The following is a 57671-nucleotide window of genomic DNA, read 5'->3' as shown; positions in this document are numbered from 1 at the left end:
TGGGCATGATTTACCCCATCGAAAACGATCCCAGCTATAGCCAGGAGGAACTGAATCGTCTGGAGATGTTCTTTTCCGGGTTTGATATCGATATTCGGTTGGTTCGTCATTAAAGAGAAACCTATAGCAGTAGAAAATAGCCCTCGCCGTACAACAAGAGAACGTATTTTTAATACCCAATAAATCAGGAGTCATATTATGTCACTCAGAAAGCGATCATGGCTTTGGATGTTATTAGTCATTTTGTCAGAAACGTCTGCCACCTCTACGTTAAAAATGTTTGATGATAGCCAGGGCGCAACAAAAATAGCATTATTGGCCGTTATTATTCTGCTGTACTGTGTTTGTTATTATTCACTCTCAAAAGCCGTAAAACATCTTCCCGTCGGTTTGGCCTATGCGACCTGGTCGGGTACAGGCATTTTATTGGTTTCAACACTCAGTATTGTTTTCTACGGCCAACGTCCTGATATCCCCGCCATCATTGGGATGGTCGTGATTGCTACCGGCATTGCCATCATGAATCTCTTTTCTAAAATGGGCGTGGATGAACAGCCAGAAACGTCAACAAGCAGCCCCCAAAATCCGCCATTAAACACAAAAATTATTCATGAAAAATAAGGATACCCATCATGCTAAACGGATTCCTCTGGCTGGCACTCTCCATTGGTTCGGAAATCACCGGCACGTCAATGATCAAAAAAACCGATGGATTTAAAAAGCTCTCTCCTTCCGTTATCGTGATTTTCGCTTACTGCCTTTGCTATTTTTCGTTAACGCGTGCGATGGGCTATTTGCCCGTAGGTATTGCCTATTCCCTATGGTGTGGTTTTGGCATCATTGGCGTGACATTTATTTCGATGTTGCTCTATAAACAGAAACCGGATCTCCCAGCACTCTTTTCTATGGTATTAATTATCAGCGGAGGAATGATCATGAACCTGTATTCAAATATGTAATATCATCCAGACACATTTTCTTTTACTGCTGGGACTTGGCCTGCCTGCTCTGGCACAGGCGGAACGACAGCTGCGCATTGCGCAGCAATTCGGGATCGTTTACCTGCTGCTGAGTATTCTGAAAGCCCCGAAGTGTCGTTCAGTGTGACGCCGCACAAAACCTTGCAGCTTGGTCAATTCCTATATCGCATTGGGGCGATTAAAAACAAGCCGGAATCCATTAAAGACGACCTATTCGACGATAAGCACGTCGATGCTGGTAGCTAATCACGCCGCGTGTGGCAAGCCTGCATGAGAAAACGTGGGCTTGCACTGCTCCCTTCTTAACTCCGCCTCAACCTTTCATCATCAGCGGACTGCTATCAGTGCACCCTAGTAAAAAATAAAATAACAGTAAATTTCGACGAATTAATCTCGGATAAAATACTTCTCAATAAAAATACTTATGAAAACATTAACTAATAAAAAAAACCAAAAAAAAATAATAATACGCTTTGTATTTAATAGCGTTAACAGAACAGCCCTCACCTTGAATAAAAAAAACACAGAACTATACTTAAAAAATCACACTTAACAACCGTGCAAAATTCATTCAATACTATGCACGGAGAACTATAGAAGGTATTTATGGATTGCAATGATAAAGTCAAGAAAATAATAGAAATGGAGTTATTTGACGCCCGAACCAGACATCATATTTCATCACGTGATTATATGGACTTGACGGTAAAGAGAATGAAAGTTATTTTCCGGGAAGGATTGATTAATAACGAAATGTGGCTAGGACAAAATAAGCAATCACAATTTGATGAACTCTGCCAAAATATCGCATTGTTCGGTACTCTGGATCTGTCATTAGGTATCTCTCTCGCGGCACACCTCATTGCAGGAAATGTGATATTTACACAATCCAGCGACAAACAGATAGATAAGTATCGTGATGAGGTCGTTAGCTTAGACAAAATTTATTCTTTTTGCTGCACAGAAATAGCCTGCGGCACTAATTTACGCAATATAAAAACGACTGTCACCTACGATCATACACAACGAAGGTTAATCCTCCATTCTCCTACTCCTGAATCCTATAAATTCTGGATAGGTAATGCACTTTACTCCGCAACAGTCGGTATGGTACTGGCGAGACTTATTGTTAACAATCGTGATGAAGGTATTCATTGGTTCCGCGTGCCATTAAGGGATAAGGAAAATGAATGCCTACTTCCAGGTATAAGCACTATTTCTTGCGATCCCAAAGGCGGCGTAAAAGGGTATCAAATTTCTGGCATTCGATTTGATCAAGTCAGTTTGCCGCTTGATGCAATGATGCAACGTCATTCTGAAATTACTCAACAGGGGACATTTTATAGTCAACTTACAAAATCCCAACGTTTTGCCTCACTGTTTGAGACCTTTTTACAAGAGCGTATTTTTCCATTAAGTAGCGGTAGCCTATCTGCGGCAGCCGCACTTTATATTACCTATAAATTTTCTGAGCATCGCGTCACATCATTAAAACCAACATATCAAACCTTAATTATGGAGCCATTATTTTGCCAAAGGTTATATCCAGAGTTACTAAAAGCCTTTTCTCTAAATATTTTAAATAAAATTATTATTAATCAATTTAAAGTAAATTGGGAAGATAGAAATACACATAAAAAATTACAAATTTTAGTCGCCGTTGGAAAATATTTGGGTTCATCATTAGGATTAGAAATCCTACGTAAATGCCGAGCGATGTGTGGCGCTCAGGGTTTACATCACTACAATCAAATTATGTCCATGCAAATTGACTATGAAGCCAATATTACCTTTGCAGGTGATAACTCAGTCATGTCTTATCAAATCGCTAAATATATGATTGGATTAAACCGATTTAAAAACAATGATGCTATACCAGAAAATATTGCACAAGAGATAGAAAAGAGAATTGTTGCAGACTGTCATCAGCGTCGATTCACTCATACTGAAGCACAGGCTCTGACCTATACCTATGCATTGGATATTATTATTCAAGAAATCCAAGAAACAGGGGTTGCAGATGATGAAATGCTCAAGGATATTAGTAACATTTTTTCACCTTATATGTCAGATACCCTATCCTTCCACACTATTAATCCTACAATAGAGAAGATAACCTATTTGATGAATATACTCACCCCTCCAATTGAGTTAATTACCGCACCAATAATCAATTCTAATTACACCGAAAAATTCACTTCAGAGTTATATACGGAATCATAAATAAATGTATTAAATTCATCTGCAAATTTACTTCTGGAGAATACATCATGAATGCATCGATATCAAGTATTACAGATAGTAACGATAGTGTAAAAGCTAATAAAATAAGAAAAACCATTATTGAATACGGAAAGGAGTTACGAAAAAAACACCCAATCCTAAACCATCAAGATCTATTAGGGTTTAGTTCATTAGTAGCAACCGTAATCATTATGGTGCTAAGTTCTTTATTCTATTTTAATGGCTATATTTCTTGGTGGATTTGTTTAATAGTCAATGCATTATGTATTTCTGTTGCTCATGAAATTGAGCACGACTTAATACATAATTTATATTTTAGGAAAAACCGATTTATGCACAACATAATGATGACGGTAGTTTGGCTAATGCGCCCCAGTACAGCCAGCCCATGGATGCGGCGTGACGTACATTTAATGCATCATCAGGTATCAGGATCTGAAAATGACGTAGAAGAGAACTTTTTGGGAAATGGACGAAAATGGGGGCTCCTTCGGATTTTGATGCTCAGTGATTTAGTTGTCGCTGCTGTTGTTATGATGCTTAATGCCAGATCGGCCGTAGAGAGAAAAAATCTACTTTCATTTTCAGTGAAAGCATTTTTCCCCCTTGCCGTGATCTATTCAGTAATATGGTATTCTTTTTTAATTTTTCATGGCATAAATTCTTATTTTATCTTAACAGGAAACCCTATCATTTGGTCTGAAACCATGATGGACACGATTTATTTTATTAATATCTCAGTGGTAATCATTGTTGGCCCTAATATGCTTTGGTCATTTTGTCTACATTTTATCTCTTCAAGTTTGCATTATCATGGTGATAATGAAAGTGGTAATGTCATTCAGGAAACACAAGTTCTTAATCCTTGGTGGCTCTATCCCATTAATTTTTTCTGCTTTAATTTTGGTAGCACGCACGCAATACATCATCTCGTCGTGAATGAACCCTTTTATATAAGGCAACTATCAGCATCCGTGGCGCATAAAGTAATGAAAGATATGGGGGTTCGATTTAACGATTTTGGCTCTTTCAGCCGTGCTAACCGCTGGAATAAGGGTCAATAAAAAAGGAAATATTCTTAGTGAGAATCAGTTATCAGCGTTGTTGAATCCATCAGATTAGGGATTAGCCACACTATTTCCGTTTCATTTGGGAGAGAAGAATACGGATTGGTATTTCAACAACGCTACTATCTAATATTCAGAATATACTTCAACGATTGGAGCACACGTTTTATCCCTTGCTAACTGCTGGCGCGGGGTTCAAAGATAAATTTCACTTTTTCCAGTACGGTCGGGTGATCGTCGTTCTCAATCATGGCAAGTACCAAACGCCTAAATTTCGTCAGTAAGCCCTAAAACTTGCCGAACGTATCAGCGTGACCACCAATCCGAGTATTGTCGCACGCGGAAAATCCGATATTTATAGCGTGCTGCGGGACATGCAGACCATTATCGGCACGGAAGGACAGGTTTGCTCAGGTGATGGCTTGCGATCCTGACGTGATGGTGGAAGAGGCGTTGAAACTCAGAGACGTCATTCCTTCTCTGGTCGTCAAAATACCAGTAACCCATGCAGGTTTAAGTGCGATTAAGCAATTAACAACGTTGGATATTCCCACCCTCGGCACCACCATCTACGGCGCTGGGCAAGGGTTTTATGCCGCGCTGGCAGGAGCGAGTTACATTGCGCCTTACGTCAACCGCATTGATGCGCAGAGGTGGAGACGGGATTGCGCTGGTGAAAGAGTTGCAAACCCTGATTAACCTGCTCTGTCCGAAAACTCAGGTGCTAGCAGCCAGCTTTCGCACACCGCATCAGGTATTTGACTGCCTGCTGGCTGGGTGTCGGGCGATTACCATCAACCCTGCTGTTGCTGAGCTGTTCCTGCAAGATCCTGCGGTTGAAGATGCGCTTAACCGGTTCAATCATGACTGGCAGACGCGCTTTGGCTATGCCGATCTTGGCTGATTGATAAAAACACCACTCGCTCGTCGGGTGGTGTTACTAAAATTATCGTGTTACTAAAACGCTCGTGCGACCGAAACGATCAATGCAGGACGAAATCGCGATACTTTTCCACCAGCGTCAGAAAATCATCCAGACCGCATAAAGACAGGCTCTCTTCGTCGTAATAACTCATGCCTTCCTCCAGCTCATCCGTGGTGAAAGACAGCTGATTTGCCTGCACCATCACTTCTTCTTCATCCAGCGACAGCGTGTATTCATGACCCACGCGCCGCCACTGCCGCTCGCTGCCCGCGACGGAACGCGCGGCGTCTTCGACGTCAGTCAATATCGTCAGTTGGCCTTTCACTTCTTCATTGAACCAGTGCCCGATCGCTTCATGTCCCATCGACATACGAACGATGACCTGGCCCGTCACATCCCGCAAAAATTCATAGTCCATGATGCCATCCTCACTGTTATGTTTCTTTTGTTCAGTCTAGTCGCCTCTACACTCTACCGTCGTGATGCACCTTCACCTTTCATGTTGCAGATGCACACAATCCCGTATGCCAATTCCAGCAGAGATGGCGCATAAAAAAAGGAGGCACAAGGCCTCCTTCAATGTTGGGATGCGAACTATAGCGAGTTAGACCGTCGTCTGGAAGATCACGCCATCGGCTTTCTCGGTATATTGACCTAACTGGTCAAAATTCAGATAGCGATAGGTGTCCTGCGCGGTTTTATCCACCTGAGACATGTAGGTCTGGTACTCTTCTGAGGTCGGCAAGCGACCCAGCAGCGAAGCCACCGCAGCCAGTTCGGCAGACGCCAGATACACGTTAGCACCGGTTCCCAAACGGTTCGGGAAGTTACGGGTCGAAGTAGAAACGACCGTCGCACCATCCGCTACGCGCGCCTGGTTACCCATGCACAGCGAGCAACCTGGGATCTCGATACGCGCCCCGCTCTTACCAAACACGCTGTAGTAGCCTTCTTCGGTCAGCTGTGCTGCATCCATCTTGGTCGGCGGCGCAACCCACAGGCGGGTCGGCAGCTGGCCTTTGTGGCTATCCAGCAGTTTACCTGCCGCACGGAAGTGACCGATGTTGGTCATACAGGAACCGATGAAGACTTCATCAATCTTCTCGCCCTGCACGTCAGACAACCAGCGCGCATCGTCTGGATCGTTCGGCGCACACAGGATTGGCTCTTTGATATCAGCCAGATCGATGTCGATCACCGCCGCGTACTCGGCATCGGCATCGGCTTCCAGCAGTTGCGGATCGGCCAGCCATTTTTCCATGCCCTGAATACGGCGCTCCAGCGTACGACGATCGCCGTAGCCTTCGGAGATCATCCACTTCAACAGCACAATGTTGGAGTTCAGATACTCGATGATCGGCGCTTTATCCAGCTTGATCGTACAACCAGCCGCAGAACGTTCCGCCGAGGCGTCGGTCAGTTCAAACGCCTGCTCAACTTTCAGATCCGGCAGACCTTCGATTTCCAGAATACGACCAGAGAAGATGTTCTTCTTACCTTTCTTCTCAACGGTCAACAGGCCTTGCTTGATGGCGTACAGCGGAATGGCGTGAACCAGATCGCGCAGGGTAATGCCCGGCTGCATTTTGCCTTTGAAGCGCACCAGAACGGATTCCGGCATATCCAGCGGCATCACGCCCGTCGCGGCAGCAAACGCCACCAGACCGGAGCCCGCAGGGAAAGAGATCCCGATAGGGAAACGGGTGTGGGAGTCACCGCCTGTACCAACGGTATCTGGCAGCAGCATGCGGTTCAGCCAGGAGTGGATAACCCCATCGCCCGGACGCAGCGATACGCCACCACGGTTCATGATGAAATCAGGCAGCGTGTGGTGCGTGGTCACGTCAACCGGCTTAGGATAAGCCGCGGTGTGACAGAACGACTGCATCACCAAATCAGCGGAGAAGCCCAGACAGGCCAGATCTTTCAGCTCATCACGGGTCATCGGCCCGGTGGTGTCCTGTGAACCTACGGACGTCATCTTCGGTTCGCAGTATTCGTCAGGGCGAATACCCGCAACGCCACAGGCACGTCCCACCATTTTCTGCGCCAGCGAGAAGCCTTTTTTGCTGGCTTCAACCGCTTTGGAAATACGGAACACATCGCTGTGCGGTAAGCCCAGTGACTCGCGCGCCTTGGAGGTCAGTCCACGGCCGATAATCAGCGGAATACGGCCACCGGCGCGGACTTCATCCAGCAAGACGTCGGTCTTCAACGCGAACGTCGCCAACACGTCATTGGTGTCACGACGGCGCACTTCACCTTCATATGGGTAGATATCAATCACATCGCCCATATTCAGATCGTTCACATCGACTTCGATCGGCAGCGCACCAGCATCTTCCATCGTGTTGAAGAAGATCGGGGCGATCTTGCCGCCCAGCACGACACCACCACCGCGTTTGTTCGGGACATAAGGAATATCTTCGCCCATGAACCACAGCACGGAGTTGGTAGCAGATTTACGCGACGAACCAGTACCGACAACGTCACCGACGTAAGCCAGCGGGAAGCCTTTCTTGTTCAGTTCTTCGATCTGTTTGATCGGGCCTACCGCGCCAGGTTGATCGGGATCGATACCTTCACGGGCGTTTTTCAGCATCGCCAGCGCGTGCAGCGGGATGTCAGGGCGTGACCAGGCATCAGGTGCCGGAGACAGGTCATCCGTGTTGGTTTCACCGGTGACTTTAAAGACGGTAACAGTAATTTTTTCCGCCAGTTTCGGGCGGGACAGGAACCACTCAGCATCAGCCCAGGATTGAATCACTTTCTTGGCGTGCGCATTGCCTGCTTTCGCCTTTTCTTCTACATCGTAGAAGTTATCAAACATCAGCAGCGTATGGGACAGCGCTTCGGCGGCAATCGGTGCCAGCTTGTCGTTGTCTAACGCATCAATCAGCGGATGAATGTTGTAACCCCCTTGCATGGTGCCCAGCAGCTCAACGGCTTTTTCCTGGGTGACCAATGGGGAAGTGGCTTCGCCTTTGGCGACGGCAGCCAGAAAACCGGCCTTCACGTAGGCGGCTTCATCAACGCCGGGGGGGACACGGTTAATCAGCAGGTCAAGCAATACTTCTTCTTCGCCCGCAGGGGGATTCTTGAGTGACTCAACCAGCGCGGCCATCTGCGTGGCATCTAACGGTTTAGGAACAATCCCCTGCGCAGCCCGGTCGGCTACGTGCTTACGATATTCTTCTAGCACGACGTTCTCCTCGCTCTCATTGTCTTCATTATGCCCGGCGCTCTTGTTCCCGCTTGTGGTGTCCATGCCTGGGTGCCAGCGTGTGGATGTAAGGTAGTAGAGTGTCCGGTCCAGCCTCGCCAGCATATCAGGATTTGAATTGATTGTTAATTCGTTCACATAATAGCAACATTAATTTTTATTCAACTATGCTATGTGCCCAATTTCACTATCACTGAAAAATGCCGACCTCAGCAGAATAGCATGTCCCTGACGGCGCACACTAACTATGCTGAGTTAACCACATAATAGGTAGGTTTTTAACAACATAGCGTAATTAATCATCGTTTGATGGCGTAGCGATAATCAGAATGTTCGCAATAGAGTCGGGAAAAGTGAATATGACGGGTACGGATATCATCCCGCTCGAAGCCGAGGGTATGATAAACTCAATACATTAGGTATCACTAAATTAGTCAGTCACGCAGGATGGTAGGAACATGGTGTTGAGCAATTCGGATCGGGGATTCATGCAGGACGGTGCAGCAAAAGCAGCGGCTATGCTGCGCGCAATTGGCAACGAGAACAGGCTACTGGTGCTTTGCTTACTTATCGAGAGGGGTGAAATGTCGGTTGGCGCGCTGCTTGAACACATCCCGCTCAGCCAGTCCGCTCTCTCGCAGCATCTGGCAAAAATGCGTGAAGAAGGGTTGATTAGCTATCGGCGCGAGTCACAAACGCTGTACTACCGCATCGAAAATCAGGACGTGGAGAAAATCGTCGCCACCTTAAAAGGCATTTTCTGTCCCTGATAGCAGCCACACGAAACGGCATAGACGGAATTCCGCAATAAAAACGCCACAGGATTTCCCGTGGCGTTCGCGATTAAGTATGACGGGTAGAGAACTTAGAACGACGTATTCACGCTGACAAAGAAAGTCCGTCCCGGTTCGTTATAGGTTGCCGCACCCGCACCCGCGATGGTAACCACGTTATTGTTCACCACATCCTGCGCATTACCCGCGCGGAACAGGCGTTTATCAAACAGGTTATCGACACCGCCGGTCACGCTCAGGTTCTTGTTAAACTTATAGGTACTGCTTAACCCGAACAACGCATAAGGGCTTAACTCATTGGTTGCGCTACCCGTTACACGCTCACCTTTGTAGTTATATTTCTTCGGCTTCTGGCGACCATACCAGGTCACATCGGCCAGAAAGGAGAGGCTCTCCGTCGCCTGCCAGTCTACTGATGAATTCAGGGTAAACTCCGGCGTAATCGACAGATAATCACCCGTGGTTTTATTTTTCGATTCCAGCATCCAGGTCAGGTTGTTACGCCAGTTGATGGTTTCCGTGACGGGAACGGTCAGGTTACCTTCCAGTCCCTGAATAACGGCTTTCGGTACATTGCCCCACTGGAAGATATTGGCATTAGCATATTGAGCATTGGTTCCGCCCACCGCTTTACCGATGACATTGTTGCCAGCTTCAATTTTGTTGCGGTAATCGTTATGGAAATAGGTGATACCCGCGATCAACCCATCACGATGGAACTCCAGACCAATCTCTTTATTCAGGCTGGTTTCCGCCTTGAGGTCTTCATTGCCGATCAGATAGCAAGACGTGCCGCCAGAGCAGCCCTGTCCACGGCTATAAAGAATGTAATTCTCATTGGTCTGGTACAGGTTCGGCGCTTTATAAGCGCGGGCGATACCTAACTTCAGCGTGTAGTCGTCACCCAGCTCCTGCGACAGGTTAAGCGACGGGCTCCAGTTGGTGCCTGCCGTGCTGTGATGATCGACACGCAGCGCCGGTGTCAACATGGTACTGTCCGTCAGTTGGACGTTATCTTCCACGAAGGCAGAAGCCAGACGAGCAGCGGATTTTTCACTACGACCGCTGCTGCTAAGCGAACCCACGCTGCCAGCTTCGGTTGTCGTCTGCATGTTCGACACCGGATCCTTCATCTTCTGCTCGTTCCATTCAACCCCGAATGTGAGCACCTGATCGACCCAGACATTCAGCGGAATATTCACTTCGTTATGTGCAGTGAAATTATCCAGCTTTATCGTGCCATATTGGTTCGGACTCGTCGTATCAAAAATCCCTTCTAAACCGCCAGACAGTCCCTCAAGGATACGGGTATTGTGCGTGCGTTCGTATTGCAGATACGACGTAGAGCTGACGCCGCTGTCCCAGTAGCCGCGATGCGTGACCGCAAAGTTCTGGCGATACATGCGGTTGGTTTCCTTGCCGTAATTACTCACGACCAGCGGGTTGGTGTTGGTATTTTGTGAATCGCCTGCATAGATATTGCCCTGACGGCTGGAACCCGCTTCGAATTCCAGTGACTGCTGCTCGGTCATATCCCAGCGCAACAGGCCATTGATATCTTTATTACGCACCCCTTCGCGTCCGGAAGGCAGTGAAGCTGACTGATTGCCCGCGCGTGCGGACTGATGCCCTTGGTTAATATCGCGTGCATCAGCCTCGGTTTTATTCAGGTTGCCGTACAGACGGAAACTCAGGCTGTCGGTCAGGCCGCCCATCAGGCTGAAATCGGTACGCTTGGTTGCGCCTTCTGAGCTATGCTCCGGCGCGTTCAGGAAGGTGTTCCAGGTGCCGTGCCATTCTTGCATCGGCTGCTTGGTGATGATGTTAACCACACCGCCCGCCGCGCCGTTACCATAGCGCGCCGCTGCTGGACCGCGCAGCACTTCAATACGCTCAACCATATCAGCAGGCACCCAGTTGGTGTCACCACGGGTATCGCGCTCGCCGCGCCAACCGTAACGCACCGCCGTACGGCTCGACACGGGCTTGCCATCCACCAGAATCAGCGTGTTTTCCGGTCCCATGCCGCGGATATCGATCTGGCGATTGTTACCGCGCTGGCCGCTGGTTGAGTTACCGGACAGATTGACGCCCGGCATGGTGCGAATCAGATCGGACAGATCGTTAGCAGGTGGGCGCTTGCTGATATCTTCCGCCGTAATCACCGACACACCGGGAGCCTGACGGGTTTGCTCAGCAGCCGTCACCACCATCGTATCGCCCGATGCTTTACTTTCGGCCTGATTCTGCACCTGAGGGGCAGGTTCTGTTGAAGGCGAGGTCTGCGCAGCGCTCAGAAACGACGTCATCCCGCAGCTAACGCCAATGAGCGTCGCCAGATAACGACGCGATTGTGGTAGTTTCATCAAAATTATCCTGCCCTGTAAGAAATGAATAAGTAGCCTGAAAAAGGATCAACATCGCAGCCGGTACAGCGACACCTAACGACAATCAGCAAAACGCTGAATAACGGCGGAGATAAAACGCGCAAACGTGGCGGTTATCGGGGAGAAGCGTCATGCCAACGGCATCACGTCGTGTTGTTATGAAATGCTGTGTGTAATCAATCAGCCCTTTTCTCCGCATTGCCGTAAATGGAAAATGCCTTTATCGTGCAATGTGACGTCCTCAACGAAAAATGCTATTGAGAAGTATTTGCATTACCATTTTGGCGCGGTCATTGTTACATTTGTCATTCAGGACGGGGTTTGCTCTAGCAGCAAAATGTTTTGCCAAAGCATCAAAATGGAAGGCGCAGGTCGAAGGGTTTAATCAGGTAGGTAATCACGTGCGCAGCTTCACTCAGTCATCAAAGCCGATCTATAAAGATCACATCGTTCAGCAATCGAGTCTGGTCGCGAACAATTACCGTTTTATCGGCCCTCGGCTGATCGATAACACGCCGGTGCTATTTGGCTCGTTCACTGTCGTACAGCTCAATCCGCATCTGATCCTGCACACCGCGGATGTGATTAATCGCCACAACATGAAAACCCAAAACCTGCTGGATGGCGCGATCAAGCTGGCCATCGTGGTGAGTGGCAATGCGCATATCTCATTTGGTCATCAGGAACTGCATCTGGGAGAGAACCAGCCCGCCTCGCTGATTACGTTGACAGAGCCGACGATGTTTAGCCGCATCGGCAAGCGTGATGAATATGAGCGAACGATTACGCTGACGTTCGACAGGGAATGGCTGTACGGCAATATGATGGACACCGTTGGCGGCTGGCAGGCCATCCACGATTTCACGCAGACGCATCTGGCGACACACTTGTGGACACCGTCCCGACAGGCATTAGCGATTGCCTTACAAACGCTGGACGCTGAACCTTGCCAAACGCCGCTCCAGCGCCTTTATCTGGAAATGCAGTGTATGAGCCTGATTATCGAGGCGTTTACTTCATTGACCGCCAGCGTGGCGCAGGAGAAAAGCAGCGGTGTTACCCTGCGCAGCTACCATCGCATTCAACAGATCAGAGATATGCTGGAAAGCGGCAGCGCCGACCATCTGTCGATGAGTGAAATCGCTAAAAGCGTCAACATGAGTGAAAGCACGCTACAGCGCCATTTTCGTCAGACGTTCAATATGAGCGTGTTTGAGTATCTGCGTAACTGCCGCTTACAGCGCGCCATGCTGGCCTTGCAGAAAGACGGCATCGGCATTGCGCAGGCGGCCAGCATCGCCGGTTACAACAGCCCCGCTAACTTTGCCACCGCTCTGCGCCGTGCATTCGGTATTACGCCGGGGCAGTTAAAAGACCGCTTCTGATTCTGAATCACTAATAACCAAATGGAATTTGTTATTCCGTTTGGTTATTAATCGCTATTCAGCGATGCACAGTAAATTAGTGTTTTTCTGCCAGCGACACATGACGACTCATGACCAATCAGACTGATATCACCGCAACGCTTGCCCACCACATCATCCATAGCGAACCCAATCGAGAAGCGATTGATGCCGCCCGTGACGGGGTGACAGACTTCGTCTCCACTGCGCTCCCCATCGTACAGGGTGCGATTGCCGATAGCGGGCTCGCGCCGTTAAAGCAGGTATTCAGCGGCACGGACAGCCTGACGCGTAGTCTGATCCTGGGTTATGCCGGTCACGTACTGGACTTTGACGATTATCATCCGGCGTTTCGCGGCCACCCCAGCACCGTCATTCTGCCCGCCCTGTTTGCCCTTGCCGCAGAAGATCCTGCCGTGACGGAAGAAGCGTTTTTGACGGCCTATGTGATCGGTGTGGAAGCCGCAGGCAGAATCGGGCTGGCATGTGGCCCACGTCATTACAGTCTCGGTTACCACAACACGGCTACGCTCGGCGCTATCGCCGCCGCCGCTGCCGCTGCACGTCTGGCTGGTGCTTCGGTAGAACAAACGCAAACCATTCTTGGTCTGGCTGCCACACAGGCCGCCGGGCTGCGGGCGCAGTTTGGTTCAGCGGTCAAACCGCTACACGCCGGGCTTTCCGCCAGAGCAGGACTAACCGCCGTCAAGCTGGGCTTAGCGGGCTTTGAGGGCAATACACAGCAGGTGATTGATGCCTTTCTTGCCGCACACGGCGATCAAAAACAACAGCCGGAGTTGCTGGTTGAAAACTGGGGAGCGCCGTGGCGTATGCTTTCTCCCGGTCTGGAATTCAAACGCTACCCGACCTGTGGCGGCACCCACAGCGCCGCCGAAGCCGCGTTTGCGCTGCGGGAACAGTGGCATAAGCAGAAGGGTGCGGATGCCGATCTGGCCGACGCTATCGAACATATCACGGTGACCTTCCCGCCGGGTGGCGATGTTGCTCCCTTTATCCGTAATGCCACAAACGGCGTAGAAGCCCGGTTCAGTCTGGAATATGTGATTGCAGCGGCGCTGATTGAAGGGGAACTGAAGCTGGCGCATTTCTCGGAAGCTCCGGTTGAAAAAAACATCGCTGCGCTGGCGAATCGCGTCATACGCCGCGCGGATGAAACGGCTCCGCCTGATGAGCTTGACCCGGAGGCACGTTTTCATGAGGTTACGCTGCACCTGCGTAACGGCAGCACGTTAATCCAGCGCACCACACGTCAAGAAACCTCAGCGCGCCCTACCGATCTCCGTGCCAAGTTGCAGCAAACGATCGGTTCGCTGGCGCATCTCGACAGCAGCCAGATCGCCGATCGCTGCGCATTACGGCAGGAAGGCGATCTGCGCTATTTGCTGGGGCTGTTGTTTTAATTTTCCACGACTCAAACCGCAATAACGGCTCTCTGCTGCAGGCGCTGTCGATAAATTTACTATCGTCAGCGCCAGTATCAGCACGCCGCGATATCCACTCAATCTGCCTGATGGGAAAGCCATTTCCCTTTTTCATCAAAGACCGTCACGCCCGGCTCACTGGAATAGCTACCCTCACCCAGTGGTTTATAGTGGGTTGCCAGTATATGGGGAGCACGATATTTAAAATCGAAATAGCCCTCATCAGGGTTCTTGATAATCAGCTTGCCCGTGCTGTCGATGAGACCTTCTTCTACCTTGAAGTAGCGATTATCAAGGTTGTTTTTAAAAGATGTCGCTTCGCCATACGTAAACAGGTTCTTTTTCTCTTGTGCGGAAATAGCTGGAAAACGCGTCACATCAAGCTGACGTAATACATGCAGAAACATCAGGCGCTCCAGCGGCGTTCCTGCATCTTTCGGGACTAAAAATTGTAATGTGAGCCCGCTTCCCACATTCACATCGTATTCATAGCCGACAAATGCGCTGTCCCCATAAATAAAAACGTTATCAACTTCCTTACCTTCAGGAACGATCTCTTTGATTTCAGCCATGAGTTCAGGAATGGATTGATTAGAGACTTTAAAATAAACGTCATATTTAAAGCTTTCCGACGGAAACTTTATCTCAATACGTGTTTTTGACATGCTCCGTTTAATAAAGCGTTCCGGCTTTTCCATACGCTGTTCGAGTGCTTTCCAGATCGCCTTATGCATATCTGCGATCTTAAATTCATCAGCGATCTTTACGCCATACTTCGCTTCCAATTCCTGCTGAGATAATGCCAGATCGTACATCGACAACACCTGCTCGCCACGGTAACGCTCATCCATCGTACGCAGTACGGCAAACGCGTTGGCTAACGCGGCGGTGTCCTCCGCATTCGCTAACCCGATAAAGTAGCGTTGCTTAGCCTCATCATATTGAAAATAGACTGCTTCCAATTTTCCCTGTTGATTATCGTATGCCGCACCGTTTTCCGATTGGAACAACACGCCCTTCTGCCCTTCCAGCCACGATGCCAGATTAAAATCCTCTTTTGCCGCGCTAACGGTAAGCAGGTCAACGTCGGTGTTATTCTGCTTATCACGATAGGTGTAGATCTGCGTGTCTTTATTTTCCCGGTCGATGAGTAGACGCCCCATCTTGCGCACATAAGTCCCGTGTTCCCGTAGGCTCAGCTTGTCAAACATGGCAAACGGCAGCTTAATCGTAAAGTCATCTTCGGGATAAAAGGGGATGCCGGGGAAATCGTCCATCGGCGCGCGATTAAATACCGCTTTCTCTTCAAGAAGCCACGCCTGATAGGCTTTTTTATGTTCTTCAAAACGCTGCTGGATTTTGAGTAAACCGGGTGACTGTTCTTCCGTCTTTTTCAAGACCATGGTGATTTCACAATAATAAAACGCACAGGCAGCACTTTTATCCGATACAAACTGAACCGTGTTTTTCCCGGTGATTTTTAGCGTGTGCCACATACCGTTTACCTGTATACGGTTATCTTTCATCTCTTCGGTATATTCACTCTCCGCACTGTAATAGCTCACCTGCGTCGGCGTCAGATTAAAATAGAGGTCGTTTTTAATACCCTTGAGGTTTTGCTTTATATGTTCCTGAAGGTTATCTCTGTTTTCATTGGCTTCAGGATGTTTACTGTTATCAAACACCACGCGAATATCCTCAATCAGATATTTCCCCTCGCGAAGCGTTTCTTCTCCATTACAGCCCGACAGCCATAACGTCATGATTAAAACGCCCAGATATTTCCTCATCACTTCATCCCTGTAAAATTAAAAAGCCCCTGAATGCCGCGGCACGCAGAGGCTAGCAATGCATCAGTCATCTGATGTTATCAAAAAATTTATTATACTCGTCATACTTCAAGTTGCATGTGTGTTGGCTGCAGTCACTCACCCGAATCACTTACTTGAGTAAGCTCATCGGGATTCTTTCCCTTGCCGCCTTCATGAAACTCGAATTATTTAGAGTAGATAATTCAGGCACTGCCAGTTAGGGTTTTAGCCACTGGTCCAGAAAACTAAAGACTTCTTCCTGCTGCTCCTGATAGAAAACGTGTCCCAGCTCAGGCCAGATCTTGGTTTGCAGCTTGCTGTCCGCCCGCTGGGATTGCCACACCTTGTGCATTTTGGCGTAGGCGTCTTCAACGGATTGCGTCGGGAACAGTTTGTCTTTGCCACCGTTAAATAACAGCATCGGTTTTGGTGCGGCAACGCTCGCCACATCTGGGAAATCAAAGCGTGTCGGTTGCCCCGGATGCAACATATAGAATGCCGACTGCCCTCTCAGCACATTGTTGCCCGGCGTCATCAGGCCATCGTACGTGCCAATCCAGGACACCGCTGCCGTTGCCGCGACCTTGTCGGACAACGCGGCAAGCTGCCAGGCACGATAGGCACCCATCGAGAAACCGACGACGCCAATACGTTGCTTATCAACCTGTTCAAGCGATGCCAGAAAATCCGTTGCCCGCATGTCTTCGTAGGCCATCAGCCCCGCGAGCGAGCGCCCCAGATTAAAGAAATTGCTCGCCAGCGCCTGCTGCTGCTCATATTTGATCGGCCCACGCGATCCCCAACCTAGCGCATCCACCGCCAGCACTACATAGCCCCGCTTCGCCAATTCATCCCCAACAAAACGGCCAGTGAAAAACTTATCAGCCCACGCCTGTGCGGAATCAAGCTGTTCGTTATTCCCCCACGGCTTGATCATCTTCTCTTTGCCGATATCAAACTTCGCGCCGTGATCGTGTAGCAGGATTACCGCAGGATGCGGCCCCGCGCTTTTTGGCGTCAGGAGCAGCGCGTCTACGCGGCTTTCATCGGTCAGGTTAAAGGCAACTTTCTCTGCCGTGTAGCTGCCGCGATCCTGTTTTTCAATCGCCTGCGGGGCAAAGTCTTTGGTGGAGTCCGGCGTTAGGAGCAGCGAACGTAGCGTTTCTCTCGACTGGGCTTGCCACTGGCTAAAATCCGTAAAATTCCCAGATAGCCAGGAATCCGAGTAGGTCATCTGCTGCTTAAGCTGCGGATAGAATGAAGGAAGCCCTTCATCCGTCACCGCCTGATCCGTCGCGGGTTGAATCGTAGGGTTCATATCGTTCGCCATCAGTGAAGGGCTAGCCAGCAAAGCCGTCAACAGCCAGACAGAGGTGCGTAAGGTATTAAGATTCATCATAACCTCAAAAACAAAACGTCGTTTCTTTTTTGAGGTTTGATTGTAATTGACGCGGCTAAAAATAAACGGACGGAAGGCGCATTCTGCGAAACAGCAGGCAAAAAAAAATCCGGCACCTGTAAAGGTGCCGGATTGAATTCACGCTATTCGAACCTGAGCGAACTTACTTCTTCTTCGCTTTCGGGTTCGGCAGGTCGGTGATGCTGCCTTCAAAGATTTCAGCGGCCAGACCAACGGATTCATGCAGCGTTGGGTGCGCATGGATGGTCAGAGCGATATCTTCTGCATCACAGCCCATCTCGATCGCCAGACCGATTTCACCTAACAGTTCACCACCGTTAGTCCCGACAATCGCACCACCGATAACACGGTGAGTTTCTTTGTCGAAAATCAGCTTGGTCATACCGTCAGCACAGTCAGACGCGATAGCACGGCCAGACGCTGCCCATGGGAAGGTCGCGGTTTCGTAGCTGATGCCTTTCTCTTTCGCTTCTTTCTCAGTCAAACCTACCCACGCCACTTCCGGTTCGGTATAGGCGATAGAAGGAATCACTTTCGGATCGAAGTAGTGTTTCTTACCGGAGATCACTTCAGCAGCAACGTGGCCTTCATGCACGCCTTTGTGCGCCAGCATCGGCTGACCAACGATGTCGCCGATAGCATAGATGTGCGGCACGTTGGTGCGCATTTGCTTATCAACGTGGATGAAGCCGCGATCGTCAACTTCCACGCCCGCTTTGCCAGCATCCAGGTTTTTGCCGTTCGGTACACGACCGATAGCAACCAGAACCGCATCGTAACGCTGTGGCTCGGCTGGCGCTTTTTTACCTTCCATCGTCACATAGATGCCGTCTTCTTTGGCTTCTACTGCCGTCACTTTGGTTTCCAGCATCAGGTTGAACTGCTTGCTGATACGCTTGGTGAAGACCTTAACGACATCTTTGTCAGCAGCTGGGATAACCTGATCGAACATTTCAACAACGTCGATCTGTGAACCCAGAGCGTGGTAAACGGTACCCATTTCCAGACCGATGATACCGCCGCCCATAACCAGCAGACGTCCTGGGACGTTTTTCAGCTCCAGCGCATCGGTAGAATCCCATACGCGCGGGTCATCATGAGGAATGAAAGGCAGTTGGATTGGACGTGAACCCGCCGCGATAATCGCGTTATCGAAGTTGATCGTCGTTTTGCCGTTTTCACCGTCAACTTCCAGCGTATTAGCACCCGTGAATTTGCCCAGACCGTTAACCACTTTAACTTTACGGCCTTTCGCCATGCCAGCCAGACCACCGGTCAGTTGGGTGATGACTTTTTCTTTCCACAGACGGATTTTATCAATGTCGGTTTTAGGTTCACCGAATACGATACCGTGTTCTGCCAGTGCTTTGGCTTCTTCAATGACTTTAGCAACGTGCAGCAGGGCTTTGGAAGGGATACAACCCACATTCAGACACACCCCACCCAACGTGGAGTAGCGCTCTACCAGTACGGTTTCCAGACCCAAATCCGCCGCGCGGAATGCAGCAGAGTAACCCGCGGGGCCGGCACCAAGTACCACTACCTGAGCTTTAATTTCAGTACTCATCATGACCTCTTAATTGTTTTCCGGCGGGTCTGTGACGTCACACCCGTCGTCTTTCAAGTGGCAGGTGCGTTAGCATCGTGTCTTCACTCCAGTCACTTACTTGAGTAAGCTCCCGGAGATTCAGCCCCTTGCCGCCTTCCTGTCACCCGAAATCCATAGGGTGCATTTTTAATAACGCCCTCTTCCACCGGGACGTGTCTTTGCCGCTGTAGTTTACAAAATCGTTAACAATTTTGAAACAACAAGCGACTAACGATTTGTCCTTGATCACTGACAGCTGTAACAAATAACAGCTTATCAGAAAAAAGCCGGCCGTCAGGCCGGCTTTTCGATTACATCACCAGACGGCGGATGTCAGACAACGTGTTGTTAATGATGGTAATGAAGCGAGCACCATCAGCACCGTCAATGACCCGGTGGTCGAAGGACAGAGACATCGGCATCATCAGACGCGGAGTGAACTCTTTACCATTCCAGACCGGTTCCATCGCGGACTTAGACACACCAAGAATAGCCACTTCCGGCGCGTTGACGATCGGCGCAAAGTGCGTAGTCCCGATGCCGCCCAGGCTGGAGATCGTGAAGCATCCGCCCTGCATTTCGCCAGCGGTCAGCTTACCGTCACGGGCTTTCTTGGAGATCGCCATCAGTTCGCGAGACAGCTCAGTGATGCTCTTCTTGTTCACGTCTTTGAACACTGGAACCACCAGACCATTCGGCGTATCAACCGCGACACCGATGTTGATGTATTTCTTCAGCGTCAGACGTTGTGCATCTTCAGACAGTGAACTGTTGAAGCGTGGCATCTGCTCAAGCGCAGCGGCAACGGCTTTCATGATGAAGACAACTGGGGTGAATTTCACATCCAGTCTGCGCTTCTCTGCTTCGGCATTCTGCTGTTTACGGAACGCTTCCAGATCGGTGATATCCGTTTTATCAAAGTGCGTAACGTGCGGGATCACCACCCAGTTACGGCTCAGGTTGGCACCAGAGATTTTCTGGATGCGACCCAATTCCACTTCTTCAACTTCACCAAACTTGCTGAAATCGACTTTCGGCCACGGCAGCAGCCCCGGCAGAGAACCACCGGTAGCAGCAGCAGGTGCAGACTCAGCGCGTTTCACAGCATCTTTCACGTAAGTCTGAACGTCTTCGCGCAGGATACGGCCTTTACGACCAGAACCCTTCACTTTCGCCAGATTCACGCCGAATTCACGTGCCAGACGACGGATAACCGGCGTGGCGTGAACGTAAGCATCGTTCTCAGCGAAGTCGCTCTTGCCTTCCGCTTTCGCGGCCGGTGCAGCAGCAGGTTTTGCCGCTGGAGCTGGTGCAGCCGCCGCTTCTTGCTTGGCAGCCGGAGCCGCCGCAGGTGCAGCGCCTTCCACTTCGAAGACCATGATCAGTGAACCGGTTTTAACTTTATCACCAGTGCTGATTTTGATTTCTTTAACCGTACCCGCGAACGGCGCAGGGACTTCCATTGAAGCCTTATCGCCTTCAACGGTGATCAGTGATTGCTCAGCCGCGATTTTATCGCCAACTTTAACCATCACTTCAGTCACTTCAACTTCATCACCGCCGATATCCGGTACGTTGACTTCTTTCGCCGCAGAGGCCGCTGGCGCAGCTGCTGCAGGAGCAGCGGCTTGTGCCGGAGCGGCAGCAGGTGCAGCACCCGCCACTTCGAATACCATGATCAGAGAACCGGTAGAAACTTTATCGCCAGTACTGATTTTGATCTCTTTAACCGTACCTGCGAAAGGTGCCGGGACTTCCATAGACGCTTTGTCGCCTTCTACAGTGATCAGAGATTGTTCAGCAGCAACGGTGTCGCCCACTTTAACCAGCACTTCGGTCACTTCGACTTCATCACCGCCGATATCCGGTACGTTGACGTCTTTCGCTGCCGATGCCGCTGGGGCAGCAGCCGGAGCCGCTTCTTTCTTCTCTTCTGCCTTGGCAGGTGCAGCGTCAGCTGCACCGTCGGCGGAATCGAAAATCATGATCAGTTTGCCAGTTTCAACTTTGTCACCGACAGAGACTTTAATCTCTTTCACGACACCAGCCTGCGGAGAAGGGACTTCCATAGAAGCCTTATCACCTTCAACCGTGATCAGCGACTGTTCAGCTTCAACTTTGTCGCCAACCTTCACCAGCACTTCGGTGACTTCAACTTCATCTGCACCGATGTCCGGTACGTTGATTTCGATAGCCATGTAATCTTTACCTCTTATGCCAGACGCGGGTTAACTTTATCTGCATCGATGTTGAATTTAGTGATGGCATCTGCAACCACTTTCTTATCGATTTCACCGCGTTTAGCCAGTTCACCCAGAGCCGCAACCACGACGTAAGACGCATCCACTTCGAAGTGGTGACGCAGGTTCTCACGGCTGTCAGAACGACCGAAACCGTCAGTACCCAGTACGCGATAATCGCTAGCCGGGACGAAGCTACGGATTTGCTCAGCAAACAGCTTCATGTAGTCAGTAGATGCAACCGCTGGCGCATCGCTCAGAACCTGAGCTACGTAAGGTACGCGTGGCGTTTCGGTCGGATGCAGCATGTTCCAACGTTCACAATCCTGGCCTTCGCGTGCCAGTTCAGTGAAGGAAGTCACGCTGAATACGTCAGAACCGATGCCGTAGTCTGTCGCCAGAATCTGAGCCGCTTCACGTACGTGACGCAGGATAGAACCTGAACCCAGCAGCTGCACTTTACCTTTGCTACCTTCAACCGTTTCCAGCTTGTAGATACCCTTACGGATACCTTCTTCCGCACCCTGCGGCATCGCAGGCATGTGGTAGTTTTCGTTCAGCGTGGTGATGTAGTAGTAAATGTTTTCCTGCGCTTCGCCGTACATGCGGTGCAGACCGTCATGCATGATGACAGCAACTTCGTAGGCAAATGCCGGATCGTAGGAAATACAGTTCGGGATAGTCAGAGACTGAATGTGGCTGTGACCATCTTCGTGCTGCAGACCTTCGCCGTTCAGCGTCGTACGACCTGAAGTACCACCGATCAGGAAGCCACGAGCCTGTTGGTCACCCGCTGCCCAGCACAGGTCGCCGATACGTTGGAAACCGAACATGGAGTAGTAGATGTAGAACGGGATCATCGGCAGGTTGTTGGTGCTGTAAGACGTTGCCGCCGCCAGCCAGGAAGAACCTGCGCCCAGCTCGTTGATACCTTCCTGCAGAATCTGACCTTTCTGGTCTTCTTTGTAGTAAGCAACCTGCTCACGGTCCTGCGGAGTGTACTGCTGGCCTTTCGGGCTATAGATACCGATCTGGCGGAACAGGCCTTCCATACCGAAGGTGCGCGCTTCGTCAGCGATGATCGGAACCAGACGATCTTTGATAGATTGGTTCTTCAGCATCACGTTCAGGGCACGTACAAACGCGATAGTGGTCGAGATTTCTTTGTTCTGCTCTTCCAGCAGAGTGCTGAAATCTTCCAGCGTTGGCAGTTCCAGTTTTTCGCTGAAGTTAGGCTGACGAGACGGCAGATAGCCACCCAGTGCCTGACGACGCTCGTGCAGGTATTTGTACTCTTCAGACTCTTTATCGAAAGTGATGTACGGCAGTTTTTCGATATCAGCATCAGACACAGGCACGTTGAAGCGGTCGCGGAAGTAACGCACGCCATCCATGTTAACTTTCTTAACCTGGTGAGCGATGTTCTTACCTTCAGCCGCGTCGCCCATACCATAACCTTTAATGGTATGCGCCAGAATAACGGTTGGTTTGCCTTTGGTGTCCTGCGCTTTTTTCAGTGCAGCGTAGACTTTCTTCGGATCGTGACCACCACGGTTCAGTGACCAAATTTGATCGTCGGTCCAGTCTTTAACCAGTTCTGCCGTCTCCGGGTATTTACCGAAGAAGTGCTCACGCACATAGGCACCGTTTTTGGATTTGAAGGTCTGGTAGTCACCGTCGACGGTTTCTTCCATCAGTTGGATCAGTTTACCGCTGGTGTCTTTACGCAGCAGTTCGTCCCAACGGTCGCCCCACATGACTTTGATCACATCCCAGCCAGCGCCGCTGAAGATACCTTCCAGCTCGTTGATGATCTTGCCGTTACCTGTAACCGGACCATCCAGACGTTGCAGGTTACAGTTGATGACGAACACCAGGTTGTCCAGTTTTTCACGGGTCGCGATAGTGATCGCACCTTTGGATTCTGGTTCGTCCATTTCACCATCGCCCAGGAAGGCATAAACGGTTTGTTTAGAGGTATCTTTCAGACCACGGTTTTCCAGATACTTCAGGAATTTAGCCTGGTAGATAGCACCGATCGGGCCCAGACCCATAGAGACGGTCGGGAACTGCCAGAAGTCCGGCATCAGTTTAGGGTGCGGATAAGAAGACAGACCGTTACCGTGAACTTCCTGACGGAAGTTGTTCATCTGATCTTCAGTCAGACGGCCTTCAAGGAAGGCACGAGCGTAAACGCCCGGAGAGATGTGGCCCTGGAAGTAGACCAGGTCGCCGCCGTCCTGCGCAGTGCGAGCACGGAAGAAGTGGTTAAAGCACACTTCATAGAAAGTGGCGGAAGACTGGAAAGAAGCCATGTGGCCGCCCAGATCCAGATCTTTTTTAGAAGCACGCAGCACTGTCATGATCGCGTTCCAGCGGATTGCTGAGCGAATACGACGTTCCAGATCCAGATTACCAGGGTATTCCGGCTCGTCTTCCACTGCGATGGTATTGATGTATTGACGTGCAGCTGTACCAGCAGCAACGCTGACACCGCCTTTACGTGCTTCACTCAGAACCTGATCAATCAGGAACTGGGCGCGTTCAACACCCTCTTCACGGATGACCGATTCGATCGCCTGCAGCCAGTCGCGGGTTTCGATCGGATCCACGTCATTATTTAAACGATCTGACATGGTTATTCCTTATCTTCTCTAATCAGTTAGTTTATGGAGCCTGTCTTCCTGCATTCTGACTTAGGTTTCGTCCTAAGCAAAACGCATGAAGACAGGCTCATCGTCGTCATTACCGCATTCAGAGCCCCAAAGTACGGATGCTCAATCCCTGCGTTGCTGGAGCCGACGCAGCGATCTCTCGCGCCGACTATGTTCCCGGTTAAGATCCAGCAATACTTCCTCAATAAACGCCAGATGACGGTGTGATGCTTCGCGCGCCTTTTCCGGCTCACGGGCAACAATCGCCTCAAAAATGCTGGCGCGATGAATGCTAACCTGAGCCAACACTTCACGGCTCAAATAAAGCAATTCAAAATTTTTCCTCACGTTCTGTTCGAGCATCGGCCCCATACAGCGCACCAAATGCAGCAACACCACATTATGCGTGGCTTCTGTTACAGCAACCTGATACTGCATAACGGCTTCTGACTCGGCGTCCAGATCGCCCGCTTCCCTCGCCTTCTCAATCACGGCATGACAATCCCGGATACGTTGCAGATCCGACTCGGTGCCACGCAACGCAGCATAGTAGGCAGCAATGCCTTCCAGCGCATGACGCGTTTCCAGAAGATCGAACTGTGATTCGGGATGTGTGCTCAGTAATTCTGCCAGCGGATCGCTGACGCTTTGCCATAGATTGGCTTGAACGAAGGTACCACCACCCTGACGGCGCAAAAGGAGACCTTTAGCTTCCAGGCGTTGAATGGCTTCTCTCAGAGAAGGGCGGGAAACATCGAACTGTTTTGCTAGTTCGCGCTCTGGTGGGAGCTTCTCGCCGGGGCGCAAGGTTCCCTCAAGAATCAGAAACTCCAGCTGCTGTTCAATCACATCTGACAGTTTGGGCTGACGGATCTTGCTGTATGCCATAGTGAATTCTTCTCTGCGAATGGCGCGGAGTCAATTGGTAATACCAATTTCAAAAACGTGACGCTAAAGTAACAAAGTATTCACCTTCTGTCCATAAGGACCTTGAGCTAAATCACCAATCCCACCAGATTTTAACAAATGCACGAGAAACATGCGGCAAAGTGATAGCCTGCCTGTGGTATTACCATTAATCCCCTCTGTCTATATTTTAACTTTTTTGAAACGTAAAGCAGGCGTTGCTGAACCGTTTAAATACGAAAATAGTGAATTTAAATGCAAAAAATAAGGTTTTTTATTCTCATAAGGAAAGTGTAATTACCCGCAGATCCCTATCGGGGTAAACACCATTTTACAGCAGGGATAAAGAGATAATAAAAGGAAGTAAACCCAAAGGGGTAGAAACCCCCTTCTACCCTAAAAAATCATCTCTCGATTTTCTCGTCATCAGGTTCTTAATCAGGGAGAGGTAAAATTTTTGATGTGGCGATAGTTTTTAATTATCAGACTATAAGAAATCAGTGCAATTTTGCGTACTTACCACTATTCTCTGCCAAACGGTAGCGGTTTTCTTATTTTAAGAAACATCAGCCCGTAAAAATAAAATTACACAAACGTATAGTCACTAATACGCGTGTTCGTTCACACCGTGTTTTTTACTTGTACTGGCAGAGGGTTAAATTTGATGGATAATCAACAAACGGACGGCACGCTAAAGCGTGGTTTGAAAAACCGTCATATCCAGTTGATTGCCTTGGGTGGCGCGGTAGGTACTGGCCTCTTTCTTGGTATTGCGCAGACAATCAAAATGGCCGGGCCATCGGTCCTGTTAGGCTATGCGATTGGCGGGCTGATCGCGTTTCTCATTATGCGCCAACTGGGCGAGATGGTGGTTGAAGAGCCGGTAGCTGGATCGTTCAGCCACTTTGCTTATAAATACTGGGGCGATTTCGCAGGCTTTGCATCAGGATGGAACTACTGGGTGCTGTATGTTCTGGTCGCCATGGCCGAGCTCAGCGCCGTGGGGATTTACGTCCAATACTGGTGGCCAGACATTCCGACCTGGGTATCCGCCGCCGTCTTCTTCCTGCTGATTAACGCCATCAATCTGGCGAACGTCAAAGTCTACGGTGAGATGGAATTCTGGTTTGCCATCATCAAAGTCGTCGCGATCATTGGCATGATCGTCTTCGGCGGCTGGCTGCTGCTCAGCGGTACGGGCGGGCCGGAAGCGACCGTAACCAACCTGTGGGCGCAGGGCGGGTTCTTCCCGAATGGCGTGCTCGGTCTGGTGATGGCAATGGCCGTAATCATGTTCTCATTTGGCGGGCTGGAACTGGTGGGGATTACCGCAGCAGAAGCGGATGACCCAGAGAAAAGCATTCCACGTGCGACCAATCAGGTTATCTACCGCATCCTGATTTTCTACATCGGTTCACTCGCTATCCTGCTGTCACTGTACCCGTGGGGCAAGGTTGTGGAAGGCGGTAGCCCGTTCGTCATGATCTTCCATGAACTGAACAGCAACGTCGTAGCAACGGTGCTGAACATCGTGGTATTGACCGCTGCACTGTCCGTTTACAACAGCTGCGTGTATTGCAACAGCCGCATGCTATTCGGTCTGGCGAAGCAGGGTAACGGACCGAAAGTACTGAAAACTGTCGATGCTCGTGGCGTACCCGTTGTTGCTATCGGCATCTCCGCGCTGGCGACAGCGCTGTGCGTCCTGATCAACTACCTTATTCCCGGCAAAGCCTTCGAGCTGCTGATGGCGCTGGTCGTATCTGCTCTTGTGATTAACTGGGCGATGATCAGTCTGGCGCACCTGAAGTTCCGTGCGCAAAAGGACAAAGAAGGTACGGTGACCAAGTTTAAAGCGCTGCTTTATCCGCTGGGTAACTACATCTGTCTTCTGTTCCTGGCCGGTATACTGGTCATCATGTTCCTGACGCCGGGCATTCAGATTTCCGTCATGCTGATTCCGGTCTGGCTGGTTATTCTGGGCGTGGGCTACTTCATCAAAAAGAAAAATCAGGCGGCGTAAGCCTCAGCGTTCACCACATCCTTTTCCATGGCCGACTCTGTCGGCCATTTTCATATCTGGTAAACGATTGGAAATCAAACCAGCGCACCGTATATCGTCAGGAACGCGACCACCACCACCAGTGCTAACGTCACTTTTTTTGCTAGCGTCACCGCGGCTTTCGGTGTCTCTACAGGCTCAACGTGGGATTCACGCGCCAGAGAAAATTGGGCCAGTTGAGTTAACACCCAATACTGTGAACTGCGAGAATCCCCCAGCGAGGCGAACCAGGCAGGCAGCGCTTTCTCGCCGTGCCCCAGCAGTGCATAAGCAGCACCGACCAAGCGGGCAGGAATCCAGTCAAGCCAATGCAACAAACTATCGACACCAGACTGCGCGCGCTCCAGCGGGGTGTGGTGGCGGGCAAGCCAGGTCTGTCTGGCGCGTAAAAACGCGTACCCCATCAACGCAATCGGCCCGTAGGGTCCAGCAACGATAAACCAGAACAGCGGCGCTAAATAAAACCGGAAATTTATCCACAGCAGCGCGTTTTGCAGCTCTTTCAATTGCTCGCTTTCGCCTGTGCCAACGGGCAGGCCGTGAATCAGCGCCAGCTCTGCCGCCATTTCCCGGCTGGCATCCGCCTCACCGCGCTGTGCGGCCTGCAAATAGCACCGATAGTGCTGACGAATTTCACCCGCACCAATGCACATCAGGCTGATGACAATCCACAGCAAAAGAGAAATCAGGCCGAACAAAATACCGCTCATGAGCCACAGCAGGCCTGCCACGATACCCATGCTGCACAGCGTCAGGAACAGCGTTTGAAGTAAAGACGAAGGCGGCACGTGCCGGAACACGACCTCAAGCCGATGATCGATCTGCCAGTGCTCGCCCTGTTTGAACAAGCGTTCCCATGCCAGCGTAAGCAACAGTGTAAACAGCGTCATTAATCCAGGCTCCCTTTGTTCTCTGTCCAGTTTTCTTGTAGCAGACGATGATAGCCGTCCCAGTCAAATGCCGGGCCGGGGTCGGTTTTACGGCCCGGAGCGATATCGCTGTGTCCAGTAATGCGCGATAGCGTAATGGGATAGACCCGCATTAACAGACGTGTAATCGCAACCAGCGAGTGATACTGCTGCGCGGTAAAAGGCAGCGCATCCGTCCCTTCCAGTTCAATGCCAATAGAGAAATCATTGCAGCGTTCTCGGCCTTCAAACACCGAAACGCCAGCATGCCAAGCGCGCTGCTCGAAAGACACATACTGTGTGATTTGCCCATCACGGCGAATCACACAGTGTGCCGCGACGCGTAAATGGGAAATGTCGGCGAAATAGGGATGCGCCGAGGGATCCAAAGTAGCCGTAAATAGTTGATCAATATACGGGCCGCCAAATTCACCGGGCGGCAGACTAATATTGTGGATCACCAGTAGGGAAGGCACCTCATTATTTGGGCGACCATCATAATGCGGTGAAAGCGTGTGTGTAATGTCGGATAACCAGCCATTTTCCAAAAGCATCGGCGATAACCTCGCATCGTATCGTATCGTTTGCCGGCTGAATCAGGCGAAAAATCAATTTCAGGCGTAAAAGCCATGTAGCCAAAAATCCTTGTATCCAAGATACCATGTTTCACGCCATGCTATCTATTCAACTGGGTATCAATAGATTTTACCGTTTTTTTTGTGATATTCCCGCTGTTTTCCTGCCTGAAAGCAATCCCGATATCTTTTTTAGTAAGGTGGAATCCCTAACCCCACTATGTGATTAAAATCACATTACACATGTAATATTGCAATGTACGCTAATAGTTTTCGTGCATTGCATCTATTTTTACTTAAAATACAAAGCAAAATTATCTCCTGATTTTTTTAGATATTGAGAATTTTTATTTCGATATCTCACACAAGACGTACATTACGCCTAACACTATGGTACTTAACATGAAAAAAACTTTCGCTGCAGGCGCTTTACTCGCCCTGTCATGCTCAATGCCTGCTCTTGCCGACAGCAATAAAGCCGAATATCTGTCCGACTGGTGGCATCAGAGCATTAACGTCGTCGGCAGCGCCCACACCCGTTTCGGGCCGCAACTGAACAGCACGACTTATCTGGAATACGAAGCATTTGCGCGTAAAGACTGGTTCGATTTCTACGGCTACGCCGATGCGCCTAAATTTTTTGGTGGCGATCCTGACAGCCGTGGCATTTGGGACAAAGGCTCTCCGCTGTTTGTCGAGATCGAACCACGCTTCTCTATTGATAAGCTGACGGGGGCTGACCTCAGCTTTGGTCCGTTTAAAGAGTGGTACATCGCTAATAACGTTATTTACGATCAGGGCCGCAACAGCGGTTCACGCCAGAGCACCTGGTACATGGGCTTAGGCACCGATATTGATACCGGTACCGATCTGTCTCTCTCAGTAAACGGCTATGCCAAATACCAATGGCAGAACTACGGCGCGGCGAACGAAAACGAATGGGACGGCTATCGTGTAAAAGTGAAATACTCTTACCCACTGGGCTCGATGCTGGGCGGCAACGTCTCGTATATCAGCTTCACCAATTTCGATTTTGGTTCAGAACTGCGTGATAAATCAAATGCAAGCCGCACCAACAACTCCATTGCCTCCAGCCATATTCTGGCGCTGGGCTACGACCACTGGCACTACTCTTTCGTCGCTCGTTATTTCCACAATGGCGGCCAATGGGCTGATGGCGCAGAACTCAATTTCGGCAAAGGCCCGTTTGAAGTGAAATCTACCGGCTGGGGCTACTACCTGGTCGTCGGTTACAACTTCTAAAATCGCATCCCCTTTCCGGCGATCGGAGATCGCTCGCCGGAAAGTTAATAGCAGTAACAGGTTGAATTGTAATAATTATTCATTCTGGATGTCCTGATATAAACAAGGTAGCATAGACCTCCGAATCCCCCTTCGGAGTTTTGTCATGTCAACGCGTCGCTACAGTCAGGAACAACGCCAAAAAGCCTTGCTCGCTCGTATTGCACAAGATATCCCCGCCAGCGTGCAACTGGCCTTGCGTGAAGATTTAGGTGGCATCGTCGATGCTAATCAAGATATTACCGCCCTTCTGTTACCCGACAATGAGACCGTCAGCGCACGCATCATCACGCGTGAAGCGGGTATATTCTGCGGCACGCGCTGGCTTGAGGAAGTCTTTTCTCAATTAGGCAACACGACAACGATCGTCTGGCACGTTGCCGATGGCAACGCTATCACTCCCAACCAAACGCTATGTGACATCACAGGGCCAGCCAAACAGCTTCTTACGGGTGAACGCACGGCGCTGAATTTTCTGCAAACGCTGTCCGGCGTCGCAACCGAAGTCAGCCGCTATGTTACCGTATTGCAGGGAACGCGCACTCGACTGCTGGATACGCGCAAGACGCTGCCGGGGCTGAGAACCGCGCTGAAATACGCCGTATCATGCGGTGGCGGAGACAACCATCGACTCGGTTTATCCGACGCCTTCCTGATTAAGGAAAACCACATCATCGCCGCAGGCTCAATCAAAAATGCGGTAGAAAAAGCGCAGTCTTTACGCAGCGATGTTCCGGTAGAAGTGGAAGTCGAATCGTTGGATGAGTTACAGCAGGCGCTGGAAGCAGGCGCAGATATCATCATGCTGGATAATTTCAGTCTGGATAACATCCGAGAAGCCGTTGCTATAGCACAAGGCCATGCGCTGCTGGAAATATCCGGCAATGTCACCCTCGACACGCTGCGTGGCTATGCGGAAACTGGCGTGGACTATATCTCAGTAGGGGCGTTAACCAAGCATGTGCAGGCGCTGGACTTATCCATGCGCTTTATCTAACCGTTCCTATTTTTTACCAACGAGGTGCCATCCCGTACCTCGTTCTTAACGCTCAATCTCACGCTCTCCATTCCATCGTAATGACACGTACTCACACGCACAGTCGCCAGTCCTGATAATGTGAGAATTGCGTACCTGTCCACAAAAATTTTTCAACGCTCTGCAAATCCCTAGAAATACGTCGTAACGCTTTCCTATTTTGATTTTCCCCGCTCGTCAGTCATCGCTCCCTTTTCTATGCTGCCAGTCATCCGTATGGATTGATGCACCACAATATTTATGTGCCACAAAATTTATATGCAACAACAGGGAAATCAAAATGATAAAACAACAAGGATTTACGCTGATTGAGCTGATGATCGTCATTGCGATCGTCGCCATCCTCAGCGCTATTGGCGTACCGGCTTATCAAAGCTATCTGCAAAAAGCAGCGCTGACTGACATGCTGCAGACCATGGTGTCTTATAAAACGCCAGTCGATCTCTGTGGTCTGGAAAATGCCGCTTTTACGGCCTGCAATGCAGGTAATCAGGGAATACCGGGCAGCAAATCTTCACGCTATGTCAGCGCCGTTAGCGTCACTCAAGGGGTGATTACGCTGACTGGACAATCCACTCTGCAAGGGCTGCGCGTTATTCTGACACCAGCGTGGGATACCGAAATCGGCGCTTCACGCTGGACGAAAAACTGTGCCACGGATGACAACGCAGAGAGCCTACAATCTGCCTGTCAGGACGTTTTCCGTTTTGATAATACGGCAGGCTAATCATGACAGATTCTTCCTTCTCCTCCGAGCATACGCTCAGCGAATTACAGACGCTGTGCCGACGTTATCAGGCCCTGTTGCTCAGCCTCGATGAACAAACGCTATCGGTCGCCGTCACGGCGTCCCCTTCTGCGGAAATGATTTCCGCGCTGCGTTTCGCCAGCAATCGCCGCATTATGGTGGAGCAATGGCCACAGGCCAGAATGGAACAGCAGCTTAACCCGGTGAACGCCGTTGCTGAGCCCACAGAAACCTACCATGCCGGCACTTATAACAGCAGTTATCACAACAGCGCCGGGCAACAGGATCATGACGACGATTCCCCCGTGGCACAGTTTATCCATCAAACGCTGCGTCTCGCCGTTCAGCGGCGTGCCTCTGATATCCACTTTGAGCCGTTACTCGACAGCTATCGCGTACGTCTACGCATCGACGGCGTGCTACAGGCCATATCCGCACCGCCTCCCGAACTGACGAACCGAATTACCGCGCGGCTGAAAATCATGGGTAAGCTGAACATCGCCGAACGGCGATTGCCGCAGGACGGTCAATTCAGCCTGACGCTGGATCAACAAGCCTATTCGTTGCGCATCGCTACGCTGCCCGTGCAACAGGGAGAAAAAGTCGTACTGCGTATCTTGCAAACGCATCAGCAGGAGCTGGCGCTGGATAAACTCGGGCTCACTGCAAAGGCGTTACAGCAAGTGATTAGCGTGCTGAGCGCCTCACAGGGAATGCTGTTAGTCACGGGCCCAACGGGCAGTGGAAAAACCGTCACACTTTACAGCGCGATACGTTGGCTAAACGAGTGCAGCCGCAATATCTGTAGCGTAGAAGATCCGGTTGAAATTCCCCTGGAGGGAATCAACCAAACGGCAATCAATCCTAAAGCCGAACTGGGCTTTGGCCGCATTTTACGAGCGCTGCTGCGGCAGGATCCAGACGTCATTATGATCGGTGAAATACGCGATGCCGAAACCGCAGAAATTGCGGTAAAAGCCGCACAAACCGGCCACCTAGTCATGTCCACACTGCACACCAATTCTGCCGTAGACACGTTAACTCGACTCAGTCATCTCGGCATCCCCGGTTACCTGTTAGCTGCGGCGCTAAAACTCATCATTGCCCAACGCCTTGTACGTCGGCTATGCCCGCACTGTAAAACCCCAGGAGAACCGCTGCTTTCACTGCCACACGACGTATGGCAAGGGCCACTGCGCCATTGGCAAGCCCGCGGCTGTAGCCACTGTTTTTCTGGCTACTATGGCCGCGTCGCGCTCTATGAGTTATTGCCTATCACGCCAGATTTTCAGGCAGCGCTGGCGGGCAACGCCAGCACAGGGAAGTTATCCTCACTGTCTCACAACTCAGGTTTTCCAACGTTGCTGACCGCAGGGCTTGAGTTGGTCAACGATGGCCTGACCTCACTTGCTGAAGTCTACCGTGTGGTGGGCGATGAGCGGCCAATGAATCAGGAGGAGAAATGAGGCTACAGCGCTTATATCACTGGCAGGCCATCACGTCCGAGGGCGAATTTATCGATGGAGAACTCATTAGCACACATCGCCAGCACGCCTATGCCAGTCTAATTGCACAGGGCTACCAGCCGCTTCTTGTAAAAGCTGGCCATTATCTGTCGCTACGCGACTGGAAACGTGAACAGCTAGGCGAGTTAATCAAACAGCTCGCTGCCCTGCTACAAGCCGGATTACCGCTGCTGGAAGCATTAAAACTGGTGTCGGAACAGCATGAACGCCCCGGCTGGCGTTGCGTATTACGGGATGTTCGTACCCATGTTGCTCAGGGAAATTCGTTCTCTGAGGCGTTACAGGAATACCCGCATATCTTTCCCGTTCTGTATCGTTCCCTCATTGCCGTCGGCGAATTGACCGGGAAGCTAGACGAATGCTGCCTACAGCTCGCTCAGCAGCAAGAAAAACAGTCCAGGCTGCAACAGAAAGTCATCAAAGCACTACGCTACCCCTGCTTTGTTTTGGCAATTGCCATAGTGGTCAGCATGATGATGCTGACGCTGGTTCTGCCCGAGTTTGCGATGCTTTATTCCTCGTTCGATACGCCGTTGCCGTGGTTTACCCGACAGTTGCTTAATCTGGCAGGGATAATCACTGACTACGGATTCATTGGGTTGCTGGTACTCAGTGGCCTGATAGTGGGGTATGCCCGCTTGAGACAGAAACGGCCATTATGGAAAACCCGAGAGCAAGAGTGGCTGCTGAAGCTTCCTATCGTATCCAACCTGCTACGCGGTAAATCGCTGAACCAGATATTCCATATTCTTGCCATGACGCAGCATGCCGGTTTGACGCTCCCGGAAGGGCTTGATGCCGCCGCGACAATCCGTCATCCGCTTTATCAGACCGCGATTCAACAAATACAAGCGCAACTGCATCAGGGCACGTCGCTATACCATGCCACACAGCATCATGCCTCTCTGTTCCCAGCGCCTTGCCCGCAGTTAATTCGCGTGGGAGAAGAAACGGGTGCGTTGGATGCGATCTTTACACAACTGGCAGAATGGCATGAGGGTCGGGTACAACAGCAGGCAGACATGCTGACACAAACGCTGGAACCGTTGCTGATGATGGTCGTCGGGGGGATGGTCGGGGCACTGGTGATTGGCATGTATTTGCCTATCTTCCAGTTGGGGAATGTATTGGCCGGTGCCTGAACCGACCAATACAGCACGACAACGTTTACACGTTAGGCCGCACGCCCTCGCTAACAGCAAAATAGACGGAGCGTAACAGCGGCAGCTATCCGTTGAAAATACGGTTTTCCTACTCGGCCACGCGGATAAACGTTGTACGCTTCGTCAGCTCTTTCAAACGGGATGCTCCGACATAGGTACAGGCCGATCGCAGTCCGCCAAGAATATCGCGTACGGTATTGTCTACCGGACCACGCAGAGGCAATTTCACGGTTTTTCCTTCTGCGGCACGATACTCCGCTACGCCGCCAACATGACGTTCCATCGCGGATGCAGAACTCATGCCGTAGAACAGCATCATTTTCTCACCGTTTTCTTCAACGATAGTGCCTTCACATTCATCATGTCCTGCCAACATACCGCCCAGCATGACGAAATCGGCTCCGCCGCCAAATGCTTTCGCGACATCGCCCGGCATGGCGCATCCGCCGTCGCTCACGATTTGTCCACCGAGGCCATGTGCTGCATCGGCGCATTCGATCACGGCAGAAAGCTGAGGGTAACCGACACCCGTTTTAACGCGCGTCGTGCAGACAGAACCTGGGCCAATGCCAACTTTCACGATATCCGCGCCGGAGAGGATAAGCTCTTCCACCATTTCACCGGTCACGACGTTTCCAGCACAGATAACTTTGTCTGGGCAAGCCTCGCGTGCTTTTTGCAGGAACGTGACAAAGTGCTCGGAATAACCATTGGCCACATCAATACAGATAAATTTCAGCTCAGTCGACAACGCTAAGATTTGCTTTAACTTGATGAAATCAGCCTCAGATGTCCCGGTCGAGACCATCACATGGCGCAATACCGATGCCGGTGTGCGTTGCACAAACTGAGACCATTGCTCGACAGAATAGTGTTTATGGACAGCCGTCAGAACATCAAAAGAGGCCAGCACCTCCGCCATACTAAACGTACCGACAGTATCCATATTGGCTGCGATAATCGGTACGCCGGACCAGTTGCCGCCAGCATGGAGGAAGGTGAATTGACGTTCCAGTTCAACGTCGGAGCGGCTTTTCAGCGTCGAACGCTTTGGCCGGATGAGAACGTCTTTAAAGCCTAACTTTAAATCTTCTTCAATACGCATGAGGTTCGAGTTCCTGGTTAGTGACGGCGGAATGCTCAGTATTGTTACTAAGCGATACCCTAAATAATTCGAGTTGCAGGCAGGCGGCGACCGCACGAATTTCCAGGAGCTTACTCAAGTAAGTGACTGGAGTGAGTAAGGGAAGCCAACGCACATGCAGCTTGAAGTATGACGGGTATAATCATTTCTGAAAAAATAATAGCCCTTTACCAGTGACGTTATCATACGCAGGAATAATCCTGCGGCAAGACTGCGATTTCCACTTTATTTGGGATAAAATCAGAGAAATTTACCTATCACCCAGCAAAGTGATAACGTGAAGCACACTGCGGTTGATGCCTGATTGACTTCAAAGAGGCAGGAACACATTCCTCACCTTTGAAAATAATAGAAATGTTAACTTTTCAACACGGGTGCAATGACATACATCGTAGCCTTAACGGGCGGTATCGGCAGCGGAAAAAGCACCGTTGCTGATGAATTTGCCAAATTAGGGGCCACTATCGTTGATGCGGATATCATCGCGCGTCAGGTAGTCGAGCCTGGGAAACCCGCACTGGATGCCATCAGGCTCCGGTTTGGCGACGCTATGCTCAATACCGATGGTTCATTGGATCGTGCCGCACTACGCCAACGGATTTTTTCCTCACCGGAGGAGAAACAGTGGCTGAATAATTTACTCCACCCGTTGATCCATCAGGAAACACAGGCCCAGTTTCAGGCTGCATCCGCACCGTACATTCTGTGGGTCGTCCCTTTACTGGTGGAGAACGGTTTACAACGGCGGGCACAGCGCATTCTGGTCGTTGATGTAGACAAAGAAACACAGCTTGCACGCACGCTAGCTCGCGATGGCATCAGTCGGCAGCAAGCAGAAAACATACTGGCAGCACAGGCTACCCGAGAACAGCGCCTGGCTTATGCCGATGATATTATTGATAACAGTCGCTGCCCGAACGAGCTGGCTCCACAGGTTGCGGAATTACACCGCCAGTACCTGGAGCTCGCCGCCTCCGCAGCCGACAGGATGACTAAGAATGAGTGACGCTCCCTCAACGATTTTATTCGAATACCCGCTGAACGAAAAAACACGTACCTGGTTGCGTATCGAGTCATTATTGCAGCAGTTGCATCAAAACCACTCCCTGACCGATATGGGAGGCGCTCTGACATTTTTTCGTGCTATCGCCGAACTGCTAGATGTGCTGGAACGTGGAGATGTCCGTACCGAGCTGCTGAAAGATCTGGAGCGGCAACAGCAAAAACTGCTGCAATGGAGTGATGTACCGGGCGTTGACATGGAGCGCATCCATACGCTGAGACGCCAGTTGAAAGATCTGGCTAGTACGTTGATGGCCGCGCCACGAATGGGGCAGTTCTTACGGGAAGATCGCCTGATTGGCATGGTACGCCAGCGCCTTGGTATTCCCGGCGGATGCTGTAGTTTCGATCTACCCACTCTGCATAGCTGGCTGCACCAACCTCAGGAACTGCGTGAGAAATTGGTTTCCGGCTGGCTTAACTCCTTGTCGCCGCTCAAACAAGCGCTGGATATGATCCTGGAACTGATCCGCCACTCCGGCACGTTCCGCCCGCAGACCAGCCTGAACGGTTTCTTTCAGGACAATGCCTCCGATGCTGACCTGCTACGTTTGCGCCTTGAACAGGTACATCAGCTCTATCCGCAGATCTCCGGCCATAAGACACGCTATGCCATCCGTTTTCTGCCATTAGATAGCGAAAACGGCCACATTCCTCCGCGTTTAACATTTGAACTGGCCTGCTGCTAGACTCAGCCCTGACAAACCAGAATGTGTTAAGTCACAAATAGAGTGAAAAAGAATCTTATGACAACAGAAGTTACGACAGTAAAATGCCCAACCTGCAAGCAGGCGGTCATCTGGGAAGCTGCCAGCATCTATCGCCCATTTTGCAGCAAACGCTGTCAGCTCATCGATTTGGGTGAATGGGCTGATGAAGAAAAGCGCATTCCAAGTGATGATATGGTTTCTGATAGTGAAGAATGGAGCGAAACGCGCTAACGGCCACGTTTCGCCACTATAGTTTTCAGGCAGGGGCTTTCAGACAGGAAAAAGTAAAGCTAGATTAAAGCGATTTCAGCCAGCGGATCATCTCCGCATTCGCTGGCGGAAATTCTTCCTCACGTAATTCGTCTACGTTAACCCAGCGAGATTCCTGACCTTCCCGGCCATAGGGTTCCCCCTGCCACGTTTCAACCAGAAAGAAATGAAGCGTGATGATTCTCTCCGGCGTAGAAAACGTTTTATCGTTTAGCGCCTGTGGTGCGCTAGCCTCGATGCCCGTTTCTTCATGCAGTTCACGAATCAGCGCCTGCTCTGGCGTTTCGCCCTCTTCAACTTTACCGCCGGGAAATTCCCACATCCCTGCCATATGCACGCCATCAGGGCGGCGAGCAATGAAATATTGCTGCTCCGCATTGCGGATGATGCCTACCGCGACGGATAACTGTTTTTGCGTCATGACACTTCCTATCAGGTTCTTATCAAGTAAAAGGCGGTCAATGACCGCCCTTGTACTTATCACATTTTAATCACTGGATTCAGCAGTCAATTATTTCTGTAAGCGACCGTGGCACTGCTTATATTTCTTGCCTGAACCACATGGGCAAGGATCGTTACGCCCAATTTTACGGTCTGCCTGCGCCGGTGAACCCGTATTCAGGCTATCTTCTTCCTGATGGCTAAACTGTTGCTGCTGCGCCAAACGCTCAGCTTCTTCACGGCGTTGCTGCTCCAGCGCTTCGATTTCTTCTGGCATTCTCACCTGGACTTTGCTCAGCGTGCTAATCACTTCATATTTCAGTGATTCCAGCATCGCGGCAAACATAGAGAACGACTCACGCTTATATTCTTGTTTCGGATCTTTCTGTGCATAGCCACGCAGATGGATGCCCTGACGCAGGTAATCCATTGCCGCCAGATGCTCTTTCCACAAGGAATCCAGCGTCTGCAGCATCACGCCTTTCTCGAAGTTGCGCATGACTTCCGTGCCAACCACTTCTTCTTTGCGATGATAAACCTCAAGCGCGTGCTGGAAAATACGTTCACGCAGCGTTTCTTCGTGCAGCTCAGGCTCTTTATCCAGCCACGCCTTGATTGGCATATCCAGATCGAAGTCGTTCTTCAGGCGCTGTTCCAGACCTTCCGTATCCCACATTTCTTCCAGAGATTCCGGTGGAATATAGCTGTCGATAGTCGCTTTAAACACATCTTCACGAATACTGGTGATGGTTTCACTGATATCGGATACATCCAGCAGTTCGTTACGCTGTGTGTAGATCGCACGACGTTGATCGTTCGCCACATCATCGTATTCCAGCAACTGTTTACGAATATCAAAGTTACGGCTTTCCACTTTGCGCTGTGCGTTAGCAATCGCCTTGGTGACCCACGGGTGCTCAATCGCTTCGCCCGGTTTCATACCCAGTTTACGCATCATGTTGGAAACGCGATCGGAGGCAAAAATACGCATCAGCGCATCTTCCATCGACAGATAGAAACGTGATGAACCTGCATCCCCCTGGCGGCCGGAACGACCACGCAGCTGGTTATCGATACGGCGAGATTCATGACGTTCTGTACCGATAATGTGCAAACCACCCGCAGCCAACACCGCATCATGGCGCACTTTCCAGGCCGCTTTGATTTCTGCAATTTGTGCGTCATCTGGGTTTTCCAGATGTGCGACTTCTGCCTGCCAGCTACCACCCAATACGATGTCCGTACCACGACCGGCCATGTTGGTCGCGATGGTGACCGCACCAGACTGACCAGCCTGTGCAACGATGTCCGCTTCCATGGCGTGGAATTTCGCATTCAACACATTGTGTTTGATGCCCGCTTTTTCCAGCGCCTGAGAAACCACTTCTGATTTTTCAATGGAGATCGTACCGACCAGAATAGGCTGGCCTTTTACAGAGCGGTCTTTGATATCTTCAATAATGGCATCGATTTTTTCCTGCTCGGTCATGTAGACCAGGTCAGGCAAGTCTTTACGAATCATCGGACGGTTAGTCGGCACCACAATCGTATCCAGCTTATAGATGGAGCTGAATTCGAACGCTTCGGTATCTGCCGTACCGGTCATACCGGCCAGTTTTTCATACAGGCGGAAGTAGTTCTGGAAGGTAATGGAAGCCAGCGTCTGGTTTTCATTCTGAATAGTCACCTTCTCTTTCGCTTCTACAGCCTGATGCAAACCATCAGACCAGCGACGTCCCTGCATGGTACGGCCAGTGTGTTCGTCGACGATGATCACTTCACCGTCTTTCACAATGTAGTCCACATCGCGGGTAAACAGCACGTGCGCACGCAGCGCAGCGGTAACATGGTGCATCAGCATAATATTGGTCGGAGAGTACAGCGACTCACCCTCTTCCATAATGCCTTCTTTCACCAGCAATTCTTCTACCAGAACCAGACCACGTTCGGTGAGGTTAACCTGACGCGCTTTCTCATCAACAGAGAAGTGGCCTTCGCCGTGGAAGGTATCAGAATCTTCTTTCTCCTGACGGATCAGGTGAGGGATGATTTTATTGACGCTGATATAAAGCTCAGAGCTGTCTTCAGCCGGGCCAGAAATGATCAGCGGCGTACGCGCTTCATCGATCAGGATGGAGTCAACCTCATCCACCAGCGCGTAGTACAATTTACGCTGTACACGTTCTTCTGGGCTGAACGCCATGTTGTCACGCAGGTAGTCAAAACCGTATTCGTTATTGGTACCGTAGGTGATGTCTGCGGCATACGCTTCACGCTTCGCCGGAGCAGGCATTCCCGGCAGGTTAATCCCAACGCTCAGGCCAAGGAACTCAAACAACGGACGGTTATTTTCGGCATCACGCTGTGCCAGATAGTCGTTCACGGTAACCACGTGTACGCCACGACCCGTCAGCGCATTCAGGTACGCAGGCAGCGTTGCCGTCAGCGTTTTACCTTCACCGGTACGCATCTCCGCGATGCAGCGTTCGTTCAGTACCATACCGCCGAGAAGCTGCACGTCGAAGTGGCGCATGCCAAATACACGCTTACTGGATTCACGCACCACGGCGAAGGCTTCCGGCAGCAGACTCTCCAACGTCGCGCCTTTTTCCAGACGAACACGGAACTCCAGCGTTTTCGCTTGCAGTTCCTCATCTGAAAGTTTTTCCATTTCTGGCTCTAAACGACTGATGACATCAACATTTTTACGCATACGACGCAGCGTACGATCGTTACGGCTACCAAAAATTTTGGTTAGGATATTCATGACCATAATAATTTTAATCTCACAAGTGCCACGTATCCAGTGGCAACACAACATCGAAAAACTGAGAAACTCAGCAAAAAACGAGAGAAATTTCTTCAGCTAATTATCCACTACACTTTCAGCTGATAAGAGAAGGTCCTGCACGGATGCCGCGGATTTGGGCAAGCCAGATGCCGATTTGATGGTGTGCCTGAGGATAAAAAGTGACGCGCCCAGCATGGGGGGAGATCACAAAGGGATACTGGGAATCCTGCGTCAGCAACGCATTTAGCGTATCCAGCAAAACCAGAGAATGAGGTTGAAGATCGTCAACTTGCTGGGCACTGGCCGTCTGTGGCGTCGTCAACGCAAAAGAAAGGTGGCGAATTACCGTACGAATCGCATGCTGATGCCAGTAGTCAACGCTGTAGGACGAACGCCGATGCGCTTCCTTCAGCGCGACCAGATCGGTAAGGTTCAGCGATACGTTATTCTGGCGACTAACACTGGAGCTTGAATTAGGGAGTGAGGCGATATCCTGTGAGTCGTTAAGGCTTGTCGGCAGGCCAAGACTCGCCGCGACCATCCCTAATAAGAGATGCGGCCAGAAATAACGTCTGCCAAATTGTCGCCAACGATTTAGAATACCAATCACGAGTAACATCCACCGGAGCCAAGCCTATGCGTGATAGCCGCCCACAATCACTGGAATTTCTGTTTGATAGCGCATCCATGTCGGGTAAAGGCCCGCTACAAGATGTGCAACAACGCGCTATCGCCTTATTAAAACTCAACCGCGCCGTACGCGGATTACTGCCTGCACCGTTGCACCCATGGTGCCGCGTCGCTAATTACCGGCAAGGTTTACTAATACTGGAAACCGCCAACGCCAGTTGGTTGATGCGGTTACGTTACGAACAACCTGCGTTGCTCTCTGCATTACGCGCACAAATACTACCATCATTGGCTTCAATCGACATCAGGATTAATCCAACGCTTGCCGCAAAAGGGCATGAAATCGTGAAAAATAGTGACATTGCAGCGACGGAAAATACCGACGACAAACCGTTGCGTCAGTTGAGTGAACAAAGTGCGGAGACATTGAGGACGTTAGCAGGCAACAGCCCGGAAAAACTCAGAAAGATATTAGAACGACTGGCTTCGCTGGCCGGAGAGAGTACCAGTAAAACCAGTCGTAATAAGAAATGATTACTTCAATTTCAAGCGTTACGCCAGCACGATAGACGGTGCTTTAAACGCCAACGGCATTTCAGCTTCGTCTTCAAAGGTCACGTATTCCCACGCTTCCTGATTTGCCAGCACAGCCTGCAACAGCTTGTTGTTCAGTGCGTGTCCAGATTTAAACGCAGAAAACGCACCGATGATGTTGTAGCCACACATAAACAGGTCACCGATGGCATCCAGCATTTTATGGCGGACAAACTCATCTTCAAAACGCAGACCGTCTTCGTTCAGTACGCGGTAATCGTCAACGACGATGGCACAATCCATACTGCCGCCCAGGCACAACCCACGAGACTGCAAGTATTCGATATCGCGCATGAAGCCGAATGTACGCGCACGGCTGATCTGGCGAACAAACGCATCAGCAGAGAAATCCAAACGATAGCGCTGGTTGCCCGCATCAATCGCCGGGTGGTTGAAGTCGATAGTGAAATCCAGACTGAAGCCGTTAAACGGTTTCATTTCTGCCCACTTGTCGCCATCTTCAACGCGAACGGACTGTTTGATACGTACGAATTTCTTGGCACAATTCAGCTCTTCGATGCCCGCATCTAACAGCAGGTAAACGAACGGGCTGGCGCTGCCATCCATAATTGGAATTTCTGGCGCGTCAACATCAATGACAATATTGTCAATGCCCAACCCTGCAAGCGCAGCGTTAAGATGCTCCACCGTAGAAATACGGACGTCATGCTCATTAACCAGGCAAGTACAGAGCATGGTATCACGCACGGATTTTGCATCAGCCGGAAAATCAACCGGGGGATTCAAGTCTGTGCGGCGATAGATGACCCCGGTATTTGCCGGTGCAGGACGCATGGTCAACGTGACCTTCTTGCCGGTATGTAACCCGACACCAGTCGCCTGAACAATACGTTTTAATGTACGTTGTTTGATCATCATTTTATCTCGCATGTTACTGAACCTACGAACCTAGTATAAACCAGGTTCGGTGGCACAGTTTAGCACAAAGAGCGGAGATTCCAACGTTATCTGGCAGCAAATTAGTCTGCCTGCTTACGCAGAAACGCTGGGATATCCAGATAGTCTGGCTCTTTATTCGTCTGCGGATTCTGGTCGTTAACCACTTTGGCAGCCGGTTTTTCCTGCGCCAGCGGCGTCATACCGTGTTGCTGATAACGATGATCCATCACAGGCTGGCTGGCCTGCTTGTTCGTTACCAGAGTAATCTCAGGACGCTTGTCCATGCCGATACCCGTCGCAACAACCGTTACACGCAGTTCATCATTCATTTCTGGGTCAAGCGACGTACCAATTACGACGGTCGCATTATCGGACGCGAATGCACGGATGGTGTTACCTACCGTCTCGAACTCATCCAGACGCAGGTCAAAGCCCGCCGTGATGTTGACCAACACGCCACGAGCGCCGGACAGATCGATGTCTTCCAACAGTGGGCTGGAGATCGCCATTTCAGCCGCTTCTTCTGCACGGTCTTCACCACGCGCAACACCGGAACCCATCATGGCATAACCCATTTCGGACATCACGGTACGCACGTCTGCAAAGTCGACGTTCATCAGGCCCGGACGCGTGATCAGCTCGGCAATACCCTGCACCGCGCCTTTCAGTACATCGTTTGCCGCGCCAAATGCATCCAGCAGGGAGATACCGCGCCCCAGCACTTTTAGCAGTTTGTCGTTTGGAATGGTGATCAGCGAGTCGACGTGCTTAGACAGCTCGGCGATACCCTGCTCTGCAAACGCCATACGCTTTTTGCCTTCAAAGTTGAAAGGCTTGGTCACGACAGCGACGGTCAGAATGCCCAGGTCTTTTGCGACTTCGGCAACAACTGGTGCAGCACCTGTTCCCGTACCACCGCCCATACCTGCGGCGATAAACACCATGTCCGCACCTTCCAGTGCTGAACGCAGTGCTTCACGATCTTCTTCAGCCGAATTACGGCCGACTTCAGGGTTAGCGCCTGCGCCCAGACCTTTTGTGATACCGCTACCGATCTGAATAGTCTGGCCAACAGCTGTTTTACGTAATGCCTGCGCATCAGTGTTGACCGCAAAGAACTCGACGCCTTCGATGCGCTCACGCACCATGTGTTCGACGGCGTTACCACCGCCGCCACCGACGCCGATGACTTTAATCACCGCGTCGTTGGTTAATTCCATTGGTTCAAACATAATTTCTCTCCGTTTGTGCCTGTAACTGCGAGATCATAAAACTGTGCCAGGTGATCTCTTTGATAAAATTAAAATTCTTTCCTCAACCAGCTGTTGATTCGCTTGAACCAGTTGCTCACTGAGGCACGTTTTTCGACTTCATGCTCACCGCCCAGATGAGATTCTTTTCCGTAATGCAGCAACCCAACCGCCGTTGAGTAATAAGGCTCTTGGGCATAATCCGTCAGCCCTGTTATATTCATTGGTTGTCCAATACGCACCTGTGTATGGAACACACGCTGCGCACAGGCCGCCAGACCGTCTATTTGCGCGGCACCGCCCGTCAGCACAATCCCTGCCGCCAGATGGTGTTTCACGCCTTGTTGACGCAACTGCTCCTGCAACTGTAAAAGTTCATCGTTCACCAAGTTCAACAGCTCGGTGTAACGTGGTTCAATCACTTCCGCCAATGTCTGTCGTTGCAGACTGCGGGGTGGACGTCCTCCAACGCTCGGGACTTCCACATTCTCATCTTTGCCGACAATCGCACCTAATGCACAACCGTGGCGTACCTTGATCGCTTCGGCATCCGTCGGCGGCGTACCAAATGCGTAGGCAATATCGCTGGTAACCACATTGCCCGCATACGGAATCACTTTAGTGTGTCGCAATGCGCCGCCGGTATAGACCGCGATGTCCATTGTACCGCCGCCGATATCAACAACACACACGCCCAGTTCACGTTCGTCTTCAGTCAGAACCGCGTAACTGGAAGCCAGCCCGGCAAAAATAAGCTGGTCGACCTTTAAGCCGCAGCGTTCAACGGCTTTAACAATGTTCTTCGCCATATCGTTATGGCAGGTTATCAGGTGGACTTTCGCCTGCATACGCACGCCGGATAAGCCAACCGGGTTTTTAATCCCTTCCTGATAATCAATCGCGTACTCCTGTGGAATCACATGGAGAACACGGTGTTCATCACGCACACGCACGGATTTAGCGGTATGCACCACGCTTTCCACGTCGTCCTGCGTAACCTCTTCTTCTGAAATAGGCACCATCCCTATTTCATTCTGGCAGCTGATGTGTTTTCCCGAGAGCGCCAGATACACGGAGGAGATCTGGCAGTCTGCCATCAACTCAGCCTGATCAATAGCGCGCTGAACACATTTAACGACCGATTCCAGATCGTTTACGCCGCCTTTATCCATACCGCGTGACGGGCAACTGCCTACGCCAATAATATTGACCATGCCATCGGGCAGAACTTCCCCTACCAGCGCAGCCACTTTTGCTGTACCGATTTCCAGCCCAACTACCAGTTTTCTGTCCGTCGACTTGATCATTGTTGTTTAGCCTGTGCTTGTTTCTGGTTACTGTTCTGTTGCTGATCAATGTCTTATTGCTGACCAACTCGTTGCCGATCAACGTTTTGTTGATCAAGCAAGGCTGGAGCCCAGCCTATCGCGGCCCCGCTGTCGTACCGCAAGTCCACATGGCTGATACGTTTGTTTTCGCTTTGAGCCTGCCGCTGCAACAGCGGATACAGCTCGATAAAGCGTTGCAGACGTTTGGCCCTATCGTCCCGCCCCAACTCAAGGCGAGTATCATCGTCTAATCCTAGTTGCCACGAATGCCGTGCGCTCATCGCAACCGTCTTTAACGTAAACTTCCCGGCGGCCAGCGTCTGATTCATTGTGCGATAGCCTTCCAACACTTCAGCCTCACTGCCTTCCGAGCCATACAGCAACGGCATCTTGCGATTACCAATACGTTCGGCGGGTACACTGAACGAATTTCCTTCCGCATCAACCATTAGCTGGTCATTCCAACGCGCTACCGGAACATATTCAACCAGATGAATCTTTAATTCGTCCGGCCACTGTTTGCGCACGCTGGCCTGTTTTATCCACGACAGACGCTCGATCTGCTGCTGGATCACGTTCACATCCTGCGTCATGAACGTTCCCGGCGACCCCAACGACAAGATGGCCTGACGGATATCGTCGTTGGTGGTGTACTGCCTTTCCCCTGTCACAGCCATGCGGGAGAGCGGTAAGCGGCTGGCATCTTTCATCCACCCCACTACCATCCAGCTTCCCCAGACGATCGTCCCTATCACCATCAGCAGGAAAATCATCCCTGCCAATTGGCCTCCATTACTGCGACGTGTTCCTTTCGTTTCAGGCTCTCGTCCGCGTGTATTCAGCGCTGCCTGCGACATATCAGCCAGCAAGCTCTAAAATTTTCACGACCAGTTGCGAGAAAGTCAGCCCACGTTGGCGCGCTGCCATAGGAACCAGGCTGTGGCTCGTCATCCCTGGAGACGTATTCACTTCAAGCAGATAGAAGGCGCCGTCGCTATCCAGCATAAAATCGACACGCCCCCACCCGCCGCAACCCACCGCACGATAAGCCGCCATAGCCAGTCCAGCTACTGCTTGCTCTTGCTCATCCGGCAAACCACTTGGACAGAAATACTGCGTATCATCCGATAAATACTTCGCTTCATAATCGTAAAACGTACCCGCAGGCTGAATACGAATAGAAGGCAACACCTCATCACCCAAGATAGCAACCGTATACTCTGGGCCGCTCAGCCATTTCTCGACCAAAATATCGTCATCGTGACGGAATGCTTCTTCCAGTGCCGCAGGCAGTTCGCTAAGCGTATTCACTTTGCTCATACCCACGCTGGAACCTTCACGGCTTGGCTTAACGATCAGCGGCAACCCGAGATGGGTAAACTTCGCCAACAAGGCGTTTGCCGCTGTTTCCGAATATTGGCGACGATCCAGCGCTACATACGGCGATACCGGTAATCCCACGGCTTGCCATACCTGTTTGGTGCGGAGTTTATCCATCGTCAGTGCGGATGCCATGACGCCGCTACCGGTATAAGGCAATCCCAGGAATTCCAGAACGCCCTGCAATGTACCGTCTTCTCCACCACGACCATGTAAGGCGATGAAAACATTGGTAAAGCCTTCTTCCTTTAACGTCGTCACAGAGACGTCACGGGTATCAACCGCATGCGCATTGATGCCCGCTTCTTTCAGACCAGCCAAAACCGCCTGACCGGAAAGTAACGAGACTTCACGTTCGGCAGAGGTTCCACCAAGCAATACAGCAACTTTCTCAGTCATGATGTTCCTCATTCACTTATCTGCGGCTGTAATCTGGAATCAGCCAGTTTACGCGCCAGTTTACCGATGTTGCCGGCACCCTGAACCAAAATCAGGTCTTCACCTCGCAGCGCCTGTGACAACAGTTCCGGTAAAGTATCCACATCTGTCACCAAAATCGGATCAATCTTACCTCTTCCGCGAATTGTGCGGCACAGCGAACGGCTATCTGCGCCCGGAATCGGCGATTCTCCGGCGGAATACACATCCAGCATCAGCAGCACGTCAACCTGTGATAACACATGCGCAAAATCGTCATACAAATCGCGGGTTCGCGTATAGCGATGCGGCTGGAAAATCATGACCAATCGCTTATTCGGCCACCCAGCTCGGGCAGCTTTAATTGTGGCATCGACTTCCGTCGGATGGTGGCCGTAATCATCGACCAACATCGCCGTGCCGCTCTGCCCATTCACCAGCTCAAGCGGATATTCGCCGAGGAAATCGAAGCGACGCCCGGTACCCTGGAAACGCTCCAGCGCGCGCAGAATCGCTTCGTCATCAATACCTTCATCCGTTGCCACAGCAACCGCCGCCGCGGCATTGAGCGCATTGTGACGTCCCGGCGCATTCAGAGTGACGTTTAGCAGCGGTTTGTCTTTCCGCTCCAGCGTAAAATGCCCTTGCGCGCCAGTCTGGCGATATCCAGCAACACGCACATCGGCATCGTTGCTGAAGCCATACGTAGTGATATGACGACCCACGCGTGGCAGCAGTTCACGGATGACTGCATCGTCAATGCACATCACCGCTTGCCCGTAAAACGGCAGGTTGTGCAGGAAATTGATGAACGTCTGCTTCAGGTTCTCAAAATCGCCCTGATAAGTGTCCATATGGTCAGCTTCAATATTGGTCACAATCGCTACCATTGGTTGCAAATGCAGGAAAGACGCATCGCTTTCATCAGCTTCTGCAATCAGGTAACGGCTCGATCCCAAACGCGCATGCGTTCCTGCCGCTTTTACTAATCCACCGTTTACAAACGTCGGATCCAATCCCGCTTCCGCGTAAATACTGCTAACCATCGCTGTTGTCGTCGTCTTGCCGTGCGTACCGGCGATCGCAATACCGTGACGAAAACGCATCAGTTCCGCCAACATCTCGGCACGACGGATCACTGGAATACGTGCGTCATGCGCGGCAACAATTTCTGGGTTATCCGCGGTAATGGCACTCGATACCACCACCACGCTGGCGTTCAGAACGTTTTCCGCACGGTGGTGGAAATAAATCTGCGCACCAAGTTCGGTCAACTGCTGGGTCACCGCATTCGGTGCCAGATCGGAACCGCTAATTTCATAACCTTCATTGGCCAACACTTCGGCGATACCACCCATGCCAGCACCGCCGATGCCGACAAAGTGTATGTGCCGGACGCGATGCATCTCGGGCACGATTGAACGTAGTTTCGCCAGTTGTTGAGTATTCACTTTATTCTATCGCTACCTTGTAGCGTCGTCGCACAGCCGTTGTCCGACAACGTTGTATTAATTAACCATGAGCCACACGTGTGGCCCGACTGTCTGCCGCTGCACTAATTTCCGCCGCAACCCGTTCGGTTGCATCTGGAATGGCCACTGCGCGGGCTTTTTGCGCCATTGTCAGCAAGGCGGCGCGATCCCAACCGGACAGCACCTCGCTAACCGCCGCCACGCTGAACTGTGGCTGCTCAATAATTTTTGCCGCACCTGCCTTTTCCAACGGCAGCGCATTCCAGTACTGCTGCCGATCTTTATGCTGGAACGGAACAAACAGTGCCGGTAGCCCAGCCGCCGCAATTTCACTGACGGTTAGTGCGCCGGAACGGCACACGACAACATCCGCCCAGGCGTAAGCTGCCGCCATGTCATCAATAAACTCGGTAATCTTGTGCTGCGTCTGCCCAACATCCTGATAGGCCTGTTGAACGGTTAATAACGCGCCTTTGCCGACCTGATGCCAGATCGTCACTCGATCGCCCAACTGTGCCGCCACGCTGGGCAGCGTTTGGTTCAGCACTCTTGCGCCCTGACTACCACCAACAACCAGCACCCTCACAGGGCCTGAGCGATCGGCTAATCGAGTTTCCGGCGCAGGCAATGCCAGCACATCGGTTCTGACCGGGTTCCCCACAACATCCGCTTTAGGAAATGCGCCCGGAAATGCCTGCACTACCTTCTTAGCGATATGGGATAACCAGCGATTGGTCAGCCCCGCAATGCCATTTTGCTCATGCAGTACGACTGGAATGCCACACAGCCAGGCAGCCAAGCCGCCGGGGCCGGAAACATAACCGCCCATACCCAGCACCACATCAGGCTGGTAACGGCGCATAATCGCCCGCGCCTGACGCACGGCCTGAAAAATACGAATCGGCGCGCTTAACTGCGCCAGAATGCCTTTACCACGCAAGCCAGAAATGCGGATGAAATCAATTTCGATACCATGCTTAGGTACCAAATCGGCTTCCATGCGATCCGCCGTACCTAACCAGCGAACCTGCCAGCCCTGCGCCATCAGGTGGTGCGCAACCGCCAGCCCGGGGAAAACATGCCCGCCCGTACCGCCAGCCATCACCATCAAACGCTTGCCTTCGCCACTCATCGGGCACCTCTCGTAAACGCCTGCGCTTTCGTCAGACGCGTTTCAAAATCAATACGTAACAGCAAAACAATCGCCGTCGACATAATCAGCAAACTGGAACCACCGTAACTGATCAGCGGCAGCGTCAGTCCTTTTGTTGGCAGCATTCCTGCCGCCGCGCCTACGTTCACCAGCGTCTGAAAGCTGAACCAAATGCCGATCGAACAGGCCAGAAAGCCCGAAAAACGCTGATCGATCTCCAGCGCCCGCTTCCCGATAGACATAGCACGAAAAGCGACGAAGAATATCATTAACAACGCTAAAACCACACCGATATAGCCGAGCTCTTCACCTAAAATAGAGAAAATGAAATCGGTATGCGCCTCCGGCAGATATTCCAATTTCTGTACTGAATTCCCCAGCCCTTGCCCCCAGAATTCGCCGCGCCCAAACGCCATCAAGGACTGCGTCAACTGGTAGCCGCTGCCAAATGGATCGTCCCACGGATTCCAGAAAGACGTCACACGGCGCATGCGGTAAGGCTCAGCGACAATCAGCAGGCCAACGGCAAACACGCCACAGCCGATGATTGCCAGAAACTGCCACATCTTGGCGCCAGCCAGAAACAACATCGCCAGCGTCGTAATAAACAATACAACCACGGTACCGAGGTCAGGCTGCGCCAGCAGCAGTACCGCCAACACCACCATCACGCCCATTGGTTTGCAAAAGCCCCAGAAGTTATTTCGCACTTCTTCAACTTTGCGCACCATGTAACTGGACAGGTAGCAAAACAGCGCCAGCTTAGATAATTCCGCAGGCTGAATACGCAATGGCCCCAGCGAAATCCAGCGTGATGCACCGTTGACCGAGCTTCCCACCGCGAGTACAACCAACAACATAACCATGGAGAGCAATAGCAGCACTGGGCTGTAACGTTGCCATATCTCCATCGGGACACGCAGCGTGATTAACGACAGGCCAAATGCCAACCCCAGATAAATCGCATCACGCTTCGCGAACAGGAACGGGTCGCTGGCAAGACGCTGCCCAACAGGCATAGAAGCCGACGTCACCATCACAAAACCAATCACGGCCAGCCCAAGCGTCAACCACACCAACGTTCTGTCGTACAGAACAACGCTGAGCGTATCGCTTTCGCGCGTTCCCATAACCCAGTTCTTGATGCGTTCGATAAACGCCAGCCCGAAGAACCGCATCAGCCTAACGCCTCCGCCAGACGAGCAAATTCATCGCCTCGCTGTTCAAAACTGCGGAACTGATCCAGGCTTGCGCAGGCTGGCGACAGCAGCACCAGATCACCCGGCTTAGCGCGTTCGGCGATGATACGCATCGCCTGTTCCATCGTTTCTGTCTGCTCGGCAATTTCCGGACGCAGCGCAGCCAGCTGTTGCCCATCCTGACCGAAGCAGTACACATGAATGTGCTCGCCCTGCAAATACGGCACCAGCGGCGAGAAATCGGCAGATTTACCGTCACCACCGAGCAGCAGATGTAACGTGCCTTCTACCGCCAAACCGCTCAATGCGGCCTCGGTGCTGCCCACATTGGTGGCTTTAGAATCATTGATCCACCGCACGCCGTTGCGCTCAAAGGCCATTTGAAAGCGATGAGGCAGCCCGGTAAATGACGTCAGCGCCGTCAGCGCAGACGAGCGCGGAATCTTCACGGCATCAGCCAGCGCCAGCGCGGCCAATGCATTCGTATAATTGTGCTGCCCGACCAGCTTGATTTCACGGGTATTGAGTACACGTTCACCGTCCACACGCAGCCAGGTTTCTCCTTGCTGGCGGTTAAGATGATAATCGCCGACATCAACTCCAAAACTGCGACAGCGTGCATCCGCACCGCGAACTGGCATGGTCAGCGCATCGTCAGCATTCACAACACACAAATTCGTGTGTTCATAAATACGCAATTTCGCCGCCCGATACTGCTGTAGACCAAACGGGTAACGGTTGGTGTGATCTTCCGTCACGTTCAGAATGGTTGCCGCAGCGGCGTGCAAGCTACTCGTCGTTTCCAACTGGAAACTCGACAGTTCCAACACATAAAGCTGAGCAGGCTGTTCAAGCAGTTGCAGCGCAGGTAGACCAATATTGCCACCGACGCCCACCAGCCAACCCGCCGCTCGTGCCATTTCGCCGACCAGCGTCGTCACCGTGCTTTTACCGTTAGAACCAGTAATCGCCACAATCGGTGCCTGCGCCTCACGGCAGAACAGTTCGATATCGCCAACGATTTCAATGCCAGCATCGGCGGCGTCACACAGAATCGGCGTTGCCAACGCAACACCGGGGCTGGCGACGATCAAATCCGCACTCATCAGCCAGTCTTCATTCAGGCTACCGAGATGTCGCTCCACCTGCTCCGGCAACTTATCCAGACCCGGCGGACTGATACGGGTATCCACCACGCGCGGTATAACACCACGCGCGAGAAAGAAATCAACACAGGAGAGCCCGGTCAGACCCAACCCGATAATGACGACTTTTTTACCCTGATAGTCCACCATGTCTTACCGTACCTTCAGCGTTGCCAGGCCAATCAGCACCAGCATCAACGAAATAATCCAGAAGCGCACAATCACGCGCGGTTCCGGCCAGCCCTTAAGTTCATAATGATGATGAATTGGCGCCATGCGGAAGATCCGCTGCCCGCGCAATTTAAAGGACCCGACTTGCAAAATCACCGACAGCGTTTCGACCACGAATACGCCGCCCATAATCACTAACAAAAGCTCCTGACGCAGCAGGACCGCGATCGTCCCCAGCGCGCCGCCCAGCGCCAGAGAGCCTACGTCTCCCATGAAGACCTGCGCCGGATAGGTGTTAAACCACAGGAACCCAAGCCCCGCGCCCACAATCGCGGTGCAGACGATCACCAGTTCACTGGCATGACGGATATACGGGATATGCAGATAACCAGCAAAATTCATGTTCCCCGTTGCCCATGCCACCAGCGCAAAGCCAGCAGCAACAAACACTGTCGGCATGATTGCCAAGCCATCCAGACCATCAGTCAGGTTTACGGCATTACTGGTGCCGACAATCACAAAGTAGGCCAGTGCAACATAGAGCAGACCCAATTGTGGCATCACGTCTTTGAAAAACGGCACAACCAGCTGCGTGGCTGGCGTATCTTTGCCGATGGAATACATGGTGAAAGCCACCACGAGCGCAATCACTGACTGCCAGAAATATTTCCAGCGGGCAATCAGCCCCTTGGTATCCTTACGGACCACTTTGCGGTAGTCGTCAACAAAACCGACCGCACCATAGCCTGCTAACACCAGCAGTACGCACCAGACATACGGATTCGACAGATTTGCCCACATCAAAACGGAAACGATGATCGCGACCAGAATCATCACGCCCCCCATCGTCGGGGTGCCGCGCTTACTGAAATGTGATTCTGGCCCTTCGTTACGCACAACCTGCCCAATCTGCAAACGCTGCAACCAGGCAATCATATGTGGTCCCATCCATAGGGAAATAACCAATGCGGTCAGCAGGCTGACAATGGCGCGGAACGTCAAATAAGAAAAGACGTTAAAACCGGTATAAAGTTTGGCCAAATGTTCGGCCAGCCATACTAACATTGAGCATTCTCCTGTAATGCATGTACAACCTGCTCCATCGCAGCACTGCGTGAGCCTTTGACCAATACGCTGATGACGTTATGTTCTGACATCAGCACCTTCAAACGTGAAACCAGCGCGGCTTTATCCTGAAAATGCTCACCATTGCCACTGGCAGTGCCGATCAATTCACTCAATGTTCCCACACTCAATACGCGATCAATGCCCGCAGCACGCGCCGCTTCGCCCACTTGACGATGGCACTCAGGGGCTTCATCCCCTAGCTCGCCCATATCACCAACGACCATCACGCGGTAGCCCGGCATGTCAGCCAATACCTGTGCCGCCGCCGTCATCGAGCCCACATTCGCGTTGTAGCTGTCATCCAGCAGCAACTTACCCTCAGACAAAGCAATCGGAAACAGCCGCCCCGGCACCGCCTGAAGCTGGGATAATCCAGCTTTAACGGCTTCCAGCGTCGCTCCGACGGACATTGCCAGCGCGGCCGCTCCCAGTGCGTTAGAAATGTTGTGTCGACCCGGTAAAGGCAGCAGAACCTGCGTTTTGCCAAATGGCGTGTGAAGAGTGAAACGCGTACCTTGCGCCAAAACGTCTACGTCGCTGGCAAAAAAATCGATATCGCAAGCAGCCTGCGGCGAGAAACGCCACACGGTTTTATGATTAAACATGACCTGCCAGTGCGGGAAATCGTTGCTGTCCGCATTCACGATCGCTACACCGTCTACTGGCAAACCCGCAAAAATCTCACCTTTCGCCTGCGCCACACCGGCCAGTGAGCCAAACCCTTCCAGATGCGCAGCGGCCAGATTATTGACCAACGCGCTTTCCGGCCGCACTAAATCGGTGGTATAGGCAATCTCACCAATGTGATTCGCCCCTAATTCAATCACCGCAAACTGGTGTTCCGCCGTCAGACGCAGCAACGTTAACGGCACACCGATATCATTGTTGAAGTTACCGGCGGTATACAGCACTGAGCCACACTGGCGCAGAATCGCCGCCGTCATCTCTTTAACCGAGGTTTTGCCGGAGGATCCGGTCAGTGCCACAACGCGAGCCATTGACTGCTGACGAACCCAGGCAGCTAATTGGCCCAACGCCACACGCGTATCGCTCACCAACAGCTGTGGTTCGTCAACGAGTAAGCGCTTACTGACTAAAAGAGCCGCCGCACCGCCTTTCACCGCATCAGCGGCGTAATCGTGAGCATCAAATTTTTCGCCTTTCAGCGCGACAAATAAGCAGCCAGAAGACAGCTTACGCGTATCGGTTGAAACATCTTCAATATCAATGTTTTCGCCAATCAACTGTGCATTCAGCACCGTGGCAAGCTGCTGCAAGGAGACGCGAATCATGCAATCACCCCCAGCAGGCGGGCAACAGTGATGCGATCGGAATAATCAAGACGCTGATTGCCAACCAGTTGGTAGTCTTCGTGCCCTTTACCCGCAACCAGAACAACGTCATTTTCCTGTGCCTGCATGATCGCACTGGTAACTGCTTCAGCACGTCCGTGAATGACCTGAACCCGTCCGGCGTCCAGCAGACCGGAGAGAATATCGGCAACGATCGCCTGAGGCTCTTCACTGCGCGGGTTATCATCAGTCACCACAACGCGGTCGGCCAGCTGTTCTGCGATGCCGCCCATAAGTGGGCGCTTACCTTTATCGCGATCGCCGCCGCAGCCAAACACGCACCAGAGTTTCCCCTGACAGTGCAAACGCGCCGCTTCAAGCGCTTTTTCCAGCGCGTCTGGCGTGTGAGCGTAATCCACAACGACCGTTGGTTTTCCTTCTGCATGGAAAACTTCCATGCGGCCACATACAGGTTGCAGCTGAGATCCCGCGATAACCAATTTGTCGAGCGGATAGCCAAGAGACAGCAACGTTGCCAGCGCCAGCAGCATATTACTGACGTTAAACGCGCCCATCAGGCGGCTTTCAATTTCGCCGTGTCCCCAGCTTGAATCAAACGCAATCGTGGCACCGTTGTCGTGATAATCAATCTGTGTCGCTTTCAGCCAGCGCCCGCGGCAGCCGGGGACCAGATTATTTTCCATGGTTACAGCAACCGCGTCCGGCAGCTTCGCCAACCAGCGCAGCCCGACCTCATCATCAGCATTGATAATCATCTGGCCAACGCGATGCTCACCGAACAGCGCCCATTTGGCCGCTTCGTAGCTTTCCATATCGCCATGGTAATCAAGATGATCGCGGCTCAGGTTAGTGAACACCGCTGCCGCGAACGGCAACGCAGCAACACGATGCTGCACCAGACCGTGGGAGGACACTTCCATTGCGGCGAACGTCGCGCCTTGCTCGACCAGTTGGCTTAACACCTGCTGAACATCAACAGCAGATCCTGTCGTATTCTCTGTCGGAATCGCCCGACCCAATAGGCCATTGCCTACCGTGCCCATCACCGCACTCGTTTCGCCTAATGTCTGGCTCCACTGTGCCAGAAGCTGAGTCGTTGTCGTTTTTCCGTTGGTTCCCGTTACACCAATCAGCTGTAACTTTTCCGCAGGCTGCTGATAAAAACGGCCTGCCAGCGCGGAAAGCCGCTGGTTCAGGTTACTGAGATACACCACTGGCACACCGTGCATTTCGCGAACGGTGCCATCAGCGGCCTCACCTTCTGCTTCGGCAACAATCGCTGCTACGCCTTGCGCAATTGCCTGCGGAATATAGCGCCGTCCATCTGCTTTGTGCCCGACAATCGCGACAAACAGATCCCCGGCAGCCGCAACGCGGCTGTCTAATGTCATTTCCCGCAGCGCGCGCGCCGGAGTGTCTTGCACCCACGGCGCAAGTAAATCGCGCAAATTACGATCTGCCACCTGATCCCTCTTCTCTATTAATTACAAACTCGTTTTTGTCACCCGTCGGCAACGCATCCGGTTCGATATTCATCGTCCGCAGAACGCCGCCCATGATGGCACCAAAGATTGGCGCAGAAACCGCACCACCGTAGTATTTCCCTGACTGTGGATCGTTGATCACAACAACCAGAGCAAAACGTGGATTGCTGGCTGGTGCCACACCCGCCGTATAGGCAATATATTTGTTGATGTATTTACCATCTGGGCCAACTTTCTTGGCCGTACCGGTTTTAATCGCGATACGGTAACCTTTGATTGCCGCTTTGGTACCGCCGCCGCCAGGTAACGCAACGCTTTCCATCATGTGCACAACAGAGCGCACCAGCGCTTCAGGGAAAACACGCTCGCCGGGAACCGGTGGATCAACTTTGGTAATCGACAGCGGGCGATAAACGCCAAAGCTGCCGATAGTTGCGTAGACTCGCGCTAACTGTAACGGCGTCACCATCAGCCCGTAGCCGAAAGAAAAAGTGGCCCTATCTAGATCAGACCACCGTTGTTTTTGAGGGTATAAGCCACTGCTTTCTCCGACCAACCCCAAATTGGTCGCTTTCCCTAATCCAAAACGCGCGTAAGTATCTACAAGCGCAGAGGAAGGCATCGCTAACGCCAGCTTAGACACGCCAACGTTACTCGACTTCTGAAGCACGCCCGTCAGCGTCAATTCGCTATAACGCGCCACGTCTTTGATCTCATGACCATTGACGTAATACGGCAGGGTGCTGAGTACATTGTTTTCTTTCACGACCCCGCGCTGTAGCGCCGTCATCACCACCATCGGTTTAACGGTCGAGCCGGGTTCGAAAATGTCGGTAATCGCGCGGTTACGCATGATGTCTTGCGGCGTACCCGCCAAATTGTTCGGGTTATAAGACGGGCTATTCGCCATCGCCAGCACTTCGCCAGTATTTACATCAACCAGTACGGCCGTCCCCGACTCGGCTTTGTTAAAGGCAACAGCGTTATTGAGCTCACGGTAAACCAGCGCCTGCAAACGCTCATCAATACTGAGCGCCAGATTGTGTGCGGCCTGGCTATCAACGGAAGAGATATCTTCAATCACGCGGCCAAACCGGTCTTTACGCACGGTTCGTTCACCGGGTTGCCCGGTCAGCCAGCGGTCAAAACTTTTCTCAACGCCTTCAATACCCTGCCCATCGATATTGGTGAAGCCAATGAGGTGAGAGGTTACTTGTCCAGAAGGATAGTATCGGCGAGACTCCTGCCGCAGATTGATGCCCGGCAGCTTCAGCTTATGGATGTA

Annotated in this window: 46 protein-coding genes and 1 pseudogene (2 of these 47 cut by a window edge); 19 read left to right on the top strand and 28 right to left on the bottom strand. The window is 51.4% G+C overall.

All coding sequences use genetic code 11. The features are described from left to right. The 6 genes and pseudogenes from cutD to JFY74_04015 form a co-directional block, all read left to right on the top strand. Positions 1–113 carry the final stretch of a choline TMA-lyase-activating enzyme gene (cutD, locus tag JFY74_04040; GenBank protein QQG29243.1) on the top strand. It extends 838 nt beyond the left edge of the window, so only the last 113 of its 951 coding nucleotides appear in the window; its start codon lies off the left edge, out of view; its stop codon occupies positions 111–113. Positions 114–198: 85 nt separating this feature from the next. Beyond that, complete coding sequence (locus JFY74_04035; protein ID QQG29242.1) at positions 199–621, top strand: multidrug efflux SMR transporter; 423 nt, start codon at positions 199–201, stop codon at positions 619–621. An 11-nt stretch (positions 622–632) separates the two neighbouring features. Further along, complete coding sequence (locus tag JFY74_04030) at positions 633–959, top strand: multidrug efflux SMR transporter (protein ID QQG29241.1); 327 nt, start codon at positions 633–635, stop codon at positions 957–959. A 627-nt stretch (positions 960–1586) separates the two neighbouring features. Beyond that, positions 1587–3203 carry an acyl-CoA dehydrogenase family protein gene (locus JFY74_04025; GenBank protein QQG29240.1) on the top strand — a complete coding sequence of 539 codons (1617 nt, stop codon included), beginning with the start codon at positions 1587–1589 and terminating at the stop codon, positions 3201–3203. A 47-nt stretch (positions 3204–3250) separates the two neighbouring features. Beyond that, positions 3251–4288, top strand: coding sequence for a fatty acid desaturase (locus tag JFY74_04020; GenBank protein ID QQG29239.1), 1038 nt, complete (start codon positions 3251–3253; stop codon positions 4286–4288). Between the two features lie 308 nt (positions 4289–4596). Further along, positions 4597–5195, top strand: a pseudogene (locus tag JFY74_04015) (fructose-6-phosphate aldolase). 79 nt (positions 5196–5274) lie between these two features. Here the strand turns inward: JFY74_04015 and JFY74_04010 are convergent. Both JFY74_04010 and acnB read right to left on the bottom strand, forming a co-directional pair. Further along, on the bottom strand, positions 5275–5634 hold the full coding sequence (locus tag JFY74_04010; GenBank protein QQG29238.1) for a YacL family protein: 360 nt from the start codon (positions 5632–5634) through the stop codon (positions 5275–5277). Between the two features lie 186 nt (positions 5635–5820). After that, positions 5821–8418 (bottom strand): bifunctional aconitate hydratase 2/2-methylisocitrate dehydratase, encoded by a 2598-nt coding sequence (gene acnB, locus JFY74_04005; protein ID QQG29237.1) that lies wholly within the window; start codon positions 8416–8418, stop codon positions 5821–5823. Between the two features lie 479 nt (positions 8419–8897). Here acnB and JFY74_04000 point away from each other — a divergent pair, with 479 nt between their 5' ends. Next, positions 8898–9209, top strand: a complete 312-nt coding sequence (locus JFY74_04000; protein QQG29236.1) for a helix-turn-helix transcriptional regulator — start codon at positions 8898–8900, stop codon at positions 9207–9209. A 95-nt stretch (positions 9210–9304) separates the two neighbouring features. On the opposite strand, the gene JFY74_03995 is transcribed toward JFY74_04000, so the two are convergent. After that, positions 9305–11599, bottom strand: coding sequence for a TonB-dependent siderophore receptor (locus JFY74_03995; GenBank protein QQG29235.1), 2295 nt, complete (start codon positions 11597–11599; stop codon positions 9305–9307). Between the two features lie 422 nt (positions 11600–12021). On the opposite strand from JFY74_03995, the gene JFY74_03990 reads away from it, so the two are divergent. Both JFY74_03990 and JFY74_03985 read left to right on the top strand, forming a co-directional pair. Then, positions 12022–13005: a helix-turn-helix transcriptional regulator gene (locus JFY74_03990; GenBank protein QQG29234.1), complete on the top strand. Its 984-nt coding sequence runs from the start codon at positions 12022–12024 to the stop codon at positions 13003–13005. 110 nt (positions 13006–13115) lie between these two features. Continuing rightward, on the top strand, positions 13116–14444 hold the full coding sequence (locus tag JFY74_03985) for an MmgE/PrpD family protein (GenBank protein ID QQG29233.1): 1329 nt from the start codon (positions 13116–13118) through the stop codon (positions 14442–14444). Between the two features lie 98 nt (positions 14445–14542). On the opposite strand, the gene JFY74_03980 is transcribed toward JFY74_03985, so the two are convergent. The 6 genes from JFY74_03980 to pdhR all read right to left on the bottom strand — a co-directional run bounded on the left by JFY74_03980 (position 14543) and on the right by pdhR (position 25066). Then, entirely contained in the window at positions 14543–16255 is a 1713-nt protein-coding gene (locus JFY74_03980) for a hypothetical protein (protein QQG29232.1), read from the bottom strand. 238 nt (positions 16256–16493) lie between these two features. Beyond that, complete coding sequence (locus tag JFY74_03975) at positions 16494–17672, bottom strand: alpha/beta fold hydrolase (protein QQG29231.1); 1179 nt, start codon at positions 17670–17672, stop codon at positions 16494–16496. 166 nt (positions 17673–17838) lie between these two features. Further along, complete coding sequence (lpdA, locus tag JFY74_03970) at positions 17839–19263, bottom strand: dihydrolipoyl dehydrogenase (GenBank protein ID QQG29230.1); 1425 nt, start codon at positions 19261–19263, stop codon at positions 17839–17841. Positions 19264–19595: 332 nt separating this feature from the next. Next, entirely contained in the window at positions 19596–21482 is a 1887-nt protein-coding gene (aceF, locus tag JFY74_03965; GenBank protein QQG29229.1) for a pyruvate dehydrogenase complex dihydrolipoyllysine-residue acetyltransferase, read from the bottom strand. Positions 21483–21496: 14 nt separating this feature from the next. Next, positions 21497–24160, bottom strand: coding sequence for a pyruvate dehydrogenase (acetyl-transferring), homodimeric type (aceE, locus tag JFY74_03960; GenBank protein QQG29228.1), 2664 nt, complete (start codon positions 24158–24160; stop codon positions 21497–21499). A 141-nt stretch (positions 24161–24301) separates the two neighbouring features. Continuing rightward, a complete protein-coding gene (gene pdhR / locus JFY74_03955; protein ID QQG29227.1) occupies positions 24302–25066 on the bottom strand; it encodes a pyruvate dehydrogenase complex transcriptional repressor PdhR in 765 nt (254 codons plus the stop codon). 682 nt (positions 25067–25748) lie between these two features. Here pdhR and JFY74_03950 point away from each other — a divergent pair. Then, complete coding sequence (locus JFY74_03950; GenBank protein QQG29226.1) at positions 25749–27107, top strand: amino acid permease; 1359 nt, start codon at positions 25749–25751, stop codon at positions 27105–27107. A 74-nt stretch (positions 27108–27181) separates the two neighbouring features. Here the strand turns inward: JFY74_03950 and ampE are convergent, their stop codons facing one another. Both ampE and ampD read right to left on the bottom strand, forming a co-directional pair. Further along, on the bottom strand, positions 27182–28036 hold the full coding sequence (gene ampE / locus JFY74_03945; GenBank protein QQG29225.1) for a beta-lactamase regulator AmpE: 855 nt from the start codon (positions 28034–28036) through the stop codon (positions 27182–27184). After that, positions 28036–28608 (bottom strand): 1,6-anhydro-N-acetylmuramyl-L-alanine amidase AmpD, encoded by a 573-nt coding sequence (ampD, locus tag JFY74_03940; protein QQG29224.1) that lies wholly within the window; start codon positions 28606–28608, stop codon positions 28036–28038. The genes ampE and ampD overlap by 1 nt, the downstream gene beginning before the upstream one ends. A 423-nt stretch (positions 28609–29031) precedes the next feature. On the opposite strand from ampD, the gene JFY74_03935 reads away from it, so the two are divergent. From JFY74_03935 to hofC, 5 genes are all read left to right on the top strand, one after another. After that, positions 29032–29892: a nucleoside-specific channel-forming protein Tsx gene (locus tag JFY74_03935; GenBank protein ID QQG29223.1), complete on the top strand. Its 861-nt coding sequence runs from the start codon at positions 29032–29034 to the stop codon at positions 29890–29892. Between the two features lie 145 nt (positions 29893–30037). Further along, a complete protein-coding gene (nadC, locus tag JFY74_03930; GenBank protein ID QQG29222.1) occupies positions 30038–30928 on the top strand; it encodes a carboxylating nicotinate-nucleotide diphosphorylase in 891 nt (296 codons plus the stop codon). Positions 30929–31247: 319 nt separating this feature from the next. Continuing rightward, complete coding sequence (ppdD, locus tag JFY74_03925) at positions 31248–31694, top strand: prepilin peptidase-dependent pilin (protein ID QQG29221.1); 447 nt, start codon at positions 31248–31250, stop codon at positions 31692–31694. Positions 31695–31696: 2 nt separating this feature from the next. Beyond that, complete coding sequence (gspE, locus tag JFY74_03920; protein QQG29220.1) at positions 31697–33181, top strand: type II secretion system protein GspE; 1485 nt, start codon at positions 31697–31699, stop codon at positions 33179–33181. Beyond that, the gene (gene hofC, locus JFY74_03915; protein ID QQG29219.1) at positions 33178–34383 is read left to right on the top strand and encodes a protein transport protein HofC; all 1206 of its coding nucleotides are present in this window, start codon (positions 33178–33180) and stop codon (positions 34381–34383) included. The genes gspE and hofC overlap by 4 nt, the downstream gene beginning before the upstream one ends. Positions 34384–34492: 109 nt before the next feature. Here the strand turns inward: hofC and JFY74_03910 are convergent, their stop codons facing one another. Further along, positions 34493–35509: a GMP reductase gene (locus JFY74_03910; protein QQG29218.1), complete on the bottom strand. Its 1017-nt coding sequence runs from the start codon at positions 35507–35509 to the stop codon at positions 34493–34495. Positions 35510–35927: 418 nt separating this feature from the next. Here JFY74_03910 and coaE point away from each other — a divergent pair, with 418 nt between their 5' ends. From coaE to yacG, 3 genes are read left to right on the top strand one after another with little or no spacing between them, the layout of a single operon-like run. Further along, positions 35928–36554, top strand: coding sequence for a dephospho-CoA kinase (gene coaE / locus JFY74_03905; GenBank protein QQG29217.1), 627 nt, complete (start codon positions 35928–35930; stop codon positions 36552–36554). Then, positions 36547–37299: a cell division protein ZapD gene (gene zapD / locus JFY74_03900; protein ID QQG29216.1), complete on the top strand. Its 753-nt coding sequence runs from the start codon at positions 36547–36549 to the stop codon at positions 37297–37299. Before coaE ends, zapD begins: the two co-directional genes overlap by 8 nt. Before the next feature lie 57 nt (positions 37300–37356). Next, positions 37357–37551 carry a DNA gyrase inhibitor YacG gene (gene yacG / locus JFY74_03895; protein ID QQG29215.1) on the top strand — a complete coding sequence of 65 codons (195 nt, stop codon included), beginning with the start codon at positions 37357–37359 and terminating at the stop codon, positions 37549–37551. Between the two features lie 64 nt (positions 37552–37615). Here yacG and mutT read toward each other — a convergent pair whose 3' ends face one another. The 3 genes from mutT to secM form a co-directional block, all read right to left on the bottom strand. Beyond that, on the bottom strand, positions 37616–38011 hold the full coding sequence (gene mutT / locus JFY74_03890; GenBank protein ID QQG29214.1) for an 8-oxo-dGTP diphosphatase MutT: 396 nt from the start codon (positions 38009–38011) through the stop codon (positions 37616–37618). Between the two features lie 90 nt (positions 38012–38101). Next, the gene (gene secA, locus JFY74_03885) at positions 38102–40804 is read right to left on the bottom strand and encodes a preprotein translocase subunit SecA (protein ID QQG29213.1); all 2703 of its coding nucleotides are present in this window, start codon (positions 40802–40804) and stop codon (positions 38102–38104) included. 112 nt (positions 40805–40916) lie between these two features. Then, positions 40917–41432 carry a secA regulator SecM gene (secM, locus tag JFY74_03880; protein ID QQG29212.1) on the bottom strand — a complete coding sequence of 172 codons (516 nt, stop codon included), beginning with the start codon at positions 41430–41432 and terminating at the stop codon, positions 40917–40919. A gap of 26 nt (positions 41433–41458) precedes the next feature. On the opposite strand from secM, the gene JFY74_03875 reads away from it, so the two are divergent. Then, the gene (locus JFY74_03875) at positions 41459–41986 is read left to right on the top strand and encodes a DUF721 domain-containing protein (GenBank protein QQG29211.1); all 528 of its coding nucleotides are present in this window, start codon (positions 41459–41461) and stop codon (positions 41984–41986) included. Between the two features lie 18 nt (positions 41987–42004). Here JFY74_03875 and lpxC read toward each other — a convergent pair whose 3' ends face one another. The 13 genes from lpxC to JFY74_03810 all read right to left on the bottom strand — a co-directional run. Further along, positions 42005–42922: a UDP-3-O-acyl-N-acetylglucosamine deacetylase gene (gene lpxC, locus JFY74_03870; protein QQG30442.1), complete on the bottom strand. Its 918-nt coding sequence runs from the start codon at positions 42920–42922 to the stop codon at positions 42005–42007. Between the two features lie 104 nt (positions 42923–43026). Beyond that, positions 43027–44178: a cell division protein FtsZ gene (gene ftsZ, locus JFY74_03865; protein QQG29210.1), complete on the bottom strand. Its 1152-nt coding sequence runs from the start codon at positions 44176–44178 to the stop codon at positions 43027–43029. Between the two features lie 68 nt (positions 44179–44246). Beyond that, positions 44247–45503 carry a cell division protein FtsA gene (ftsA, locus tag JFY74_03860; protein QQG29209.1) on the bottom strand — a complete coding sequence of 419 codons (1257 nt, stop codon included), beginning with the start codon at positions 45501–45503 and terminating at the stop codon, positions 44247–44249. A 53-nt stretch (positions 45504–45556) separates the two neighbouring features. Next, entirely contained in the window at positions 45557–46381 is an 825-nt protein-coding gene (gene ftsQ, locus JFY74_03855; GenBank protein QQG29208.1) for a cell division protein FtsQ, read from the bottom strand. Between the two features lies 1 nt (position 46382). Next, positions 46383–47303, bottom strand: a complete 921-nt coding sequence (locus JFY74_03850; GenBank protein ID QQG29207.1) for a D-alanine--D-alanine ligase — start codon at positions 47301–47303, stop codon at positions 46383–46385. Between the two features lie 8 nt (positions 47304–47311). Then, complete coding sequence (murC, locus tag JFY74_03845) at positions 47312–48772, bottom strand: UDP-N-acetylmuramate--L-alanine ligase (GenBank protein QQG29206.1); 1461 nt, start codon at positions 48770–48772, stop codon at positions 47312–47314. Between the two features lie 61 nt (positions 48773–48833). Continuing rightward, positions 48834–49925, bottom strand: coding sequence for an undecaprenyldiphospho-muramoylpentapeptide beta-N-acetylglucosaminyltransferase (gene murG, locus JFY74_03840; GenBank protein ID QQG29205.1), 1092 nt, complete (start codon positions 49923–49925; stop codon positions 48834–48836). Beyond that, positions 49922–51124, bottom strand: coding sequence for a cell division protein FtsW (gene ftsW / locus JFY74_03835; protein QQG29204.1), 1203 nt, complete (start codon positions 51122–51124; stop codon positions 49922–49924). Before ftsW ends, murG begins: the two co-directional genes overlap by 4 nt. Then, the gene (murD, locus tag JFY74_03830) at positions 51124–52440 is read right to left on the bottom strand and encodes a UDP-N-acetylmuramoyl-L-alanine--D-glutamate ligase (protein QQG29203.1); all 1317 of its coding nucleotides are present in this window, start codon (positions 52438–52440) and stop codon (positions 51124–51126) included. The genes ftsW and murD overlap by 1 nt, the downstream gene beginning before the upstream one ends. A 3-nt stretch (positions 52441–52443) precedes the next feature. Then, positions 52444–53526: a phospho-N-acetylmuramoyl-pentapeptide-transferase gene (mraY, locus tag JFY74_03825; protein ID QQG29202.1), complete on the bottom strand. Its 1083-nt coding sequence runs from the start codon at positions 53524–53526 to the stop codon at positions 52444–52446. Further along, the gene (gene murF / locus JFY74_03820) at positions 53520–54881 is read right to left on the bottom strand and encodes a UDP-N-acetylmuramoyl-tripeptide--D-alanyl-D-alanine ligase (GenBank protein ID QQG29201.1); all 1362 of its coding nucleotides are present in this window, start codon (positions 54879–54881) and stop codon (positions 53520–53522) included. Before murF ends, mraY begins: the two co-directional genes overlap by 7 nt. Further along, positions 54878–56365: a UDP-N-acetylmuramoyl-L-alanyl-D-glutamate--2,6-diaminopimelate ligase gene (gene murE / locus JFY74_03815; protein QQG29200.1), complete on the bottom strand. Its 1488-nt coding sequence runs from the start codon at positions 56363–56365 to the stop codon at positions 54878–54880. The genes murF and murE overlap by 4 nt, the downstream gene beginning before the upstream one ends. Further along, positions 56352–57671 carry the 3' portion of a peptidoglycan glycosyltransferase FtsI gene (locus tag JFY74_03810; GenBank protein ID QQG29199.1) on the bottom strand. It continues 444 nt past the right edge of the window, so 1320 of the gene's 1764 nt are visible here — the last part of the coding sequence; its start codon lies beyond the right edge, outside the window; its stop codon occupies positions 56352–56354. The genes murE and JFY74_03810 overlap by 14 nt, the downstream gene beginning before the upstream one ends.

It is taken from the genome of Pectobacterium carotovorum (assembly GCA_016415585.1).
Classification (GTDB): Bacteria; Pseudomonadota; Gammaproteobacteria; order Enterobacterales; family Enterobacteriaceae; genus Pectobacterium; species Pectobacterium carotovorum_K.
Note: the sequence above shows the minus strand (reverse complement) of the source record. Positions and strands in the feature narration are given on the sequence as shown.

Bases quoted from the DNA above. Each gene is read 5' to 3' on its own strand.
- ppdD (QQG29221.1), top strand. From the start codon at position 31,248: ATGATAAAACAACAAGGATTTACGCTGATTGAGCTGATGATCGTCATT.
- ampE (QQG29225.1), bottom strand. From the start codon at position 28,036: ATGACGCTGTTTACACTGTTGCTTACGCTGGCATGGGAACGCTTGTTC.
- aceE (QQG29228.1), bottom strand. From the start codon at position 24,160: ATGTCAGATCGTTTAAATAATGACGTGGATCCGATCGAAACCCGCGAC.
- ftsQ (QQG29208.1), bottom strand. From the start codon at position 46,381: ATGTCGCAGGCAGCGCTGAATACACGCGGACGAGAGCCTGAAACGAAA.
- JFY74_03980 (QQG29232.1), bottom strand. From the start codon at position 16,255: ATGAGGAAATATCTGGGCGTTTTAATCATGACGTTATGGCTGTCGGGC.
- ftsA (QQG29209.1), bottom strand. From the start codon at position 45,503: ATGATCAAGTCGACGGACAGAAAACTGGTAGTTGGGCTGGAAATCGGT.
- JFY74_04025 (QQG29240.1), top strand. From the start codon at position 1,587: ATGGATTGCAATGATAAAGTCAAGAAAATAATAGAAATGGAGTTATTT.
- murD (QQG29203.1), bottom strand. From the start codon at position 52,440: ATGGTGGACTATCAGGGTAAAAAAGTCGTCATTATCGGGTTGGGTCTG.
- JFY74_03850 (QQG29207.1), bottom strand. From the start codon at position 47,303: ATGACTGAGAAAGTTGCTGTATTGCTTGGTGGAACCTCTGCCGAACGT.
- gspE (QQG29220.1), top strand. From the start codon at position 31,697: ATGACAGATTCTTCCTTCTCCTCCGAGCATACGCTCAGCGAATTACAG.
- murF (QQG29201.1), bottom strand. From the start codon at position 54,881: ATGATTCGCGTCTCCTTGCAGCAGCTTGCCACGGTGCTGAATGCACAG.
- JFY74_03875 (QQG29211.1), top strand. From the start codon at position 41,459: ATGCGTGATAGCCGCCCACAATCACTGGAATTTCTGTTTGATAGCGCA.
- lpdA (QQG29230.1), bottom strand. From the start codon at position 19,263: ATGAGTACTGAAATTAAAGCTCAGGTAGTGGTACTTGGTGCCGGCCCC.
- secA (QQG29213.1), bottom strand. From the start codon at position 40,804: ATGGTCATGAATATCCTAACCAAAATTTTTGGTAGCCGTAACGATCGT.
- ftsZ (QQG29210.1), bottom strand. From the start codon at position 44,178: ATGTTTGAACCAATGGAATTAACCAACGACGCGGTGATTAAAGTCATC.
- JFY74_03985 (QQG29233.1), top strand. From the start codon at position 13,116: ATGACCAATCAGACTGATATCACCGCAACGCTTGCCCACCACATCATC.
- JFY74_04035 (QQG29242.1), top strand. From the start codon at position 199: ATGTCACTCAGAAAGCGATCATGGCTTTGGATGTTATTAGTCATTTTG.
- JFY74_03950 (QQG29226.1), top strand. From the start codon at position 25,749: ATGGATAATCAACAAACGGACGGCACGCTAAAGCGTGGTTTGAAAAAC.
- JFY74_03910 (QQG29218.1), bottom strand. From the start codon at position 35,509: ATGCGTATTGAAGAAGATTTAAAGTTAGGCTTTAAAGACGTTCTCATC.
- JFY74_03995 (QQG29235.1), bottom strand. From the start codon at position 11,599: ATGAAACTACCACAATCGCGTCGTTATCTGGCGACGCTCATTGGCGTT.
- JFY74_03935 (QQG29223.1), top strand. From the start codon at position 29,032: ATGAAAAAAACTTTCGCTGCAGGCGCTTTACTCGCCCTGTCATGCTCA.
- JFY74_04020 (QQG29239.1), top strand. From the start codon at position 3,251: ATGAATGCATCGATATCAAGTATTACAGATAGTAACGATAGTGTAAAA.
- JFY74_03975 (QQG29231.1), bottom strand. From the start codon at position 17,672: ATGAATCTTAATACCTTACGCACCTCTGTCTGGCTGTTGACGGCTTTG.
- JFY74_04030 (QQG29241.1), top strand. From the start codon at position 633: ATGCTAAACGGATTCCTCTGGCTGGCACTCTCCATTGGTTCGGAAATC.
- ampD (QQG29224.1), bottom strand. From the start codon at position 28,608: ATGCTTTTGGAAAATGGCTGGTTATCCGACATTACACACACGCTTTCA.
- JFY74_04010 (QQG29238.1), bottom strand. From the start codon at position 5,634: ATGGACTATGAATTTTTGCGGGATGTGACGGGCCAGGTCATCGTTCGT.
- mraY (QQG29202.1), bottom strand. From the start codon at position 53,526: ATGTTAGTATGGCTGGCCGAACATTTGGCCAAACTTTATACCGGTTTT.
- aceF (QQG29229.1), bottom strand. From the start codon at position 21,482: ATGGCTATCGAAATCAACGTACCGGACATCGGTGCAGATGAAGTTGAA.
- ftsW (QQG29204.1), bottom strand. From the start codon at position 51,124: ATGCGGTTCTTCGGGCTGGCGTTTATCGAACGCATCAAGAACTGGGTT.
- yacG (QQG29215.1), top strand. From the start codon at position 37,357: ATGACAACAGAAGTTACGACAGTAAAATGCCCAACCTGCAAGCAGGCG.
- murG (QQG29205.1), bottom strand. From the start codon at position 49,925: ATGAGTGGCGAAGGCAAGCGTTTGATGGTGATGGCTGGCGGTACGGGC.
- JFY74_04000 (QQG29236.1), top strand. From the start codon at position 8,898: ATGGTGTTGAGCAATTCGGATCGGGGATTCATGCAGGACGGTGCAGCA.
- zapD (QQG29216.1), top strand. From the start codon at position 36,547: ATGAGTGACGCTCCCTCAACGATTTTATTCGAATACCCGCTGAACGAA.
- hofC (QQG29219.1), top strand. From the start codon at position 33,178: ATGAGGCTACAGCGCTTATATCACTGGCAGGCCATCACGTCCGAGGGC.
- coaE (QQG29217.1), top strand. From the start codon at position 35,928: ATGACATACATCGTAGCCTTAACGGGCGGTATCGGCAGCGGAAAAAGC.
- pdhR (QQG29227.1), bottom strand. From the start codon at position 25,066: ATGGCATACAGCAAGATCCGTCAGCCCAAACTGTCAGATGTGATTGAA.
- nadC (QQG29222.1), top strand. From the start codon at position 30,038: ATGTCAACGCGTCGCTACAGTCAGGAACAACGCCAAAAAGCCTTGCTC.
- mutT (QQG29214.1), bottom strand. From the start codon at position 38,011: ATGACGCAAAAACAGTTATCCGTCGCGGTAGGCATCATCCGCAATGCG.
- lpxC (QQG30442.1), bottom strand. From the start codon at position 42,922: ATGATCAAACAACGTACATTAAAACGTATTGTTCAGGCGACTGGTGTC.